Below are 53,695 nucleotides of genomic sequence, written 5' to 3' on the forward strand. Positions count from 1 at the left end.
TTGGTTAGGTTTATCGTTTTGGACTATGTGAATGCGCTGCCGCGCGGGCGTTCCTTTTTGTCTTGACACAAAAAGGAACCAAAAAGGTCAAGCCTGAAAACCTTTTCGCCACGACAGCTACGGCCGGTATTCTTTGCAGCGAAGCCGGAATGTCGGCCGGCAGACATGTGTGTACCTGATAGCTAATGTTTATGGCGGCCTCGCCGGCTTCTTCCCTTACCCCACAGCGGGGAATGCCTGCCTTGTGTCGTAGGGCGAAAATGTTTTAAGGGCTTTTTTTGCTCACTACCCCTCCCTGCCCTTCCGACGAAAGCTCAGGGGAGATTTGTCGGGATATGGGGCTCTCTGTTGCCTTTGGCAACAAAGAGGGGGAGAATTCCCTCTTAAATCCGCTTGCCGGATTTAAGAGGGATTTAGGGTGAGTATAATGCATCCGCATGTATCCCCAACTGAATCCGCGAAAATCCATGGCTACAGCCCATGTGCATGTGTTTTCCAAAGAAATGTCCTTCGTTTTTGTTAAAGTTAAGGTTATTAAAAGCGGCCGAAGGCTGCTGCCGCGTGAGGTGCCTGGAGGGTGACGGCGAAGCCGGCAGTGCGCAGCGCAGCGAAGCACCGAGCGAACAGCGAGCCCGGAAGGGACCGACCCCCGGCGAAGGTGCTGAAAGCACCGTGCCGGGGGGCACGCCCAAAAATCAACAACTTCTCATAAAAAAGCCCCTTAACGGGGCTTGGATGTGTTAGAAAAATTTGTAACCGACGGAAAAGGTCCACAGTGACACACGTGAATCGGTTGGAATGTTTTGACCGCTCACATTTACCTGATTGGCAAATCTGGATAACCCCATTTCGTATCGGACTTCGGCCATCATCTTCCAGAAGTCCACTCCGAGACCTACCTGGCCGCCAACGGTTCCATTACGAAGACCATTTTCGAGTACGTCGTTTGTGGAAGATACATTGTAGCTGAGCACGGGGCCAAGATTGGCTCTGACAGGACCGAATTTTAGACCGAAGAGTACGGGAAAATCAAATCTGTTAACCGTAACCCTTGAGTTAGTGGTTTGGTTGTTTGACTGTCGCGCGCGGTATTCAACATTTACGGAAGAATAATAGGCCTCGATGCGGACCTGATAGGTGAGGAAGTTGATGGCACTGAAGAGACCTCCTTGAAATCCGTATCGCATATCGCCAGCCTGAAGAGATTCGATTACGTTGTTTGGGTTGTTTACATCATCCATATTGAGTCTGGTGGAGTTGAGGCCAAGCTTTACGCCGAAGTCAAACTGGGCTGTAGATACATAGCCTAGAGTTATGAACAGGATAGTAGCTATTTTTTTCATATGAAGAAAGGTTTAATAGTTGACGAAATAGACGAATTGTTTTATTAGGAGTTAGAGATTGTTTACAAAAGCACTTTATCGAAGGCTGAATGTTGTATTTTTCTTATTGAGCTCTTTCAATTTCTCAAACGTTTTTGTTCAGGATCTCAACGAGTTCTTCTCGCGTTGGATAATGGAACCGGTTAAAGGATTGGCCAGTGATGATTTCAAAAAGCTGTATGTAACGTTGACTAATTTCTTCAACTTTTTGATCGGTCATCTCTGGGATTACATCCTCCGGCCGGCCCTGAAAGCCATTTTCTATGAGCCATTGGCGGACGAATTCTTTTGAGAGCTGTTGCTGTGGCTCGCCTCGGTGCTGTCGCTCTTTATATCCGTCAGCATAAAAGTATCGCGATGAGTCGGGGGTGTGTACTTCATCGATCAGGATGATGCGGCCTGAGCTGTCTTTGCCAAATTCGTATTTGGTATCGACTAAGATGAGTCCGCGCTCGGCGGCCATTCGGGTGCCGATGTTGAAGAGAGTCAGAGCATAATGTTTGAGAATCTCCCACTCCTCAGCGGTGGCCAAGCCGCGCGCCAGGATATCGTCGGCTGAGATATCTTGGTCGTGGGTACCGACGGCTTCCTTGGTAGTAGGGGTGATAATAGGCTGTGGTAGTGGGTCATTTTCGCGAAGGCCATCGGGCAACGGTACCCCGCAGAGGGAGCGTTTTCCACTCTTATAGGTACGCCAGGCATGGCCGGCGAGGTAACCGCGGACGACCATTTCGATTTTAAAAGGTTTAGCAGCTTTTCCAATGCTTACAAAGGGCAGTGGGCTGTGCTCGTACCAATTGGGTACCTGAGCAGATGTGGCTTTGAGAAAGTGTGCAGCAATGCCGTTTAGAACAGCACCTTTGTAGGGAATTGGGCGCGGAAGAATTACATCAAAGGCTGAGATCCGGTCGCTGGCGACCATGAGGATTTTGTCGTTTTCGAGAAAGTACACGTCGCGGACTTTGCCACGATAGAAGGATTTGAGGCCTTTGATAGGCAGAGGGTCTGTCATGGGGTAAGGGGTTCAGATTTGGCTGAGGTCTTCGCGGTGATCGGGATGGAGTTTTTCGGATTCAATCTGTCGGTACTCCTGGATGATTCTTTTGACCAGCTTATGGCGAATTACGTCTTTATCGTCGAGTTTTACGATGGCAATGTCTTCGATGTTTTTGAGTATTTTCAAGGCTTGAACAAGTCCTGAGCGTTGATTTTTAGGCAGATCGATCTGGGTAAAATCTCCGGTGATTACAAACTTAGCCGAGCGGCCCATGCGGGTGAGAAACATTTTCATCTGAGCTTCGGTGGTATTTTGAGCCTCGTCGAGTATGACGAAGGCATTGTCAAGCGTACGGCCGCGCATGAAAGCCAAAGGAGCAATCTGTATGACACCCGACTCAATGTACATGGCGAGTTTTTCATGGGGAATCATATCAAGCAGGGCGTCATAGAGAGGTTGAAGGTAGGGATCGAGTTTTTCTTTGAGATCGCCCGGTAAGAAGCCCAGATTTTCGCCGGCTTCTACTGCCGGCCTGGTGAGAATGATGCGCTTGACCTGTTTGTTTTTTAATGCCCGAACAGCAAGCGCTACAGCAGTATAGGTTTTACCGGTACCCGCCGGACCCACAGCGAAGACCATATCGCTTTTTTCCACTGCTTCGACAATGCGCTGTTGATTGGGCGTCTGGGCCTTAATGAGATGTCCATTGACGCCATACACAAGCACTTTCTCGCCGGCTGAATCGCTCATCATGCGGTTGCGCTCCTCAGCTGATGAGGTTAGTATGCGCTCCAACTGATTTTCAGAGAGCGATTGATATTTTTCGAAGTGCATAAGAAGATATTCGATTTTGGCTTCGAAATCCATCAGCACATCCTCGGGCCCAGTAGCTTTAAGCTCATTGCCGCGAGCAGTGATTTTGAGCGTTGGGTAATAGGATTGGATGATTTGCAGGTAACGATTATTGTTGCCATACACGCGACTTGGCAACGATTTCTGAAGCTCAAGGAGTTTCTCAGTCAATGAAAAAGGTATTAAAAATCAGGTTCTATTTCGTAATGGGTTACGCGTAACTTTGTTTGCAAAATAACAATCTTTCTCTGAATTAAAAAAAGCCCTTAACTTCAGATGCCTTTAATCACCCTCACATCCGACTATGGATTGCGCGACCATTATGTAGGTGCTCTTAAGGCATTAATTTATCAATATCACGAATCGGCTAAAATCATCGATATTTCGCATCAGATATCTACCTTCAAGGTATCGGAAGCTGCAGCCGTACTGCTCTTCGCTAGGCAATACTTTCCAGAGAACAGTGTGCACATCGTCTGCATAGACGAAAATCCGGTAAGCGAAGCCGCCTCAAGCCGAATTTTAGCGGGCTACATTGAGGGCCAGTATTACATCACCGCTGATAATGGCTTTTTAGGGTATATAAACTTCCATAAGACAGCAGCTAAAGTGGTAGAAATTCCCATAGATGCTAACGACCGCATCAGTTGGCGTGCCCATACGATGGCAAAAGCAGCTGCAGCCATTGCAAAAGAGATAGACTTGGAACAAATCGGCTATGACTCCGGCGAGTACCTGTCAAATGGCTTTCCACATCCGTATTTTCGAAATAACGAAACTCAACTTTTGGCTCAAGTGATTTACATCGACGAGTATGGCAATATTTTAACCAATGTGCACAAGCGCTATTTTGAGAAAAACTTTCAACGTTCGTCGTTTGAGATTAAAATTCGCAACAACGCTATTCGCAAACTGGTAACAGGCTACCAAGAGCTGAAGACCAGAAATACAGGTGAGGCATTTGCACTGTTTAATGCAGCCGGATTTCTTGAAATTGGCCTAATTAACAGTGCTAATGTACATCAGCCCAAGGGCTATGCACGAAGCCTTGGCGCTGATAAATTGTTGGGAGTAAAAACCGGAGATACTATAACAATAGACTTTCAATGATTCGAATTGTAAAAATGACTTTTAGGCCCGAGACTGTTACTGAATTTTTAACCATTTTCGAACAATCCAAAGAAAAAATTCGCCAACAGCCGGGCTGTCATTCACTGAAGCTTGTAAACGACAAAGAGAACTCCAACGTGTTTTTTACAATTTCAGAATGGGAGCATCAGGACTTTCTGGAACAATATCGCCGAAGTGAACTTTTTAATACTGTTTGGGCGGCCACAAAAGCCCTCTTTGCCGACAAGCCAGAAGCCTGGTCAGTAGATGTGTTATATGATTTGTAAAGATTCTTGAATGAAGCGAAAAACCATTCTTCCCCTTTTTATTGCCATAACCATGAGTGTGTTCACATGGGGTCAACAAAATCCTTTGCTTTATAAAATTTTCGATAAAAACGGAAAATCCATCCGTTGGGAAAAAGTGCTGAAAAAAGCAGATGAGGCAGAAGTTGTATTTTTTGGCGAATACCACGACGATCCTGTTATTCACTATCTTCAGTTGCAACTTCTCCATCACTTGGTCGAGTCTGAAGAAAAGCTCGCTCTGGGACTGGAGATGTTTGAGTGGCAAGATGCGGAACTGCTGAATGCCTACATGAACGGCAAAATCGATCAAAAAACCTTTACCAGCGAGGCAAAATCCCTTTGGCCAAATTACAGGACAGACTACAGCCCTATGGTAGAACTTGCAAAGCGCAAAGGAGTAGCTGTATTTGCCTCTAATGTTCCACGTGCATGGGCCTCGGCTGTATTCAAGGGGGGTTTTGAGGCTTTGGATTCGATTTATTCGGAACTGAAACAATACCTACCACCTCTACCCATTCCGTACGAAAGCCAACTTCCTGGCTACCGCAATATGCTGAAAATGGCACATGGTCACGGAGGTGAAAATTTGCCAAAGGCTCAGGCATTGAAAGACGCTTCAATGGCCTGGAGTGTAGTACAGCATCTTGAAAAAGGCTTTAAAATCCTTCATCTAAACGGTACGTATCACACCAACAATTTTGAAGGCATTATCTGGTATTTGGAAAAATATCGGCCTAAGACGCGATACTTCACTATTGCAATGGTACGACAGGCCGATGTACGGTCATTGAAAAGGGATTTTCGAGGCCTGGCTGATGTAATCATTGCAGTGCCCGACGATATGATTCGCACCCATTGATTGTGCCTCTAATGAAAACTCTGCTGGTATTCGCGCATTGGGAGGAAGCCAAGAGTGTCGTTCAAAACTTCGACGCCAAATTGTCATCTTCTCCGTCATTTTTTCGCAAGTACTCAAATGACCAAATAGATATTCTTGTAACGGGTATGGGTATCCTAAATATGCAAGCCGCAGTGGTTCACTATTTTTCAACGGAATCTACAGCTGATTGTGCCCTTAATGTTGGTTTGGCTGGCAGCGCTTTGAAGACATTGCACAGCTGGTTTGCGGCATCGAGTATACACTGTGACCCATTTAAAACACATTACCCAGATCCTATCTTTTCAAAATTGCCCTATGCCACTCTCCATACTGTTCATCAGCCGGCCACCGAATCTGAAATGAAAAATCAGCCCGATAGCCTTTTTGATATGGAAGGTTACGGCTTTGTTTCAGGTGCAAAGCGGTTTCTTCAAAATCACCAATTCCATCTATTAAAATTCGTCAGCGATCACGACGGAAAATCAGAGTCCATTAAAAAATCCCTTAATGCCTACAACGATTCGGTGATTAAGGCTATTGAAACGGCTTTGGCAGAGATACATCACGCCATTTCTCTCACAGGCGACCGGCGATTGTATCACGACCTGGAAACCGCAATCAAAAACTTTTCAAACAAGCAAAAACTGAGCTTCACACAGACCCAACAGCTCTTGGAGCATTGTGTGTATCTGGTAAACGTGGAACAAAAACTAAGGGTAGATTCGGTATTGGCGGACAGCTATTTGAACATTCCGGACAGAGATAGAAGATTTAAAGAAATCTGCAAAAGACTATACGCCGATGAATAAGCGGATAGTATACATCGAAAGACAACTGCTGAATCACAGCGGTGTGCGCAGAATTTTAGATAAAATAAAACCAAGCGCAGTGGAGTGGATAGAGCACTACAAAGAGGTACTCAACCAGCGCGGGGGCAATTGGCGATTACAGAAGCAATATCAATCTCTCATTTTGGCTCATAGGAAAGATGCCTTCTACTACGAAGCCAGCCCATTGACCCACTCGATTGAATTCAAGCATTTTTATTACAACACTTTAGCCATTAACTGCCTCTATGATTGTGAGTATTGCTACCTGCAAGGCATGTTTAATACCCCTCATCTGGTATTATTTCTTAACAACAACGATTTTATTAAGGCAGCTGATACTCTTTCGCAGCGATTACAAAAGCCTTTTTACATGGCATTATCGTACGATACCGACTTGCCGGCTGTGGAACATTTGTATCCGTATTGCGATGAATGGATACGCTATGCCGAAACAAATCCATTGATCACCATTGAAATCCGAACCAAAAGCAGCATAACATCCTTCTTTGCCAATAAAAATCCTGTAAACAACGTCGTGCTCTCCTGGAGTGTGAATCCTGAAGATATTGCCAGGCGTTTTGAACCCCTGACCCCCTCCCCTGCCGTGCGAATAAAAGCTGCCTCTCAAGCTCATGAAATGGGTTGGCCAGTGATGCTTTGTATTGATCCCATCGTTTACACGAGGGATTTTAATGCAGTATACAGCACATTTATTTCCAACTTGAGAAAATACTTTGATCCAATCCGGCTCTATGGCATCAGTATCGGCACTATGCGCATGAACACAGATTATCTAACCAACATTCGGAATCAGCGCCCTGATAGCCAATTATTATGGTACCCATTTGAGCGCAAAAATGGGCACGCATTTTATCCGAAAGAGGTGCGGCAAGAACTCGTGGAAACTGTAACTAATGCGCTGAAAAAAGAAGGTTTTAATCGAATTTTCGTGTATGACTGAGCGAATTATTCTAACCGGCCACACCAAAGGCATTGGGGCCGAAGTATGCAAACTTTTGGCGGCATCAAAAAAGTACGACGTTGTCGGAATAGCGCGTTCACAGTCGCCCATTGCGGGAATTCGTCAATTTGCTTGCGATCTCTCCAACAGCCTCGAAACCCAAAAACTTTGTGAACAGCTCAAAAGTGAAAATCCTAAATATTTGATTGTCAATGCTGGTGCAAATTCTATTAAACCTGCAGAAAGCTATTCAATACAAGAAATTGAACACATCTATCAGCTTAATCTGGTATCGCCTGCCATGCTTATCCGGGCATGTCTTCCGGCTTTGTTGCGTAACGAAGGTCATATCATCGTGTTAGGCAGCTTTTCAGCCCTCGAAGTGCGCCGTTGGAACAACTATTACGGTTCCGCTAAAGCCGGATTACACCACTTGACCAAAAATCTTTTTGAGCAATACCGAAAGCAAAATCTTCGCGTAACGCTCATTGTACCCGATATAGTGTCAAGTGACTTTTATGCGCAGCAAGAATTTCAGCCAGATCCATCTCCTCAGTATTCGATTTCACCAGCAGAAGTTGCTCAGTTAGTTTTTGATCTGGTCGAAAAAAAGACGGATTACGTTCCCACAGAGATCGTAATCCGCCCACAAATGTTTAAACTCGACCGAAAGTAATTCTATTCTAAAACGGCCGCAATGCCTGGGAGCACCATGCCTTCAAGATATTCGAGCATAGCTCCTCCGCCCGTTGATACGTAACTTACTTTATCCTCAAGGCCATACTTTTTCACTGCAGCTACTGAATCACCACCACCCACCAGGCTAAAGGCGCCTTTGGCTGTAGCTTCCGCCACCATATTTCCAAGCTCTACAGTGCCGTTTTCAAACGTTTTCATCTCAAACACACCAACTGGCCCATTCCACAAGATGACCTTTGAGCTGAGGAGCACTTGACGGAAAATTTCAAGACTTTTTGGCCCAACATCCAGACCCATCATATCCTCAGGTATAGCATCTACCGCAGTAAGGCTTGTAGTGCCATTTTCTGAAAATTCCGTCGAATTCACTGAATCTACGGGTAGATACACCTTTACGCCAGCCTTTTCGGCCTGTCTTAAAATATCATTAGCCGTATTGAGCAGGTCGTTTTCTACTAGTGACTTACCCACGTTTCCACCTTGAGCTTTTACGAAGGTGTATGCCATACCACCGCCAATGATGATGTTGTCCACCCGCTTCAGCAGATTGCTGATGATGCCCAGCTTAGAGCTCACCTTAGCGCCTCCGATAATGGCTGTGACGGGTTTTTCAGTAGATTCTAGCACACGTGAAACATTTTTAATCTCATTAGCCATTACATAGCCAAAGGCCTTTTTGCTTGGAAAAAATTTGGCAATTACAGCCGTAGAAGCATGAGCTCTATGTGCGGTACCAAAGGCATCGTTTACATAAAAATCAGCATGACGGGCCAATTTTTCCGCAAATCTTTCGTCTCCAGCCTCTTCTTCAGGATAAAAACGCAGGTTCTCAAGCAAAAGAACCTGACCAGGTTTTAAATTCTTTGACAGCTCATAAGCTTCATTGCCAATGCAGTCATCCGCAAAGAGTACAGGTTGCCCGAGATGTTTTTCAATAGCCGGAATTGTATGCTTGAGAGAGAACTCCGGAGCTGGTCCCTTTTTTGGCCGACCTAAATGCGACATTAAAATAGCAGCTCCTCCGTCTTTAAGAATTTTCTGAATGGTTGGAATTGTTGCTACAATTCGAGTATCGTCTGTTACGTTGAAATCTTTGTCCAAGGGTACGTTGAAATCAACACGCACAATCACACGTGTACCGCTAAAGTTGAAGTCATCGATTGTTTTCATTTCGTATTACTTTTACGGCTACAAAGTAATATTTTCAAACTCTCTCCAATTCATATACTTTATCAGTTAATTCAAAATTTTGTATGTGGAATTTTTCTAAACTGTTCTCAAATCGCGAAACGGTCGAAAACTTAAAAGCAAATGTTCGCGAAGGTCGTGTAAGTCATGCTCAAATTTTCTTTGGCAAAGAAGGTTCGGAAGCTTTACCTGCCGCCTTTGCCTACATTAAATATATTTTTTGTGAAAATCGTACGGAATATGATTCTTGTGGAACTTGCACGTATTGCAAGCAAGTTGATTCATTGAATCATCCGGATTTAAAAATCATTTTTCCTTTTCCTTACACTAAAGGCAAAGTTGAAAGCTCAACAGATTTATTAGAAAATTTTTTAAAACAGTTTAAAAAAAATCCTTATCTCGATTTATTTAAATTCAGTCAAAAAATTAGTGCTGAGAAAAAATCTTTTTCCATACCTACTAGTGAATGTGAATCATTGAATAAATTTTTAGGTCTTAAATCGTTTTATGGGGGTAAAAAAGTTGCACTTATCTGGTATCCTGAATTGATAAATACAGCGGGGGCTAATAAAATACTTAAGACCATCGAAGAGCCTTCGGGCGATACTCTTATTCTTCTTGTGAGTTACAATCTTCACGATGTTCTGCCAACAGTTTTAAGCCGTTGTCAGGTTACACACCTCAAAGCGCCCACTGTCGAAGAGATAAGTGTGTTTTTAAAAGAAAATTTTGAAAACATTTCTCATGATAATCCAGAAATTCTCTTGCAAATAAGCGATGGAAATATTGGAAGTATTGTAGAAATTTTAAGCAACAATAACCCCTTTGAAGAGTTTGAGCCAATTTACAGTGTATTTATAGAATTTATTGCAGGAAATTCTCCAAATAAACATATGCTTTATGTACTAGAGAAAATAGAATTTTTAAATACAAAAGGAAGAGAATTTACAAAACACTTCCTCAACTTTTTTATGAACAAAATACACGATGATTTTCTGATAAAAAATAGGGGAAATTTTTCAATGGATATATTGATAGAACTACAAAATTTAGTGGATCATTATACCATGTTGGTAGAGCGAAATATTTCTATAAAAATGGCAATAATTTCCCTATTAATCGGAGCAAAAAACGCCTTTGGATCGCGCAATAAATCTTTATTAATTCAAGAAAATATTTTGGTATGAGCACTTTAGCAAAAAATTCGTATCTGTTTGAAGCTTCTTGGGAAGTCGGGAATCAGCTCGGCGGCATTTACACCGTAATTCGAAGCAAACTGCCATCTATCACAAAAATTTTTGGAGACAGATATTGTTTATTAGGCCCCCTAGTAAACGACAGCATCAATGCGGAATTTGAAGAAATTGATGATACATCAGACTTTTTTGGTAAAGTAGTAAAAGGTTGCCGAGATCTCGGTTTTGAAGTAAAATACGGAATCTGGTTAGTTACCGGGAGGCCGAGAATTCTTTTAATCAATCCTGTAGCTGTGTACAACAGACTAGATGTGTACAAAAAAAATCTTCATCAAAATTACGGTCTCGAATGGCGTGAAAACGATGAGCTCTATGACCAAGTTTTGATGTGGTCAGATACGCTTCGTTCGCTTTTTAGGATTGTTAATCAGTTAAAAGGTAAAAACTCCGTAATTGCGCACTTTCACGAGTGGATGGCCTCTGTACCCATCCTCGACATTCGAAAGGAAAATTTAGACATTAAAACTGTATTTACAACCCATGCTACGATGCTGGGCAGATATCTGGCAATGAATGATCCGGAATTTTATCAAAAATTGCCATATTATAATCCGGAAGAGCACGCCAGAAGATTTGGAATAACCTCAATGTTTCAAATAGAAAAGCTTTGTGCACAACATGCCCACGCTTTCACTACCGTAAGTGAACTCACCGCTAATGAATGTCAGTATTTACTATCAAAAAAGCCGGATGTAATTACGCCAAATGGTCTGAATTTAGCCAGATTTTCAGCCAATCACGAGATTCAAGTACGCCACGAAAATTATAAGAAAAAAATTCAAACGTTCGTGATGGCGCATTTCTTTCCGAGCTACACTTTCGACCTATCAAAAACTCTTTTCTTCTTTACTTCTGGTCGTTACGAATACAAAAACAAAGGTTTTGACGTAACGATTGAAGCACTTAAGGTGCTCAATCGCATGATGATCGAAGCCAATGTCGATCTTACCATTGTCACCTTTTTTATTACAAAAACACAGGCTTGGAATATACTGCCAGACGTACTTGAACAAAAGGCAAAGCTCGACGAAATTCGAAACACCTGTAGTGCCATCGAACAGCAAATAGCAGAAAAACTCTTCTTTAAAGCTGCCTCATCGCACGATCACAATCTACCTGACCTCAATGAGCTCGTGGATGAATATTGGAGATTGAGATATCGAAGAACCATTTTGAACTGGAAATCCAATAAATGGCCCGTTATTGTAACTCACAATCTAGTAAACGACGTAGATGATCATATTCTAAATGGTTTAAGGCATAGTCAACTCTTTAACAGCCCCTTTGACAAAGTAAAAGTTGTCTATCATCCCGACTTCATTGTTTCCACCAATCCGCTATTTAGCATGGACTATGGACAATTCGTTAGAGGCTGTCATTTAGGAATTTTTCCTAGTTATTATGAACCTTGGGGTTATACGCCTCTCGAGTGTATAGCTCGTGGTGTACCAGCAGTTACTTCAGATTTGTCAGGATTCGGGCGCTATGTGATGAATATGGAAGAAGACTTTTACAACAGTGGTGTTTATGCCATTAAGCGACTTGGAAAAAACAATCAGCAAATCGTGTCTGATCTGTCAAAATTTCTGTTTCAATTCGTTAAGATGTCGCAAAGACAACGAATGATAATGCGCAACAAATTAGAGGACTTCAGCGAACATTTTGATTGGAGTAATCTGGTCAAATTTTATATCGAAGCATACGAATTTGCTATTCAATCTCAGTAATTTTTTCAAAAATGTACATTTTCGAAGAATATTGACCAGTAAAAAGCGCTAGAATATTGCTAAGAAGACCAAACAGAGCACCCCGTATAATGCCAAGTTTGGTCTTCTTATTTTTCTCACTTAAAATCGACACATAAAAGGCGTCAAAAAGCATAGGTTTCTTTTGCCTGAACTTAAACCCATACTTTTCCACAAGTCGAATGAGGGTTTGTTCTTTAAAATGATACACGTGGATGGGAACATCCCATGCAGCCCAATCGCTGCTATAATATTTTGCATCGTAGGACTCTGGATTTGGAACTGCTATAAGTAAAATTCCGTTTTTCTTCAAATGTTTGTTGAAGTGTTTTAAATATCTCTCCGGCTCATATAGATGTTCAAATACATGAAAAAGCGTAATTACCTCATAGCAGTCGATTGTCGAATAAAATTCGCTTTCAGAGAGCACTTCTATACCTTTAGCATTGCAATACGCAATCATTTCAGGTGCAAACTCAACGCCTCGTACCCTTTGAAATTTTTCTGAAACAAACTGAAGAAAAGCACCATTACCACATCCATAGTCTAAAATGGATACTTTATCAGAGCTTCTATCAAAGCTTTGTTTAAGAGCAGATTTAATGGCATTCCATTTACTTCGATGATTCACTTTTTGAATCAACTTGTACACATAATCAAAGAGCGACTTAGCACCAGAATTTTTATGAGAATCATACTGGGCAAGGTTGTAATAAAGACCAATTTGTTCTTTAGAAACAAGAGGGTGCGTTTTGATAAGTCCGCAAGTAGCACATTGATGAAGCGAAAAAATTTCGTTTGTTGTTCTCCAAGCCTTAGGATGTTCTTTTCGCTCGATCCATTTATCCGAATTACATACTATGCAGGATACACTCATTATCTTCCCATGTAGATTAGAAGAATATTAATATCTGAAGGATTTATGCCACTTATCCTAGAGGCCTGTCCTATAGTCTTTGGTTTTATAGCCGTAAGTTTTTCTTTAGCTTCAGCACTTAAAGAATGAACAGAATTGTAGTCAAACGTCTGCGGAATTTCCAGATGTTCTAATTTCAGCATTTTCTCCGCTATTTCCTTCTCTTTGGCGATATAACCTTCATACTTTATTTGAATTTCAGCAGAATCGCAAATCTCTTCATTTAATTCATTTATATGAATAAATTCTTTTATTTCATGTACATCGTAAAAATCCTTAAGTGAAATTTCTGGTCGTGTTAATATGGATTTCAACTTTACCTTTTGTTTGGCAGGTACTGAATTTTTTGATTCTAATACAGAATTTAGAACGTAAAGATCTAAACTAAGATTAGAGATAAACTCGATAAAGGAATCTCTTTTTTGATATTTCTCTTTAAAAGATTGGTAGCGCTGTTCAGGAATTAGACCTATTTGATAGCCTACAGGCGTCAAACGCTCATCAGCATTGTCTTGGCGAAGGTGCATTCTAAATTCCGAACGCGACGTAAACATGCGGTAGGGTTCTTCTGTACCCTTCGTAATAAGGTCATCGATTAAAACACCTATGTACGCTTGATCGCGTCTGATGACAATTTTTTCTAAATTATGAGCATGTTGGTGAGCATTGATTCCAGCAACTATCCCTTGTCCTGCTGCCTCTTCATAGCCAGTCGTACCATTAATTTGACCAGCGAAGAAAAGCCCACTAATCAGTTTCGTTTCCAGTGTGTGATAGAGCTGGGTTGGTGGAAAATAGTCGTACTCGATGGCATATCCAGGTCTAAAAAATCTTGCATTTTCAAAACCAGGAATTTTCGTTAGTGCATTGTACTGAATTTCTGCCGGCAGAGAGGTAGAAAATCCATTGATGTACATTTCCACTGTATTTCTGCCTTCTGGTTCTATAAATAACTGATGTCGCTCGCGATGGGCAAACCGATTTATTTTATCTTCAATCGAAGGACAATATCTAGGGCCTACGCCTGTAATATGCCCTGTGAACATCGGACTTTGGTCAAAGCCCAACTTTAATGTATCATGTACTTCGGGCGAAGTATAAGCAATGTAACAAGGCATTTGATTTTTTACAGGCTCCGTATCCGTAAAACTGAATTTTCCAGGATTTTCATCGCCGTCTTGCCTCTCAAATTTTGAAAAATCCAGCGATCGACCATCTATGCGCGGAGGAGTGCCCGTTTTCATTCTTCCGTGCTCAAATCCTAATTTTTTCAACGCTTCAGTTATTCCACGCGCTGCGCTTTCACCCATCCTCCCTCCGCCGTATTTGTTGAGTCCTACGTGAATTACACCGTTTAGAAAAGTACCGCTGGTAAGGACTACGGATTTCGCATAGAATGTTTGGTTTAAATTGGTCTTTACCCCCACTACCCTATCATCCTTAACAAGCACATCGACTACCATGTCTTGAAAAAAATACAGGTTTGGAATTTGTTCGAGTTGATATCTCCATTCTGCGGCAAAGGCCATACGATCGTTCTGTGCCCTTGGCGACCACATTGCAGGACCTTTAGATCGGTTTAACATGCGAAACTGAATCGTGGTTTTATCTGTAACAATACCACTCAATCCTCCAAGCGCATCTATTTCACGAATGATTTGACCCTTTGCAATACCACCCATTGCCGGATTACAACTCATTTGTCCGATCACCTGCATGTTCATTGTGATGAGTAGTGTTTTTGAACCCATTTTTGCAGCCGCTGCTGCAGCTTCATTACCTGCATGTCCGGCACCTACAACAATTACATCGAAGTGATTATCTCTTACCATAGATCAATGTTTCACGTGGAACGTATAAAATAGATTGGTTAATTCTTTTTCTTTAACTGTCATAATATTTTTCTCTTCTAGAGTAGAATCATTATATCCTACACAATGTAGCAATGCATGATAAAAAGTTCTAATATATTCCCACTCTCTATCATTTTCAGAAACTTGACAAAATCTATCTACATATTCTAAACAGATAAATATTTCAACGTCTATAAAATTTTTCTTTGAGGAACAAAAAGTAATTACATCAGTGTAATACTTGTGATTGAGAACATTAGTATTAAAATCAAGCATTTCATTAAGAGAAAGATTTGTAAGGTATATGTTTCTAAAATTGACTTGGTAAAGCTTGTTAAAAATTATGATCAGTTCCCTAATTAAATTTTTTGTGAAAAAATTATGAGGGTCATTAATAACGTACATTAGTTTTAACAGTTAATTCTTTCCTATTGATGTACAAGATATTTTGAGTATCCTTCTTTATTAAATTAATTTGTTCAACATCTCTATCATTTATAAAATTTCCTTTTCTTTTATTATCCATTGTTTCATTAAATCTCTTTGAATCTTCTGAATCCAACCATTTGATTTTTCTTTTCAATTCATCTAATATTGAGGAATATGAAGATTTTCTATCTTTTAACTGTTTTTCCAATTCCTCTAATGATTCCTTATCTCCGTTAGGGCCAGATTTGCCGTCTTTTTCTTTATTCGATTTATTTTGCTTACCATTTTCAGAAGAATTTTCACTCTCATTAGTATTTGAATCATTGTTTGAATTTTTTTTAGGATCTCCATTTGAAGTAGAACCATTATCTTCTTTTCCATCATTAGATTCTTCACCAATAAGTTCACTCAATCCGGGTTTTTTTGAATTCCCTGTATTGGAGGGATTTGTGCAATTTGAATTATTCTGCGAATTGTTTTGGTTATTGGAATTAATATTGTTCTGTTCAACATTCTTAATTATCTGATACAACTTAACGGAAAGATTATTAATAGCAAAAACAAAGGTTTTTAAATCTGAATTATTTTGAATAGTATTTTTTAATCTTTCATACTCTTCAGATAATATCGGACGAAGTGTTTTGTTTTTAATAAGAAGCATATTTAAAGAATCTGCCAAAGTTAGCAAATTAGAATTATTTAATAAGTCTTTATTGTTTTTGTACTTATTCTTTTCAATGTCAAGAGAAAGATTGTTAAAAGACAACAATAACCCTTCAAGGATTATATGTTCAGAAGCATTTATTTCACTGGCTTCAGATATATTTTCATTGCTTGTCCTAATTTTATGATTTTCCTTTTTGTATCTATTTAATGTATTTTGAAGTTTTTGTTTTAATAACTCGTTGGCTAAGTCTTGAGAATTTTTCGAAATATTTTGAAACTCTTCCAAAAGTTTATTTACATCTTTTAAAAGTGTTTTTATTTGATTAATACGCATTTGATCATAGAAATCTGAAGAAATATCATTTAATTGATTTTGAAAATTTTGTAACAATTGCTTTATTTCGTTAATAGGAGAGGTTTTTATCTGCTCATTTAAAGTGTTAATAACAGATAGTATATCACTTTCAAGACTTTCGAGGTATTGATTTAATATTTCACTGTTGTTGAAAGCATTAGCAGTCGTATTTAATATTGAGTATTTATTCCCAATGGTAATTCTAGTAGTCTTATTTAAAATGTTTGATGCAATGATGGTGTACTGTAAATTAGTATCTAATTCAATAAGTAGAGAAGTTTTTGGTTGTTTAAAAAAATCTGTATTACCATTGATCTGAACATTTTTTATTCCATGGTCATCACTAATAGAAATCAAATAAAAATTTCCTACTTTAGAATAATTTATTACAGGGGAAGAAATATTTCTTTTCGTTAAAAAAACTTGAAAGGTATCGCATACGTAAGTATTACAAAGAACAAAATCTATAACTGTGTCATTTTTGAACAAAAAATTTCCTGTTATAAGTTTATTTGCTGAATTATCAGCCATTAACTTGTATTCGACTATTGAGTTACTTAATATATTTAAATGAGTAATGTTAGTAAAGCGTTCTTTTATTGAATTATCATAGATTGAATGTACTGTAAATTCACGAACTTTTGGACGAGGAACGATTTGTAATAGAACTTTTTTATGATAAGAATTCAATTTAAAGTATAATTTGTTTTCATTAGGTGATGCTAAACCGATAAAATTTTTTCCTTTAACAAGATCAGTATTGTAACTGGCATATTGTAACTGAATTTGACCATTGCAATCAAAATCTGTAAATAGAAAAATACTGTCACCTTCAACAAAAAAATTTTTATTAAAAGTGTATGAAATTTTTTCCACATACTTATCAAAAACATCTTGATTAAAATTAATTTGAAAGAACTTAAAACTAAAAGAAATAGTAAGTATGAGTATTATAAACAAGTATAAGATTATTTTTTTTGGCTTTGGAAAAAAGAAATATTTTAAACGTTTTGATAACTCAACAGAAGAAAAAACATCAACTCTTTTTACCAATTCACCCTGAATAGAAAAATCTAAAAAATCTTTATTGGTAAAAAGTAAATTAAATATTTTGCTTTTAAAAGTAGTTGAAAAATAAAATAAAACTACTATAATTAAAAGAACTACAAAAAGAAAGAATACTATTAGGCTAATGTTTGATAATAGATTGAAAACTGAAAAATTTTTGACTACATAAAGACCAAAATTTACTAAAGCGTTAAAATTAACGTAAATTAAACTAAAAAAAGCCAAAATACTTAGTCCAACCACAAAGACCTTTAAGTACCACAAAAATTTTACACGAGTCAAGTTCATAATTTTGCACAAAATTACAAATGAGAAGAGTACGATTTGCGCCTAGTCCTACAGGACCCTTGCATATGGGAGGTGTGAGAACAGCACTTTACAACTATTTGTTTGCAAAACAAGATGATGGAAAGTTCTTAATAAGAATAGAAGACACCGATCAAACGCGTACTGTATCATATGCAGAAAACTACATCTTCGAAACACTTGAATGGCTTGGATTAATACCGGATGAAGGATACATTGCAGAAGAACGCAAAGAATATAAACAATCCAATAGAAAAGAATTATATAAACAGTTTGTCAATAAACTTTTAGACTCAGGCGCAGCATACATTGCTTTTGACACACCTGAAGAATTGGAAAACATTAGAGAACTATCAAACAAAAGTGGTAAACAGTGGCAGTATGACAGCATTACACGCCAGTATATGCGAAATAGTCTTACACTGCCAACAGACGAAGTTGAAAAGCTTCTTTCATCAGGTACACCACACGTAGTTAGACTTAAGCTTGACAGAAATGAAGAAGTTCGATTTGATGACATGATTCGAGGAACCGTTGTTTTTAACACCAATAATCTTGATGATAAAATTTTGTTTAAATCAGATGGAATGCCTACATATCATCTGGCAAATGTGGTAGATGACCACCTAATGAATATTACACACGTAATAAGGGGTGAAGAATGGTTACCATCAACACCCATTCACGTATTGTTGTATAAAAAATTAGGGCTCGAAGAACAAATGCCTAAATTTGCGCATCTACCATTATTGTTAAGACCAGATGGAAATGGAAAATTAAGCAAAAGAGACGGCGAAAAATATGGATTTCCAGTATTTCCACTACAGTTTACTTCTGAAAATAATGTGGTTGTAAAAGGATATAAAGAAATAGGATTTTTACCGGAAGCATTTATAAACATGTTAGCGCTCTTGGGATGGAATCCTGGTACAGAACAAGAAATTTTCAGTCGTGAAGAATTAATTCAACAATTTTCTATAAATAGAATTTCAAAATCAGGTGCCAAGTTTAGTTATGATAAAGCTCTCTGGATAAATCACAATCATATTAAAAATTCCTCTTCTGAATATCTCTTCGATTACATTACTAAATATTTTCCAATAGAAAATCTTGAAAAGGAATTGTTTTTCAGATTAATAGAGGTTGACAAAGTACGAGTAAATCTTTTGACTGAAATATTAGAAGATTACAGATCATGTATTGATTATGAGACGAATTTGGACAAAGAATTTTATAATTTACAAATTCAAAAAATCAATAAACCAATTATTGAAAATCTTATAAAAAAATTAAAGAAGCTTGAAGAAACTTCATTAAATGGAATTGATCATTTTTTCAAAAATTTTTTGAATGAAAACAACATTAAAATAGGAGCTATAGGATTATCCTTAAGAGCACTTTTAATGGGTAAAAAATCAGGTCCAGCTATATCAGAAATAATATATGTTTTAGGCAAAGAACTTACGATTAAAAGATTAGAAAAAATTTATGAGATTTAAAATTAAACTAGAAAATATTCGCATTTATGGTTTCAATGGATGTATAGAAGAAGAATCAAAAATTGGTACAGAATACATAGTTAATATTGAAATTACAACGGTAAATACATCATATAAAATAGACGAGCTTACTGAAACGGTAGATTATTGTCAAGTTTATGCAATAATAGAAGAGGAGAGTCGAAATCGCTATAATCTCATAGAAACATTGGCACACAAGATTTTTCATAGAATAAAAAGCATACCGAACATTGAAGGCTGTATCGTTGAAATAAAAAAATTAAATCCTCCGATTAATGGAGATGTTGAATCAGTCACTGTTATATTTGCAACCTGATTTGGTTCTGTGGCCGAGGGGCTAGGCAGAGGTCTGCAAAACCTCCTACACCGGTTCGAATCCGGTCGGAACCTCTACTTAAAATCTCCCCTACTCTTTATGGAAACTCTTATTGCAAACGACTCAAAAGTGATTCCAGGCACTTGGGTCGGTAAAGATTCTTTTTTATCAACCAATTTAATTGAATCTTATTCACCCATTGACAACTCACTGCTCGGAGCAGTTAGTACAACAACACGCGAACAATACGATACAGTCATAACAGAGGCTTACAAGGCTTTTAAAGAATGGAGAAAAATACCAGCACCAAAAAGAGGTGCTTTTGTGAGGGCTTTTGCCGACAGAGTAAGAGAAAAGAAAGAAGAGTTGGCAAAGCTTATAACACTTGAAATGGGAAAATCCATTCAAGAAGCATTGGGAGAAGTTCAAGAAATCATCGACATATGTGACTTTGCTGTAGGTCTATCGAGACAACTTTATGGATTAACTATTCAATCAGAACGGCCAAACCACAAGATGCTTGAAACTTGGCATCCTTTAGGAATTGTTGGAATTATATCGGCATTTAACTTTCCAATGGCTGTGTGGTCGTGGAATTCGACTATTGCATGGGTATGTGGTAATGTAACTGTATGGAAACCAAGTGAAAAAGTTCCATTATGCGCCATAGAACTACAGAAAATTGTTTCCCAAGTTTTAGATGAGTTCAATTATCCACAAGCTATTTCAAGCGTAATTAACGGCGATTACCGAGTTGGTGAATTTCTATCACACGACCATAGAGTAGCGTTGGTTTCGGCTACTGGCAGTACCCGAATGGGAAAAGAAGTAGCTAAAGCTGTATCAGAGAGATTGGGAAGATATTTATTAGAACTCGGTGGAAACAATGCAATCATAGTAACACCATCAGCAGATTTAAAACTGTTAATTCCAGCCGTAGTTTTCGGTGCCGTGGGTACAGCCGGACAGAGATGCACAAGTACCCGTAGATTGATTATTCACAACAACGTTTACGAAAAAGTTTTACATGCAATTAAAAACGCTTATAATCAATTAAAAATTGGTAATCCATTAGATGAAAAAAATCATTTAGGACCACTTATCGATAAAACAGCCGTTGATAACTATCTAAAAGCCATTGAAAAAGCTGTTTCCAATGGAGGTAGAATAATTCATCACGGAGGTGTATTAGAAGGCGAAGAATATGCATCCGGGTTATACGTTAAACCATGCATTATAGAGGTAACACCGGAGAATCCAATGGTGCAAGTAGAAACATTTGCGCCCATTCTATATGTAATGAGATATGAAAGAATTGAAGAAGCAATTGAAATTCATAACAATGTTCCACAAGGATTGTCATCATCTATTATGACACTCAACATGCGCGAAGCTGAGTATTTCCTCTCAAGTGAGGGAAGTGATTGCGGTATTGCCAACGTAAATATTGGAACTTCGGGTGCTGAGATTGGAGGAGCCTTTGGAGGTGAAAAAGAAACAGGAGGTGGACGCGAAAGTGGTAGTGACGCATGGAAAAATTACATGAGACGCCAGACCACCACTATAAATTACGGTACTGACCTACCACTTGCACAAGGCATAAAGTTTACAATTGAGTAATATCAATCAATAATAGCTGAGGAAAGTTCTCTGAAATCAGAGGACTTTTCGCAGCTATTAATTGAAATAACTTAAGTCCGGCAGCCACTGAGATACTGTCTCTAATTTCACCTTTTATCACCATTTTAATCAATTCTTCTACTTTTATTTTTTTAATTTCTAATAGTTCAGTTTCTTCGTGTTCGGTACTATAAAAAGTTAAATCTCCCGCTAAAAAAATATAAGATATTTCGTCAGTAGCGCTATTGCTCAAATCGAGTTCTTGAATTAAAAACCATTTCTTTGCAACAGCGCCAATTTCTTCTTTAAGTTCTCTCTTTGCACTCTTTAAGATATCTTCATTTTCCGGTCCACCACCTTCAGGAATTTCCCAAGAATATCTATTCAGAGGATACCTATATTGACCAACAATGTAGGTATAACCATTTTCATCAATCGGTACAATACCAATTGCAAAATTCTTAAAATGAACTAAACCATAAATACCCTTTCCACCATTAGGATTTATTATATCTCGATGATGTATCCTTATCCATTTATTTTCATAAACTACAGTATCCTTTAGAGTGATCCAGGAATTATCGCTATTCATAAAGTTATTTTTACACCGTTATATTTTTTTTCTACATCGTTTTTGTATTCTATTGTAAGATATTTATTGCCATTTTGATCGTAAAAAGACCAAATACCATCCCGTTTACCGAATAGATAGTTACCTGTAATCATTTTTTTTCCATCAGGATAATAAATTGTATAACTACCATTTAACAAACCATTTTCATAATAAACTTCAGATTTTAATGTAACATCGTCATAAAAAGTCAACCATTTACCGCTTTTTAGATCATTGAGATACTGACCTTTCTCTGTAAAATTATTAAGAGATAAAAACCAAGGACCGTTTAATAACCCATCTTCATAGTTTGCTTCTTTTATTAAATTACCATCACAATCATATTCTCTAAGAAGCCCTTCTTCCTTTCCGTTAATATATGAAATTTCTTTTAAGATATTTCCATTGGTGCAATAACTCAACCATTTACCATTTAGCAAGTCACGTTTGTATTCTCCTTTTTCCTGAATTGAACCATCTGGATAATAGTATTCCCAAATACCTTCTTTTAAATCATTATAGAATTCACCTCTTGAATACAGCTTACCATCTGTATAATAAAATTTCCATAATCCAAACTTTCGACCATTAGAATCGAGCATACCTTCTGATAAAAGGATACCTTTTTCTGAAAATATTTTGGTACCTATATAATTTCCTTTTTCATCATAAAAAGAATGTTTACCAATCGGAATAGAATCTTCAAAAAACAATCCTTCCTGTTTAATTAAAAAAGTACCTTCATGATATCGCCTCAATAAATTTACTTTAGCATTGTTTGAATTATCATATAACGAGTCATTAATCCATATTTCGATTTTTATGATTTCTCCGTTAGGACTAAAAAATTTGAATTGACCATTTTTTTTACCATTTTTATAAAATCCTTCAATCTTTTTTTTATAATCAGGGTAAAAGTCCATATATATACCTTCTAGTAATCCAAGGTTATTTTTTCTATTAACAGGTAATTTTTTTAGTAAAATTCCATCTTTATAGGAAAAAACGGAAATTATAGTACCTAGAGTATCTAATTCATAAGCATCATCATTTTCTAACCCATTAACATATTGATAGATAAATGTCTTATAACCGTTTTTGAATAAAACCCTCATACCACTCAATAAATTATTCATATAAAACGAAGAATCGATTACTTGATCGTTTTCAAACACTAATGAGGGTCCATGTTTGATTCCATTAGAATAATTTATTGTCGAACGAAGATTACCGAGTGAATCATAAAAATACCACGTTCCATCTAATAGGTAGTTTATACGATTTCCCTCACTTTTCTTAATTCCATTTTCGTAATAATTGATCCAAAATCCATCTGGCATATTGTTTCTAAGAAAACCTTTGCTTGCTATTGCTCCACTTTGATAATACAAAATAACTGGAACAAGAGTGTCATTGTTTTGTCCATTTAACAACTTACAATTAACTAGTATTAATAAGGAAAAAAGGAAATTCTTTTTTTTGGTGGTTATTATTATTAGATTGTTAATTCTGTGTAAAAAAAATATTGCCAAAGCTTTGAAATTTCGGTTATCAAATATAAATAAAAGAAAATTAACAGTTGTGATATTGAAAATATTGTGATTATCAAGGCTATATTAAAGATATTAACATTGGTTAGTCTTTCAGTTAACCGCATGCTATGAATATTTTTTTTAAATATCTTGTTGAATATCTCAATCTAGAAGTAACAGCTTATTTTAATAATTCATAAAAACAACAGTTTGCTCTATTGCTTAATTTGTTTTATTACTTAAAACACGCATTCAAACAAATTTTTTTTCTAAAAGTTACTCAGAGTTATCAACATGCTATCTTTGTATAAACTAACAAGCTCGTGAAACTCGCCATAGCCTCTGATCACGCTGGCTTCGAATTGAAAGAATTTCTAAAGAATACTTTAGATCAATATGAGATAATTGACGTTGGCTGTTTTAGTTCTGAAAGCGTTGATTATCCTGATTACGGTCATCGGCTTGCTGAGCTTATAGAAAAGGGTGAAGTTTCATACGGTATTGCCATTTGTGGAAGTGGCAATGGTATCAATATGACAGTAAATAAACATCCGGGTATAAGAGGTGCCCTGTGCTGGGATGTAGAAATTGCTCGACTGGCCAGGGCTCATAACAATGCCAACATTATTTCATTACCCGCGCGATTTATATCCAAAGAAAACGCTCTCAACTTTGTTCGTATTTTTTTAGAAACTCCTTTTGAAGGGGGAAGGCACTCAAACAGAATTAAGAAAATACCTTGTTTCTAATTAGGTCTTTTGAGCCTTCTGAAGGATATTTAAAATGAGTTCAGACTTAATGAAAGGTTTAATCGCTTGTAAATCTACTTCAAAATCAACAATTCCTTCTGAATAAGGTGAGATCTCATATGGGTTGTAGAAAAATTTAATTTTTGTATCAGTTATTGTAAAATTGTTAGGGATAAAAAATTCATTATCTGCTATAAAATAAATAGTGTTTTCATACGATAGATTATCACCTATTCCCTTAGCTTTTCTGAAGTATTTTTCACAGATTTTCACCAAATTTTCGTTTACGACTAAAATACTGTCAAGCGTCAAGCGATTTCCATTAAACAGGTTATAGTTCAAAATTTTAGAAAGTTCTAAGCCATGTGCCCCACCTCTGAAAGTATATGAATACATATCAATACTGAGCAATCCATTTTTGTTGTAAAGAACATTAAGTGTATAGGTCGTTTCCCAAGGTAAATCATAGTCTGGGAATTCTTTTAATAAATTTCTGTATTCTTCTGTTAAAATATCAATTAATTCGTCCAAATTTTTCGCAGTTGATGTTTCGTCTCCTTCGAGATAAAGAATTTCTTTTTCAATGTCTAATTCAATGTTTACAGCTACCTTATCGCTTACCCCCGATTTAATGTCTAGAGTTTGTATTTTCACCGACATGCAAGGACCTAAATCTGAAGAACAATCACCAATTTGCTTATGTCGATTTTTAATGGAATATTGGATGGAATCAATATTTTGATTAGAAAATCCAGACGAACCGTCTTCGTATTGACATGAAACAATGTTAATGATCGTTGCAATAAAAAGAAATGGAATGAGTAATCTCATTTGTTTCGCTATTTAATTGCTAAAGTACACAAATAGTGAATATATGTATAATTTTTCCGTATTATTCTTCAGCTAAAATAGCTTCTTTAAGAATTTCAGCTCCAATTGTGACAATTGGATAGCCCGATATCTGATCAGAATCGATGATAAAGTTTGAAGAATTTCTCTTAATTACTTGTACAGGTATAAGTTTAAAAGTGGAATTGCTCGTTTGAATGAAAATGTACTCTTTATCATCAAATATAAACAAACTATTTCGAGGAATCAAATAGCCTGATAAAGAGTCAGAAAATGCAAAAGCTGAGACCGATTCACCGACGATTAAATTTTGCGATTTTTCCTTTGGATGACAATGTATAACTATCGATTTTGTTTCGTTTTCAACAAACGAAGAAATGTTGATCACTTCCGCTTCTCTCAAGGTGTTGTCAGATATGGTTTTAAAATAAATAGTATGAATGTTTTTTAAAGATGAATAGGTAGATGGACTTACAAAAACTTCAATATGCAAGTGTTCGCTATTTTGAATTGTAAATAAAAGAGTATTTGATTCAATGTAAGAACCTTGATTGATTAAAACACTTGACACCACTCCATTGCTCGGTGAAAGAAGTACAACATCTGAATAGAGAGAGCCGTTTAGAATGTTTTTAGCATTAAAACCAAGAGAGGTTATCAATTTTTCTTGTGATTTAAATACTGCTAATGATTGAAAATATGCATTTTTAGCCATCTCAAGAGTTCTAATAGATGTGGCAGAGTCTCTGAGTAAAAGTTTTTGTCTTTCGTATTCTAAAGAATCTGTTCTTAATTGTATGTAATCACTTAAAAACTTCTGTTGAATAGTTAAGATTTCTGGGTGTTTTATTCTACATAGAATATCTCCTTTTTTTACTCTTGATCCTTGATAAACGCGTACATCATCGATATAACCTCTTGTTAAAGAGTAAACAGAAAAAATACTTTGGGGAGGTGCTAATACTATGCCATTTAATAGAATGGTATCGGAGTAAAAATTCCTATTTATTTTACTCGATGTTATAAACTTTAGTTTCGTATCGTCTTCAGAAAATTCAACGATTTCTGGCAGAATATTATTTGTTTCTTTTTGAATTACTTCTTCATTTGAGCAAGAAAGAAGAAGAATAGAGAAAAGTGAAACAAAAATCACACTAGAATTCATCTGATAAAAAATTTAGTTCGTTAAGGAGTAATTGATATTGTAATAAGGTATTTAAGTAATTAATTTCTGTGGCAGTTGAAAGTGAAATACTTTGCAAAAATTCAAAGACAGAAATACTTCCATTTTTAAATTCTGAAAAGGCAGTTGTTCGAATTTTTCGGCTGTATTGTTGCTGGAATTCGGTATATTGCTGCAGTTGATTTTGGATTTCGATCAGAGATATTACCAAGCCTTTGATTTTATTTTTTAGCTCGTTTAGTGAATATTCTGATTGTTTAATGGATTTTACCCATTCAATTTGAGCTTGTTTTATGCGCGCAATAGTTGCGTGGGGAATTAAGGGAATTTGAATGCCAACCATAATTCCTTGAAAACTGCGGATACCATCTAAACTTTGATTAAAATACCCCAATTGTATATCTGGGAAAAATGAACTCTTTTGAATGGATAGATTTGCTCTGGCAATGGCTTGTGATAGTTCTAAATCTCTAATAAAAAAGTCGGAAAGTTTTTGGCCATCAGTAATGTAGCGAATTGAAATAGAAGAATCGGCCACTTCGATTTGAGTTTGTGGATCGAGACCAATAAGCGATTTAAGATCAGCTTCGTTTCGGGAAAGTTGAGCCAAATAGGTTTTATAACGTAAAGAGGTTTCTCTAAACCTGCTTTCGAGTAACATGATGTCGAGAGGTTTTGCTGCACCACTGGTTTTTAGGGCTTCAAGAGAATTTTTAAGTTGTTCATATTGATTGTTTTCAAATTCAAAGAGTTGAAGGGTCCATTTGCTGATGAGCCATTGATACCAGGCGGCTGTGATATCGCGAATAAGAATTTTATTGGCAATCTCAAATCTGTTTATCAATTGTTTTTGGCTTAGAGCTGCTCTTTTGTATAATGCAAGCTGGCGTCCGATTGATTGCAGGTTTTGAAATATTTCTAAATTGTAGTCATTGAATTCGTAATTGATTTGACCATAGGTAAGCATGGCTGATGTTGCCCCTGGATCAAGAGCGATAATTTTTTCGAGTCGAGCTATTTGTATATCAGATTTGGCGTTGAAAATCAAAGGATTGTTTTTTAAGCCCAATTGAATGGCTTCTTCGAGCGTTAGTTTTTTTATTGGATTTTGACTGTAAGCTGAAAAACCAAATAGGAGTAACACAATGGTTATTGGAGTTTTTCCAAGAAAGCTGCCTTTGTCGCCTCTGTTCAGGACATAGTAGGCCGACGGCAGCACAAAAAGCGTAAGGAGCGTCGCTGTAATTAAACCTCCGATTACCACTGTAGCCAGTGGTCGTTGCACTTCTGCTCCGGCAGATGTACTAATGGCCATTGGAAGAAAGCCTAAAGCAGCAACACTACCGGTCATCAGAACGGGCCTCAGACGCGTAGAGCAGGCATCGACGAGAATATTCTTTAAAGGATGGTCTGGATTTTTTCGGTGACGGTCAATGATAACGGACATCAATACCACTCCATTGAGCACCGCTACACCAAAAAGAGCAATAAAACCGATCGCAGCAGAAATGCTGAAGGGCATGCCTCGGAGCAGCAATGCGAATACACCGCCAATAGATGCCATCGGAACTACTGAAAATATCAAAAGTGAGGATTTCAGGCTGTTAAAAGCCATAAACAAGAGCAATAAAATGATCATTAAAACAAGGGGTAACACCAACGTGAGTCTTAGCGTAGCGCGCTGCAGGTTTTCAAATTGCCCGCCGTAATCGAGCAATACACCTGGAGGAAAAACTACAGATTGTTTAACGTGCTTCTCAATGTCGGATACAACTGATTTTATGTCTCTTCCGCGCACATTTATGCCGATTTCTACCTTCCGAAGACCGCGTTCGCGGGAGATTTGTCGGGTGCCGCTGATTTCTTTTTCTATTATTAAGTTGCTGAGCGATAGACTATTTTTATCTGTTTTTACCGGAATGAGGTGTAAAGGCAGATTTGGGGTGGCGCTGTTCATACGCACTACCACATCAAATTTCCGTTCGTTTTCGTAGAGTTCGCTTGCCTTAACCCCAGCTACAAGGCTTTGCACAGCTGTATTTATTTGGTCGATTTGAATGCCCGCAGTGGATGCCATCATGCGGTTGATTTCAAACACACGAATGGGTAAGCCGGTATTTTTCTCCAGTTTTACATCGGCAGCACCCTCAGTAGCTGAGGCAATTTTGTAAATCTCGGCGGCTACCCGATTGAGTACAGCTCGGTCTTCACCCAGCACCTTGATGGTGATATCGGACTTGCTTCCAGAGAGCAGTTCATTGAAACGCAGTTGAATAGGTTGCGAAAATTCTAATTGAATGCCCGGCAAAGTGTTTTCGAGCTTTGACTTCATGGCTTCTACGAGTTCATCTTTTGTTTTAGCGGATACCCAAGTTTTCTTCGGTTTCATGATGATCATGATATCCGCTTCTTCAATAGCCATGGGATCAGTAGGTACTTCCGGAGCACCAATTTTTGACACGACGTGTTTGACTTCGGGAAAATTTTCCAAAAGAGTTTTTTCGACTGCAGTAGTTGTCTGAATCATTTTTTCCAGCGATGAGCCAGGTTCGATGAGTACCTGCAGAGCAAGGTCGCCTTCTTCGAGGCTGGGGATGAATTCGGCACCTCTGTTTAGCAAAATGACTACTGATGTGGCAAAGAGCAGTATAGCAGTTGCTACAGTAGCTTTTGCATGGTGGAGAATTGTGTGTAAATATTTGGTGTAAAAATGCTCTAATCGCTTGTGCAGCCATTCAGAAAGGGGCAAATGCTTGTCATCAGGCTTTAACCACAGGGCACATAGCATGGGCACATATGTGATGGAGAGAACGAAAGACCCTATCAGGGCAAATGATATGGTCAGCACCATGGGTTTAAACATTTTGCCCTCGACACCTTCGAAGGCCAGAACGGGCAATAACACCAGCAAAATGATGGCAATCCCGAAGAAGGCCTTGCTGTAAATGCCTGCAGTGTGGTCAGACAACTCTTTTCTGAATGGAATCTTTGAAGCCAGCAAATGGGGTTTGCGCAATTCGAAGAAGTGTATGACCCCTTCGGTTACGATCACAGCTCCGTCCACGATGATGCCGAAATCAATTGCGCCAAGTGACATAAGATTGGCCGATACTCCTGCCAGCCGCATCATACTGAAAGCAAAGAGCATCGAAAGTGGAATGATGCTGGCTGTAATCAGAGCGGCTTTGATACTTCCCAAAAAAATTACCAACACTACGACTACAATGATGGCGCCTTCGGTCAGATTTTTAATGACGGTGTCGATGGTTCTACCGATCAGCTCAGAGCGGTCGAGAAACGGTTCGATGGATACACCCGGTGGCAGAAGAGTCTGCACCTTTGCCATGCGCTCATGTACGTTATTAAGTACCTTCGACGAACTTTGGTCTTTGAGCATCATAGTAATGCCACCCACTACTTCACCTTTCCCATCCATTGTAGTGGCTCCATAGCGCATGGCATGTCCAGGTCGCACATCGGCCACCTGTGAGACAAGCACCACGGAGTTGCCTCTCAAACCAAGCGGAATGTTCTGAATATCTCGCTCACTGCGTGCGCGGCCATCACTTTTCAGGTACACGGCGTTAGGTCCGGCAGCGACATAACCGCTTCCGGCACTTGCATTGTTGGTGCCGATGGCCTGCACCAGTTCATCAACAGAAAAGTTGTACTGCATCATCATCTCAGGCTTGTAGGCTACTTCGTATTGCTTTACATATCCGCCTAAAGAGGAGATGTCAATCACACCTTCGATGCCAGCTAAGTATTTTTTCACAATCCAATCTTGAATGGTGCGCAGATCGTAGAGGGAGTACTGATGCGTGTAAGCAGGGTCAACTCGCAGCACATATTGGTAAATCTCTCCAAGCCCGGTTGTGATCGGAAGCATTTCGGGTTTACCATATTCAATGGGTATTTCGTCGCTCAGAATGCTGAGCTGCTCACCGATGAGCTGCCGGCAACGCATGATGTCGCGATGCTCTTCGAAGACTACGGTGATCACGCTTAAGCCATACCGCGTGATGCTGCGCAACTCCACTACCCCGGGCAGGTTGGCCATTTTGCGCTCCACTGGGGCGGTGATGAAGTATTCCACCTCTTCAGCCGACAAGGCTGGCGAAAAGGTGACAATCTGCACCTGATTGTTGGTGATGTCAGGTACGGCGTCGAGCGGTAGCTGGAGCATCGACCACACGCCCCACACGGCCAGCAACACTACTCCGGCACTGATCAATATAGGATTGAATATGCTGAAATGAATGATTTTGCGAATCATAATCAGGAAAACCAAAAAATTTTTTGAAAATGGAAAGAGAATCGAAAACCCCGAAGAAAATTTATCCCAATACGGGCGGGCCTCTGAAACAGTGAGCGTCGATTAATGCGTACTGGTGAAGACGCTCGTGTTTGGGTATTGTAATTTTAGAGGAGGAATACAGAACAGAATTTTCTAAAGAAAGCGCTACTGGAGCTGTAATGGGTGCAGCGGCAAATTGAAAAGATTTGTAAGAAGAGTTGTTTTTAAAATTATCTAAATGATTTTCACCAATGTCGAACGAAAATATTTTTTTGAGAAAATCAACTATACCCTCCGGCGTTTCAGATGTAGGTGTTTCAAAGAAGTGATTTTCAGTAGAAAGGGGATGAACGCAGTGCTCGTGGGGCAGCATAGCGTGCAAATGCATCACCAGCATAGCCGCCCAAAGGAGTATATTTCGCACCCATTTCATCACTACAAAGGTAAAGCGAAGAGATTAACGTTCATGATCGGACACGAATATTTTATGCGCTTGGCGCTAAAGGAAGCCGAAGCAGCTTTCAAAAAAGGCGAGATACCCGTAGGAGCCGTAATTGTAAGTGAAGAAGTCATTATTGCAAAAGGGCACAATCAGACCGAAGCGCTGGACGACGTTACGGCTCATGCCGAAATGATTGCCATCACTTCGGCAGCTAACGCCATTGGCAGCAAATACCTTCGCAACTGTACGCTCTATGTGACCCTGGAGCCGTGTGTGATGTGTGCCGGAGCGCTTTATTGGGCACAAATTGGCCGTGTGGTGTACGGTGCTACTGACGAAAAAAGGGGATTCACGCGGGTGGGAAATTTATTGCACCCTAAGACAGAGCTAATTGGTGGTATCCTTCAGGAGGAGGCAGAATCCTTATTACGAGAATTTTTTCGCAAATTAAGATAAAGTCACATAATTGATATGTTTCTCAATTTTGGAACAAAGTCTTTTTTAGGGAATTATTTAGGCGTATTGTGTTTGCTTAAAATGCAGTAAAACAGATAATTAAAAACATCAGAGATATTGGCACTCGTCTTGGCAATTCCAAAATAAACCCCAAAACCCACCAAGATGAAAACCACCACACCTAACTACGTAAAATGGCTTCGAATAGCTTTTCTGGTACTTACAGCCCTTTCACTGCTCGAACTGGCCGGAGCTACTTTTACCGAATTTAGATTTTTGTGGGGATACAGTTTTTTGATTGTTTCAACCTTAATCGTACTGACCTATGCCCTACTCGGCAGGCCGTATTTCCGTATGGATACCACCAGTGATGTGATGGAATTTGAAAATGGCTTTTCCATGTTTGATTTTTTAGACAAGTACCTGATTGTAAAACGCGACAAAGTGCTTCATATGGCTATCGAAGATCGCTTGCTCAAAAGAGTACTCGTCGTGCAATATGAAGAATTGGGCGAGGTACAGGAAATGGAGTTTGAAATCAGCTTTTTGTCTGAAAAACAGGTTATAGAGATTAAAAAGGACATAGAGCGCATCAAGGGAAACAAGGTACTGAGCGACTACAATGCCGTAGTATAAGTCACCGGAAGATTCTGTCCCAAAAGTCATATATTTGTCGAAATTTATGATCATGTATCCCGAAGAACTCATCGCTCCCATGCGTGCCGATCTGGTTAATGCCGGATTTACCGAAACTCGAACAGCCGAAGAAGTTGAAAAATACATAAAGCAAACACCGGGCACTGTACTGGTGATGGTAAACTCGGTGTGTGGCTGCGCAGCTGCCAATGCTCGTCCGGCCGTGAAGTTGGCTGTAAAACATTCGAAAAGGCCTGACCATCTGATCACTGTATTTGCCGGCAACGATGTGGAGGCCGTAAAAAAAGCCCGTGAATACATGCTGCCCTTCCCCCCATCGTCCCCTTCTATTGCTTTGTTTAAGGATGGTATGCTTGTACACATGATTGAGCGACACCACATCGAGGGCAGGCCTGCCGAGTTGATAGCGCAAAATTTAATTTCGGCTTTCGAGGAATATTGTTAAAAATGAAAAATCCCGCTAAGCTGCGGGATTTTTTACTTTCAGTGGCCCCACCAGGAATCGAACCTGGATTTAAAGTTTAGGAAACTTCCGTTCTATCCATTGAACTATGGGGCCTTGATTTGGCTCTGCAAAGGTATTTAATAGGTATCAGTTTTGTCGATACTGTATTGGTTTGAACTCAAATTGCTTGGGTCTGGAATCACAATTCTATTGTCTTTAAGAATGTATTGACTTGTAATAAAAGAGTCTTCAAAATCAAAAGACGACTTTATTAAATCGTAGTAAATCACGACAAATCCTTCGTATAGGGGATTGTTTTTAGAGAAATTGCCAGGCAGTAAGATGACATAATTAGCGGAATTATCATCTTTAGCCTGCTCGATAAGCTGAATATTTCTCAGTTTACAGGTAAAACACTGTTTAGGAGAGATTACAAGAAGGTTTTTATTGGAAGGGATAGAGGACTTCACTTCCAGGTGAAGACCATCGGGCAGAGAGGAATGACAAGCTTGATTAAGAGCGAATAGTATGAGCGTAAAAGCGGATAGTATTTTTTTCATTGTCAATGGTGTAATAATAAATTTTACCATCTTTAGCCTGAAAGAGGAATTGCTCGAACTTTTTGGGTACGGGAATGTAGTAATAAGATTTTTTATCGAGGTTATAAACGAGAAGGACTTTTTTCATGTAGTGTTCCGATTTTTTATCCCAGATGGTATAGTTACGGAGAATGCTATTGGTTTTAGCGTCGTAGGCAAGCCAATTAGCATTATAACCCGGAAAAGACTTATAAAAAATTGGCTCTATTTTTTTAGATGTCATACAATAAATTGTATCTTTTCCATCTATTGCAAAATATACTTTATCATCATTTAAGTCTAAAGATATTGAAAGGTATTCAGTATTTTGCTTTACACGACTATCTATTACAAAAGAATTAAGTAAACTACCTTGATGATCTCTTAAATCTAATATTGAAACTTTCTTTACTTTTAAAGTATCTATTTCTTGAGGTAGTCTTTCAAAAACTATAATATGGTTATTAAAATTTCTGAATCCCCTGGGAAAATAGACTGCATCTAAATGACCGGTGTAATCAATTCTGAACTCAATAGGATTACAATCTTTTACAAATTTTATGTAAATAAATTCTCTAAATGTAAGAGAGTCTTCGATATAGACGATGTAGTTACACGTATCAACATAGGAAATTTCACCAAATTTTCTGTAATCTGTCAATTTTTTTAAATCAACACAGTTTTTAATACTATCTTTTGTATGTAAACAAATGTTTTTCGTTTTTCTATTTAAAATTAAAACTCCGTCATTTGTAATTCCTTGAATTCGTAGATCTTCAAAGAGAAAATTCCCCAGAGTTACTTCAAAATCAAACTCAAAATTTGGTTGTTTTTTTTGAGTTTTGCAAGAAAAAAGAAGTAAAAATGCCAGGATGCTGATGCATCCCGGCAGAGAAATTTTATGAAATAAATTGATCATTATGGAGCTATGCGTTTACTCGTTCAGTAATTGAAGGACGAAGAGCTCTGCACCCGAAGGCGCGAAGAAGCGATAGTATTCTTTGTTGCCATGCTGTTCGGAGGTAACCAGAGCACCTTCAGCGCTAATATAGGAATAAATTTCGGAAAACTCAGGCAGGTCAAATCCGGGGATTTCAGCCAGCAAGCCCGATGCAAACACATTGGCTACTTCGTCGATTGACATTGATGGCAGTTCACCTAACGTAGAGCGCACAGAATTAGAAAGGGCTGTAACTTCCACTTCATCGAAACAATCACCTTTCTCTTTTCTGCACTCACCTGGATCTGGATACCATTTATTCGGCAGAAAGTCAGCCTTAATGGGTTCGGTGATTTGGGCTGTGATATCAGGTTGGCTAAGAGTAGTTTTCAGATTGTCTTTGTTACAGGCCAGCAGACCGAGTGCTGCTACTATGGATGTAAGCAAGATATTTCTCATTTTTATTAATTTTAAAATGTTAGACATTGATTTGCGGTCTTAACTAAGGCCTTAGGATTCAGACTGCTAGGCAAAAAAAAAAAAAAAAGCCTGACAATAAAACAAAATTTTAAAACATAAATAAATGTTAAAAATCAAAAACACATCAGAAATCTCTGCCATCAATATACCGTTCCCACTTTTGGATCAGAGCAGCCATGTCGTGCGGCAGGTCAGAGTCGAAGGTCATACGCTGGCCGGTGATGGGGTGGTCGAAGGAGAGGGTTTTGGCATGTAAGGCATGGCGTGGGCATACTTCCATGCAGTTGTGGATAAATTGGGTGTACTTCTGGTGCTGAGTACCTTTTAGGACGCGATCACCTCCGTATTCCCAGTCGTTGAAGAGCGGATGGCCGATGTGCTTCATGTGCACCCGTATCTGATGGGTACGGCCGGTTTCGAGGCGACACTCTACCAAAGTGACGTAACCAAACCGGCGTAGCACGCGGTAGTGTGTCACAGCGTGCTTACCGATACCGCTCTCGGGCGGAAAGACGTCCATCACCTTGCGGTCTTTTAAGTTGCGACCCACATTGCCGACGATGGTGCCTTCATCCTGATCGAAGTCGCCCCACACGACGGCCTGATAGGTGCGGCCGGTCGTGCGCTCGTAGAATTGGCGCGCCAGATGCATCATGGAAAATTCTGTTAGGGCCACCACCATGATTCCCGAGGTATTCTTGTCGAGGCGGTGTACCAATCCAGGTCTCATGGGGTCGGTAGTGCCCTTGGGCAGATTTTTATTCACATGATAGAGCAGTCCATTGACCAGAGTGCCGGAGCGATTGCCTACACCGGGATGCACGACCAGCCCGGGCTGCTTGTCGATCACTACCAGATGAGGGTCTTCGTAGAGGATGTTTAGAGGGATGTCTTCAGGTATAAGCTCGGTGTCGCGGGGCGGATGCGGCAGAACAACTGTGACGACATCGCCGGCTTTTACCTTGTAGTTAGATTTTACAGGCTTTCCGTTGACTAAAATGTTGCCTGCATCGGCAGCCTGCTGAATTTTTGTACGCGATGAGCCTTCGATGAAGTTGTGGAGAAATTTGTCCACCCGGTAGGGCTTTTGGCCCGGTGTGGCTACAAAGCGGTGGTGTTCGTAGAGTTCTTCGGTCGATTCGTCACCGGCGGGTAGGAGTTCTTCGTCCGAAAGCATTTCTTTTTTAGTGCGCTTTAATGAATTTTTTGATAAGTAGAGTGTTGTCCTGCGTGTCAGTGAAACGAAGAAGGTATAGACCTGCCGGAAGGTCAGATACCGGAATTTCCGTAATGTTTTCGCTTAAAAGAGTGGATTTAACGACCAAACCGGTGGCATTGCATATGTCCACACGTTGGTAAATGGGCTCATTTTGTGCAATAAATAATCGGTCGCTTGCCGGATTGGGGTAAATGGACAGTTCTGTTGCCTTGGGTTTGTTTTCGGAGACAGAGAGGTTAAGCGGTTGGTAACGAAAATACGGTCTAAGCATAAGGCTACCCTGAAAAATGCTTTGATACCAGTTGGCCCCATCGCCAAAAATCAAGAGATGCCTTTGGGGAGAGTGCACATCAAATCCAAGGTTGAGTGGATGAATGGTGCGCTGTTTTACACCGATGAAGACAGGCGTGTTGATGAATAGTGGATTGCTGAGAGAGTAGGGGACAAAGGTTTGGTAAAGCGGTGGATAAACAGGTTTTAACCAATCCGGCGATTCATAGAGCTTAGCACCAGGCACACCTTGATTGTTCTGGTATACTACGATTTTAAAATCGTTTTCTGTAGCATCTATCCCGGCATATACAAAGTTGAGATAAATGCCGGCAAGTGTATCAGGTGCTAAAGGGGTCAGATTGATCAGGGTGATGGCACCGGCCTGATCCACTATGCCAAAGGCTCGCTCCGCTGAGCCGTCGTCATAGGCGTAGTAATTTCGAAACTCCTGAAGATGTCGCACGGTATCATTGCGAAGGATACCGGCATTTGCTCCGGCAAAAAAGCTCTCCACAAGTATCGAAAACTCTCCGGCAGGAGTTCCGGGCAAAGTGATGGGATTTACAAATGGTTGAAGAAATTCGATTTCCGTGTTGTACGGATGCGTATCGTCTAGAGTAGGATTGCCATTGCCGGCTGCGATAAGAATATTGTTGTAAAAAGCTCGGTACTGGGCCAAAACAAGGTTTTGAGTACCTGGAGGCCCATTCTTTCGGTAGTTGTGTGTTACATCGCTGCGCAATTGGTTGTTGTTAAACACCCACCAGGGTATGGCCGAAAAGTTTCCACTCAAAATGGATGGATGAGCTCTGGTAAAGGAAGGATCTGCAATGAGTGTGTCGTTGATGTTTCGATTGGCATCAAGACGCACGTAGTCGAGATGCCACTCGTCGAAAGCTCCGGAGGGTGCTCCGTAACTAATGAAGCGAAAGCGAAAGCCTTTTTGCAGAAACTTAGGGTTATCGATAGGCAGAATGACTTGACGAAACGGTTGAAGCACATTTCCAGAACCCGTAACGCTCCATGCCCAGTACCAGCTGCTATCGGATGGGCTCCAGAAGTAGAGACTCAGGCTGTCGTTGGTTTCGGGTGCTTCTCCTAGGCCACCGGGCTGATAATAAAAAGACAGGAATACATCAGAGCGGTTCTGAAGATTAATGTACCTCGATGTAAGTATATCGCAGGTATCAGTAGTGATACGGGTAGGGTGGTAGGGCTTGCCCTTTTCGTCCAGACCGTCGAAGGTCGCCACCCCAATGGTGATCATTCCTATGCCTTTGGCATTGTTTACCAATACATACTGATCAGCCCAAAAAGTGGGCTCAGGGAAGATGGATGCGTATGAAAAATCGTCGATAATGGGCAATTCGATGGTATCGAGCTGTGTAGTTTTAAAGGCCGGTTTTTCGAGGAGCATGCGCTGAGGCACATTGAGCACTTCTTTAATTTGGGCATATATAGGACCTATTTGGACCATTAAAAAAATCCCACTTGTCAGTAATGCTCTAAAATCCTTCATCTTCCGATACCAAACTGTTAAAATAAGTTAACGAATCAACGGGCATTTTGGTATTATCTGTTGTAAGCCAGATGCTGACCTCGCTGCCGCGCATGATGGTTTTATCGAGTGTGGGCATGGGCTCTTGTCGGTATACAAAGGCTTTGGCTGTATCGGTGCCGTAGTCAAAGGCAATAAAGCCAAGGTTTAGGCCGCGGCTGAGTAAAATGTTTTTGACAGTAGTAAAATTTTTACCCAATAAATACGGCACTTCCATTAACTCGTTATCAAGCCCCAGTCCGACTACCAAGTCGATGATAGAGCCTTTGGGTAGATAGTCGTTAGGGCTAAGCTCACGACCGTTGTGCTGGGCAGCTACGACCATGTCCTTACCGATGTAGGGCACATAGGAAATGCGGCCCAGGCGGAAACCCTTTGACTCCAGGTCGTAAATGGCTCGCCGACGCGAACGCTCTACCAGGTTGGGAACTTTTACCAAGCGCGGCCCTGAGGGGTTGATGGTCAGTTTGATTTCCTTACCGGGTTTCACCTTAGCCCCAGGAGCAGGATATTGACTGATGACGCTTAGGATGGGTTTGTCAGAATAAAATTCCGAAGAGTCGAGCACCACTGATTTTAGACCGATGCGCTCTAACTCACTTTCAGCTTCTGACAGTGAGTATCCTTTTAGCTCGGGCACATCGATTTCGTGCCCATGCATGGTATAGTAGTCTGCCCATTTCAGAAAACCATACACAGCTACTACCACCACCAGCAATAGGATGAGTATTTGATAGAGAAATGTTTTAGAGCCGATAAACCGCAGAAAACTCATTAAAAATTTTTTTGTGTGACAAAGGTATGAAGGTCAATGGCCTTAGATGCCAATGCAACGTCATTCGAACCCACGTGTATCAAATAAATTGTAATATAATATACAGTAAATAGCCCTGAAGCCATCACGCCAGTTGATTTTTTTTCCTTCTGCGAAGGTGCGGCCGTAGTATGAAATGCCCACCTCATAGATGCGAATACCGGGTACCCTTGAAATTTTTGCTGTCACTTCAGGTTCGAAGCCAAAGCGGTCTTCCTTCAGGTGGATTCGCTGAATGATGGAGGTTCGAAAGAGCTTATAGCACGTCTCCATATCGGTGAGGTTCAGATTGGTGAACATATTGCTCAAAAAAGTCAAAAACTTATTGCCGATCGAGTGCCAAAAGAAAAGAATCCTGTGCGGATTGCCGCCCATAAAGCGCGAGCCATACACTACGTCGGCAAATCCATCGACAGCTGGTTTGAGCAAAATGTTGTATTCGGCAGGATCATACTCCAGATCTGCATCCTGAATAATGAGAAACTCGCCTTTGGCCTGTGCAATGCCCGTGCGCAAGGCAGCCCCCTTGCCCCGGTTCACCGGATGTTGAAAGTAGCGAATATTCATCTCCGGATGCTGTGCGATGTAGGCGCGTATTTGTTCATCTGTGTCGTCGGTCGAGCAGTCGTTTACGATAATCACTTCTTTTTGAATGCCATCGATCAGTTCGGCTTTGCGAATTCGGTTGAGTATTTTGTGAATGGTTTTACCTTCATTGTACACGGGCATTACAATCGACAGTAGTCTGAATTCGTCCTTAATTTCAAACATTGAATTTTGATATAAGCCCGCAAAAATACTTGCTTTGTAAAATAAAGATTTTTAACGCTTTCTGAATGGATGTAGCCATAGCTATACTCAACTACAACGGCCTTCGACATTTGCAGCAATTTTTACCTGATATGATTCTGCACAGTTCAGGGCACCGAATTGTGGTGATTGACAATGCATCGACGGATGAATCAGTTCAATGGTTGAAAGCCTATTATCCTGAGGTAGAAATCGTGCCATTGGACTCGAATTACGGCTTCGCAGGTGGCTACAATCGAGGGTTATCGCAGGTAAATGCAGATGTATACCTATTGATCAACAGCGATGTAAAAGTGACCCCAGGCTGGACAAAGCCTTTGATAGAACTTCTCCAAAGCAACTTGCAGATTGCCGCAGTGCAACCAAAGATCAAAGCGCTGTTGCAACCGGACTACTTCGAATATGCAGGTGCAGCCGGAGGATATGTTGATTGGCTGGGTTACCCTTTTTGCAGAGGGCGAATTTTTGAAACATTGGAAAAAGACTGCGGACAGTACGACGATACCCGACAGGTATTTTGGACATCGGGAGCTTGTATGGCCATACGGGCAGAGGCCTTTTGGCAAGCAGGTGGATTTGATGAAGCCTTTTTTGCCCATCAGGAGGAAATAGATCTCTGTTGGCGACTGCAGCGGCTTGGATATGTGCTTTATGTAGAGCCTAAGTCAGTGGTATATCATTTGGGCGGAGGCACACTCGACTATCAATCGCCCCGAAAAACTTTTCTCAACTTTCGAAATAATCTGATGATGCTTGCCAAAAATATGTCGATGGCTCAAGTGCTGGTGGTTATTCCCCTACGCTTACTTCTCGACGGGGTGGCCGGAATTCGGTTTTTAGTAAGTGGAAAATCAGCGCTAACCTGGCAAATCGTGCGAGCGCATTTTTCGTTTTATGGCCATTTCTCTCGTTTAGCGAAAGAAAGAAAAAACTTTCGCGTGAAAAATCCAAAAACCCATTCAGTTAAACTTTTCAGGAAGACAATTCTTGTTGAATATTTTTTAAAGGGGAGGAGGTTTTTTAAAGATTATGGATTATAGTTATAACCAGTACTGCAAATAAAATGGAATTTGACCCATATCATAATAAACAGCCTTTGACTTTTCGGAATTTTGCTTTTCAAATATTTCTTTTTACGTGAGTTTATCCATAGAAACCATAATCAAATACGAAAGGCCCTTACCTCGTTACACTTCCTATCCCACTGTGCCTTTTTGGGATGCAGAGCATTTCGATGCCGAGAAGGCATTAGGTGTGCTACGACAAAGCATGCTTACTAAACCTGATGTAAGCATCTACATACACCTGCCCTATTGCGAAAGTCTATGTACCTTCTGTGGGTGCAACCGTAGAATTACGAAAAATCACACCGTCGAACAGCCATACATCGATGCTATACTCGAAGAATGGCGCCTCTATCAACTGCAAATGCCTCAACCACCCGTGATCACGCATATTCACCTCGGCGGTGGTACGCCCACTTTTTTTTCACCCTCTGAATTGAAAAGACTGATTGATGGAATTGTGGGAAGGCACAAATTATCACCCATTTATGAGTTTAGCATTGAGGTTCATCCAAACACGTGTACCTATGAGCATATCGATGTATTGGCCGATATAGGTTTTCGAAGGATTTCCGTGGGTATTCAGGATTTTGACCCCCGGGTACAATATATCATCAATCGAAATCAAACATTTGAAAAAACCCGTGATATTATCGAGTATGCTCGTTTTAAGGGTTTTGCAGGCGTGAATGTGGATCTCGTTTACGGATTGCCCCTGCAGACGGTAGAAAGTATCAAACATACTACAGAAAAAATAGCTGAGCTTATGCCTGATCGCATTGCATACTATGCTTATGCACACGTTCCGTGGAAGAGCAAGGCTCAGCGAAGATATACGGAAGCTGATCTACCCTCAGCCCGGGAAAAGATCCAAATGTTTCTTTCGGCACGCGAAAGGCTTAAAAAACTTGGATACGAGCAAATTGCCATGGATCACTTTGCTCTGCCAAATGATTCGATGACGAAAGCTTGGCACAGCAAAAGTCTGCACAGAAACTTTATGGGCTATACGACAGACTCTACACCGTTGTTAATTGGTCTAGGAGCCTCCTCAATCAGCGATTTTAATGGAAACTTTGCCCAAAACTACAAGGAAGTTGAGAAGTATCTTGGTGAAGTAAAAGCAGGAAAATTACCGATCGAGCGAGGGCATCTTTCCTCTGAAATGGATAAACTCATCGCAGATTACATTATGCAAGTGATGTGTACTGGTATGGTAAAAATCCCCACTGATGCGTTATCCAAGGAACATTTGGAATTTATCGCAAACCAACTACAGAATTTTATTGAAGATGGAATTCTCACTTGGGAAGGCGAATCTCTACAAGTAACAGAGCTTGGTCAACTATTGCTGAGAAATATAGCTGCAGTTTTTGATACGTATTTGTTTTACAAAGGGTTAAAGGAAAATATGTTCAGCAAAAGTGTGTAAAACAGCGTTTACCACTTTTTGTATATAACTCCTGAGCTGTGGTCGCTCATGGCTCCGGTCACAGAGCTCAGCACATTTACCCGATCATGCCAGCGCAAATATCCCATCAATGCAAAAATGATAGCCTCTTTAAATTCGACTGTCGCTTGATCGGGAACAATAATTTCAGCATTTGTGTTTTGCTTCAGTTTTTCAATGAGTGTAGGATGATATGCACCACCGCCTGTTACGAGCACTTTACCCGACTTAGGCATGTCGCTTGAAATGCGCTGCACAATGTGTTCTAGAGCTGTATGCATTAAGTCGCGAGGGTCAAATGCGGGCTCATATATTTGATCGAGAAATACGGATTCTATCCATTCGCGACCAAGTGATTTAGGAGGAGGTTTTTTGTAATAATCGATATTCTCCCACTGTCGAAATAGGTCAGAAATAAATTTACCCTTTGATGAGTACTTTCCATCGCGGTCCATGCAATCGCCAAGCCGCTCTGCCCATCTATTCAGAACAAAGTTTACAGGGCAAATGTCCCAAGCTCTTCGTTTTCCATTAATTTTCAAACTAATGTTTGCAAATCCTCCCAGATTCAAACACGCATCGAACTCGCCAAAGAGCAATTCATCGCCAATAGGTACTAAAGGAGCCCCTTGCCCACCCAGAGCCACATCTTGACTTCTGAAGTCGCAAACCACATGAAAGCCAGTCAGTGCCATGATAGTAGCTCCATGTCCTAACTGAAGGGTAAGCCCCGTATCAGGCTCATGAAAAATGGTGTGACCATGCGAGCTTATTAAAATATTGTTTATGGTCTCACTTGGATATCCATAAACTGCTTTTTTAAAAGTTTCGCTCTCTATAAAGCGAAGGATCTGGAAGGCGATGTATCGGCCGTAGTGCACATTCATACTACAGAGATATAAGCCACCTTTGGTATGTAGTTGGCTAAGTTCTTCTTTCCACTCTCTGTCGTATTCCAAAGTAGTGGCCGCCAAAAGCTTGTATCTAACCGGGTTAAATCCGTCAAATTCACAGAGTGCCAGATCAATTCCATCCAAGGAAGTACCTGACATTACACCGATTACAAGCATGTAAGATTAAAATGAGCCGTAAAAGTACCTATTCGAGCTGAATGAGTAATGAAAATAAAGCAAAAAGAAATGTCTCAACGATTTTGAGACAGTTAAAAAGAAAGCTGTACATCACTAGCTCTGGTGAAAGATGCACAGCTGATCGCTAATATCAAAAAAAAAAAAAAAAAAACTTCAAAATTATCGCTCTCCAGCCTTTTCGTGCTTACGCATTTCGGTAAGCCAATATATGAATGCTGCAAAACCAATAAAAAGAAGCAAATAGTTTGGGATGTTTCCTAAAACGGGAAGGATTTGAAACGTCCATTCAAAAAAATCGGCCAATGCGTAAGCTATCTTTGATACCATACCCTTTATTTTGCCGCAAAAATAAGTACCCATTGGTAGGTATCAGTAAATATTTTGAAAAAAAGACAGCCAACAAAGCAATTGTATTGATTGTTTTTGAGCTGCTTTTTTCATTTACAGTGTTTGTTGTTCACAAATATTTGAGAAACAATCTTTCGCCATCAGTGGCTGATCTGATCGTTTTCTTCTTAATAAATTCACTCTTAATTTTTATTGTTAATTTTGTATTTGAGAGGACAGAATTAAACAGAAGTAATTTTTATTATCTTCCTATCCTTTTTGCGTTAAATACATATGTTTTTTTTAAAAGTTATACCATCCATTTTCTTTTATTTGAACTATTCTTTATACTCGTTATGTTTTTTATTGTTAAATCGCAAAATATAGAAAATATACGCATGGATATTTTTCATTTTTCATTGGTTTTGGCAATTTTGATTTTTATATTTCCATCGAGCATTTTTTTAATTCTACCTATGATATTTCTATTGTTGTTTTTTTCAGTTTTACAAGTATTAAATATTGTAACATTTTTGCTCTCCATTCTCTTGTCCTTTTTTTTTCTTTACAGCAATTTTTATTTCATCAAAATATTGTGGAAAGTAGATTTTTTATCCAACTTGTTCACCTATTTTGAAAAAGATCTTTTTTACTTTCAAATCAGTCAAAGTACAATTGTATTACTTGCATTTTTTTTGATTGGATTATACGAAGTTCCCCAGGCTTTGCGAAAGACTAATCTCTTCCGAAAAAACTTTTTGTACTTCTCATTGAATCTAATTCTATTTGATGTAGTTTTTGCTATTTTATTAAAAAACTATGTCCCGAGCTTTTCATTGATTTTACTGTCATACTTATTTGGAAATTTTATTCGATTTAGGGCAAAATATTATGTTCGAGAAATCTTTTTCACTGGAGTAATACTTTCGTTAATTGTTCTTTTACTAATTTAAAAACATAAAGTATGGCGATTTACAAATTTGGAGAATTTATTCCTGTAATTCATCCCTCTGCGTATATACATCCACAAGCTACGGTCATTGGGGATGTAATCATCGGAAAGGATGTATATGTAGGTCCCGGTGCCCGAATTCGAGGTGATTGGGGTCGAATTGTTTTAAAAGATGGTTGCAACGTGCAAGAAAACTGCGTAATACATATGTTTCCGGGTGTCACGGTCATACTCGAAGAGATGGCACACATAGGCCATGGAGCGATGATTCACGGGGCTCACATTGGCAGAAATGTGTTGGTGGGCATGAATGCTGTTGTAATGGATGAGGTGTACATCGGAGATGAGAGCATCATCGGCGCAATGTCGTTTGTGCCTCAAGGAATGAAAATACCCGAAAGAAGTTTGGCAGTAGGCAATCCAGCTCAAGTCATCAAAAAGATTACAGACGACATGATTGCCTGGAAGACGAAAGGAACAGAGCTCTATATGAAATTACCCGCCCAAATGCATGCCTCTTGTGTAGAGATACAACCACTTACAGAAATAGAGCCTGATAGGCCGGAACATCCTACTGACTATTTTCCACTTCGCAAGTAAGGAGAGCATTTAATTTGCCAATTTGGCGTAAATCATTTGCTTAACTTTACGATAAGAGTCAGAGGCTCGATATTTGTTGCAGAACCGAAGTTATTTTATTAAAAATGATACAGAAACTCCTGGTCAAACTGTTTGGAAGCAAAAACGAAAGAGACCTGAAGGAAATAGAACCTTATGTTAAGAAAATCAACGAGATATATCTTGGTTTAAAGTCCATATCAAATGACGAGCTCAGGGCTAAGACACTTGAATTCAAATCTAAAATAGCTGCAGCTACACAGAGCATTACTTCTCAAATAGCTGAAAAAAGAGGTGCTGCTGATGCTACAGATGATGTAGATGAAAAGGAGAAGTTGTTTTCAGAAATCGAAAAGCTCGAAAAACAAGAGCTTGAAGTCATCGAGAAAGTCCTTCTCGAACTGCTGCCCGAAGCATTTGCCGTAGTGCGCGAAACTGCTCGTCGCTTTGATGAAAATGAATACATAGAAGTAACTGCTACTGATTTTGATCGTGCTTTGGCTGCCCGCAAGTCGAATGTACAAATTATGGAGCCCAATGCTCGATGGTTGAGCACATGGCTGGTAGCAGGTCATCCGGTGCGATGGGATATGGTGCATTACGATGTTCAGCTCATAGGTGGCGTTGTATTACACAAAGGAAAAATTGCTGAAATGGCAACAGGAGAAGGTAAAACGCTCGTGGCAACGCTCCCTGTCTATCTGAATGCTTTGGCCGGTAAAGGCGTACATGTAGTGACTGTAAACGATTACCTGGCAAAGCGCGATGCCGATTGGATGGGCCCCATCTACGAGTTTCATGGCCTATCAGTAGGCTGTATCGACAAAACCCAGCCAAACTCACCCGAGCGGAAAGCAGCCTATCAGAGCGATATCACCTTCGGAACTAATTCAGAATTTGGCTTCGACTACTTGCGTGACAATATGGCACGCAGTGTAGATGAAATTGTACAGCGCAAGCATCACTACGCCATAGTTGACGAGGTTGACTCTGTGCTCATCGACGATGCGCGTACTCCACTTATCATTTCTGGACCTACTGGAAAAAACAACCTCAAAGACTTCGAAGAGCTAAAACCCTATGTAGCAAAGTTAGTTGAGGAACAACGAAAAATTGTAACTGCTGAGCTCAACGAAGCAAAGAAACTCATCGCAGCCGGTGACACCAAAAATGGTGGATTTCACCTGTTAAGAGCTCACAGGGGCTTGCCAAAATTCAAGCCATTAATCAAATATCTCAGTGAAGAAGGCATTAAGACCATCTTACAAAAAACAGAAAACTTTTACCTTCAAGAGCAGGGCAAGGAAATGCCCAAAGTAGATGCCGAGTTGCTCTTTACCATTGAAGAAAAAAACAACCAAATCGACCTTACTGAAAAAGGAATTGAATTCCTTTCGAAAGATACCTCTCCCGACTTCTTCGTACTGCCCGATATAGGCGCAGCCGTAGCTGAAATTGAAAAGGCTAATCTCACCCCTGAGGAAAAAATTGCCCGTAAAGATCAGTTGATGCGCGATTTTGCCATTCGCAGTGAGCGCATTCACATCATGAACCAGCTCGTTCGTGCCTACACCATGTTTGAAAAAGACGTTGAGTACGTGGTGATGGACAACAAGGTGAAAATCGTAGATGAGCAGACTGGTCGTATTATGGAGGGCAGGCGATATTCCGATGGCTTACACCAAGCCCTCGAAGCCAAAGAAGGCGTAAAAATTGAAGCTTCCACCCAAACCTACGCTACCATTACCCTCCAAAACTACTTCCGCATGTACCACAAGCTGGCAGGTATGACCGGCACAGCTGAAACCGAGGCAGCCGAGTTTTGGGAAATTTACAAACTCGATGTGGTGGTTATTCCAACCAATAAACCCGTACAGCGCATCGATAAAGACGACTTGGTGTACAAGACTAAACGCGAAAAGTTTAATGCTGTTATTGAAGAAATTGTAAACCTTGTAAATCAAAACAGACCCGTACTGGTAGGTACTACCAATGTAGAAACCTCGGAGCTGCTCAGCCGAATGCTCTCGATTCGAAAAATTAAACACAATGTGCTCAATGCCAAACTACACCAAAAAGAAGCGGAAATCGTAGCCGAAGCAGGACGTCCCGGCACCGTTACCATAGCTACCAATATGGCTGGTAGGGGTACCGATATAAAACTAACTCCCGAAAGCCGTGCAGCCGGAGGCTTAGCTATATTGGGTACCGAACGGCATGACTCTCGCCGTGTCGATCGCCAGCTTAGAGGTCGTGCAGGACGCCAGGGCGATCCGGGTTCTTCCCAATTCTTCCTTTCGCTCGAAGACAACTTGATGCGCCTCTTTGGATCCGAGCGTCTGGCATCAATCATGGATAAGCTCGGCCATAAAGAGGGCGACATCATTCAGCATCCGATGGTGACTAAATCCATTGAGCGCGCTCAGAAGAAGGTTGAAGAAAACAACTTTGGTATTCGTAAGCGACTGCTGGAGTACGACGATGTAATGAACAAGCAGCGCGAAGTGATCTATCGCTGGCGTCGGAACGCGCTCTACGGTGAAAAGTTGGCCATCGACCTTGCCGATGCCATCTATCAAACTTGTGCCAGCACTGTTGAGTCGTACAAAGACGCAAAAGACTACGAAGCTTTTCGCGTCGAATTGGCTAGATATTTTGGCACTGATGCACCCTTCTCAAAAGATGACTTCGAGAAAAAAGACGCCGAAACACTCATCGCCATGCTTTATACTTCGGTTATGGACCACTACCACAAAAAGTCAGAAGCCATAGCCGAGCGAGCATGGCCTGCCATCAAAAACGTGTATGAAACCCACGGTGCGCAGTTTCAGAACATTCTGATTCCATTTACTGACGGTCATAAAGGCATTCAGATCGCTGCTGATTTAAAAAAGGCATACGAAACCAAGTGTAGGTCAGTGATTCGAGATTTTGAAAAATCTGTTACACTAACCCTTATCGATGAAGCATGGAAAGATCACTTGCGCGATATGGACGACCTACGTCAGGCAGTGCAAGGCGCTGTGTATGAGCAAAAAGATCCCCTGTTGATTTACAAATTTGAATCGTTTGAGCTCTTCAAGCGCATGAAGGAAAATCTCAACAGAGACTTGGTTTCCTTCTTGATGCATGCCTACATACCCATGGAAAATCAGCAACCTGTAAGTGCTCCCGCACCAGCTCGCCAAGTTCGCACCCGCCAAGAAGCGCTTGTCACTTCAGGACCCGGTTCATCTTCATCTGATGAATCTGTGAGGAGCGCCCCAAGGCCTATTGTGAGTGACAAAAAATACGGCCGAAACGACCACGTCGTGATCCAAAACCTTACAACAGGCGAGAAGAAGAAACTCAAATACAAGCAGGCAATCCCCCTACTGCAATCAGGGGCTTGGGTAATTGTTGACTAATCAACTTATCCGAGAAAAGCTCTTAATTCATCAGGGTCTGTTGCTGTCATCAGGCCCTGAATTTTTTTTTGTTCAACAATGTTTACTAAAAGGTTTAAATGTTCGGGATTCTTTAAAAAATCAAAAGACTCTCTTTTCAGAATCAATGTAGCTGTAGAATGAGTTTTTAAAAAATTTTTGTACGCTTCAGATAGCTTCTCGAGATATTCAGGTTCGATTTTTTTTTCGAACCATCGACCTCTTTGTTGAATGTTTTTTAAAAGTGTATTTGTTTCAGCGCTTAAGAAAATCAACAAGTCCGGCTTGCGAATTTTTTTAAACAACATATCAAAAAAGTGTTCATACAAAAAATACTCTTTTTCCGATAGATTAACCGAAGCAAAAAGTTTTGATTTGAAAGGATGATAATCTGAAACAAAAACAGGCTGAAATAAATCAATTTCGATCAGCAAATCGTGCAACTGCTGATAGCGCTCTGCCATAAAAGCCATTTCAACCGTAAAAGCCCAACGCTCGGGATTAGAGTAAAATTCGTTTAAAAACGGATTGTCAGCAAATTGTTCTAAAATCACTCGAGCATCAAGGGCCCTGGCTAAGAGCGTGGCTAACGTAGTTTTTCCAGCACCAATATTTCCTTCAATTGCGATGTAATAGGGTTCTTTCATGCAACTTTGATTACCATAGAGGTATCGCTACATTCTTCCAACAGTTGTAAGCAAGATTTTTTTAATAAAGGATGCAGCCAATCAGGTGTAAGCTCACTTACAGGTATAAGCGTAAATTTCCGCAAATGCATACGAGGATGAGGTATTTGTACTAATTCCGAATGTTCAACCTCTTCAAAAGCGTGCACAATATCTAAATCCAATGTTCGAGAAGTGTATTGTCCCTTCAGTGAGCGAAGTCGTCCGCACTGAGATTCAACAGAAAGTAAGATAGACATCAACATGCCTGCATTATGTCTTGTTTTAATTTCGATGGCTTGGTTCAAAAATTCAGCTCCCATCATTTGCCAAGGTTCTGTGGCGTAGAGCGATGATTCTTTAAGAATTTCAATACCGTGTTGTATCAAAAGCGCTTTTGCCTCCCTGAAAGTTTCTTTCACATCGCCTACATTTCCACCAAGCAGTAGTATGTATTTTTTACCTTCGTTCATTCTAATAGGTGTACAGTTCAGTCACAAGTGATTGTATCATTGCAAACTAAACACACAATCTGTCTATGAAAACATTTTTTAAAATGCTAATTGCCAGCATTCTTGGTGGCGCAATATTGATTTTCCTAATCGTTTTTACCCTCATTGGCATTGGAATGGCCGGTCAGAAAGAGTTTGAACTGAAAGAAAATGCTGTACTTTTTCTTGATTTAAATTACCCCATCAATGAGCGGGAATCAAAAAATCCTTTTGAAAACTTTGATCCTATCAGAGGCCAGTCACAAAAAACGGTAGGTCTTTATGAAATTGTAAAAGCAATAAAGGAAGCCGAAGAAAACGAAAAGATTGCCGGTATCTATATCAATGCCGGAAGTGTGGTGGCAGGTATGGGCACATTAAAAGAAATAAGAGATGCACTGGTAAAATTTAAGAAATCCGGTAAGTTTATCATTGCCTTTGACGAAAACTTGTCGCAGCGCGGTTACTACTTAAGTAGTGTGGCCGACAGTATATATGTACCCGAAGAAGGAATTGTTGAATTCGGAGGTCTTTCCACTGCTGTGCCCTTTTACCGAAAGTTTTTAGAGAATGTGGGTATTAAAGCAGAGGTAGTTCGCGGCAGTAACAACAAGTTTAAATCGGCCGTTGAGCCCTTTCTTGAATATCAAATTAGCGAGGCAAACCGAGAACAAATCTCTACATTTCAAAATTCTATCTGGTCAGTACTTCGTGCTGATATAGCTACCTCTCGAAACATTTCTCCAGAGAAGCTCGACGAAATAGCCAACACTCGTGAAGCCACCATGCCACAAAGAGCTGCTGAGCTTGGCTTGATCACGCGCACAGCTTATTTAGATGAAGTAAGGGATGTATTAGTTTCCTTAACAAATAAGGAAAAATTCGAAGATGTACAATTGGCATCAGCTTCCCAAGTAGCATCTTTAAAAAAATCTTCGAAAGACAAAACAAAATCGAGCAGAGACCGCATAGCTATCGTTTTTGCTCAAGGCGAGATAGGCAGTGGAGAGGGCAGCGATACAGAAATAGGAAGCGATCGCATAGCTGAGGCCATTCGCAAGGCGCATGAAGATGAAAAAGTAAAAGCCATCGTCATGCGCGTGAATAGTCCTGGGGGGGCTGTTTTGGCCAGCGACATTATTTTAAGAGAAGTCATTCGAGCTAAAGAGAAGAAACCCTTCATTGTCTCATTTGGTGATTTGGCTGCTTCGGGTGGATACTACATTTCTTGTATGGCTGATACCATTGTAGCCCAACCCACTACTATTACTGGATCTATTGGAGTATTCGGTTTGTTCTTCAGCGCTCAAGATCTGTTAAATAACAAACTCGGAATACGCTTCGATGTGGTAAAAACACACGAATATGCTGATTTTGGAGCTATTGACCGTCCTTTGCGCGAGAGCGAGCGGCAATACTTACAGCGATATATCGATAAGTTTTACGGAGGATTCTTGAAGAAGGTAGCTACCGGTCGTAGCCTCGATTCTCTTTACGTTGATAGCATAGGGCAGGGGAGAGTCTGGACCGGCGAGTGGGGTCTGAAGCTCGGGCTTGTTGATGTATTGGGTGGATTGCAGGATGCTATCGACATCGCTGCGAAAAAAGCTGGACTTGAAACATATAAAATTGTAACTTACCCCGAGCCAGAAGATCCAATTACAGCAATTTTGAAGCAATTAGGCCTCGATCCTCAGTCGAAGATCAAAAAACAACTTGGAATGTTTTATCCTTATTATGAAAAAATAAAAAATCTCTACAAACAACAGGGACTTTTAATGCGTATGGAGTACGACCTCCTTATTCAGTAGTAAGTTGAACTCAGCATCCGAAATATCAAACATGGCGCGGAGAGATTTTATGTTGCTCTCCGCCCTTTTTATTAGCGCTCTTATCACTTGTAATCTTATTGCCAATAAGTTTATTACGATTGATTTGGGCTTTAAACAGTTTGTAATTTCTGCTGGTGTATTGCCATATCCCATTACTTTTTTGATCACAGATATTCTTTCAGAAATATATGGAAAGAAGAAAACGCAGGAAGTAGTGGTGGTAGGTTTTGCTGCGGCCATTTTTACATTACTTATCCTAGCTTTGGGAGCATGGTTCGATGCCATACCCAATTCTGTAGTCTCCGATGAGGTTTACAATCAGGTTTTTAAAAATTCCTGGAGACTCATAGGTGCATCGATGGCTGCCTACATAGTAGCACAGCTGGTAGATGTAAAACTCTTTCATTTTTGGAAGAGACTCACTCAAGGTCGAATGCTCTGGGTGAGAAATAACTTTTCAACCATTTTTTCACAGTTGGTAGATACCATTATGGTTGTTTCCATCATTTTCATCGGCAGAGAAGATTTTTCAACTATTACACAATACATAATCGACGGATGGTTATTTAAGGTAATCATTGCTGCATTAGATACGCCATTTTTCTATGCAGCTGTATTTTGGTATCGAAATAAATACGCTATTTCCGATTCCAATCAGGAAGTAGATTTTTAGTTATAGATGAGTGAATTAAGGAATTCCATCTTACTATTTATCTTTCAAATAAGTTTAATTCTTCTCAAAATTCCCTACCTATTAATAGGATTTGGACCTGAGGAAGATGCCTGGGGGCACGTGTACAACATTATTGAGATGTATGAGCAAGGCCATTATATCATATCGCGTTTGCCAGGTCATCCGGCATATGAAGCTCTTATGTTTTTGCTCTTTCCGTTGATAAAAAAACCTTTTGTCATTAATCTATTTAGTGCTTTTGCTGCTGCCTTTGCCATTAATGAGTTTTATAAGTTGCTAAAGCTTGTTGGTGCTAAAGACGAATTGTTCTGGACATTGGCTTTTGGCTTAATGCCAGCTTTTTTTCTCGGTAGTACCTATGCTATTGACTACGCCTTTTCTATCTGGTGGATGTTGCGTTCCACCAGATTACTTTTTCAGGGCAGATTTGTGGAATCAGGTTTTTCACTTGGCGTAGCTACGGCTTTTCGAATTACTTCCTTCGCCTTAGTGTTGCCAGCCATCTTGTATTTTTTGAAAAATAAATCTGCCGCGAAAAATTATTTTTCTTTTTTATTCACAGCTTCATTTGTAGCCACTCTGTTTTATGCACTGATCATCTACTCGTACGGTATTGACTTTTTTGATTATCACAAACCTCCTAGTTCCGGATTTTTAAAAGCGTTTTACAAGCTTCTTCCCGGTGCACTTGGTTTATTGGGCACTCTTGGTTTTATGGCGATTTTATCAATTGTCTTTTTTCGAAGTCGCAACGAGTTCGTTCAAAATATCGACCAACCTGTAAACCTGTTCTTTCTTGTTACTTCTCTTTTATTTTTCATCTCCTACGTTCGCCTACCTGAAAAAACGGCTTTTGCTGTTCCGATGTTTGCCTATTTATATCTTTTTCTCGCCCAGATGGATATATACAAAGGCCGTATTTTACTTATAATACTTGTGGTTAGTATTTTCATTTTAGGTTTTCAGTTTATCCATCCATACAGAGGCGGCAATCCTTCATCAATTGCCTTAAGAGGCAATTTAGAGGGACAATCAATTGAGTTAGCCCCTTTTAAAGGTCTGTATTTTAGTGAATTAGAAAAAAGAAAAAACAAAGTAAAATTTGCGGAATGCGCATTTAATACACTTAGGAATTTTCATAATTCAAAGGCCGTTGTAGTATGTGGGTGGTGGTATGCTCAGCTAAAGACGATGGAATGGATCAGTGAACAGGATTTATCGCCCCATCTCGTATACTATCTTTCGCAAGAGGAGTTGGATCGCTTTTTATCAAAGGGATATGAGGTTTATCATTTAGAAGAACTTTCAGCAATAAACGATCGACTAAAAGGCACTTCGTTACAAACTTTTTCAAAACCAATTCAAATCGATTGTCCATGAGTACAGATAAGATTTGTTCAGAAAATGCCCCAAAACCTGTAGGCTTATATCCACATGCTCGGCGGGTAGGAAACTTACTTTTTTTATCAGGTGTTGGTCCGCGAATAGCAGGCTCTAATGCAAATGACTCAGGTATTCCTGGTTTAGTACTCGACCACAATGGAAATTTTAAAGAATTTGACTTCGAGGCTCAGGTGCACAGTGTTTTCCAGAATGTGCGGTCAATACTCGAAGCCAGTGGAAGCCGCTGGGAAAATTTGATTGACGTTACAGTGTTTTTGGTTAACATGAAGCGCGATTTCCACACGTTTAACAGAATTTATGCAGAGTATTTTAAAGAAAATCAACCATGCCGAACTACTGTAGAGGTCAACGCACTACCTACGCCAATTGCTATTGAATTAAAGTGCATAGCCACCATATAAACAAAAGAAGGTGTCCAAAAAGTAAAGGACGCCTTCTTTTTTATTTTGATAAAACCCTTAATTGAAGTAAATTAGAGCCATCATAGACATTTTAAGTGAGGCGAGTAGTCTTTAAACAGCAACCCGGCA

Annotated in this window: 49 protein-coding genes and 2 tRNA genes; 25 read left to right on the forward strand and 26 right to left on the reverse strand. The window is 39.8% G+C overall.

Going from position 1 to position 53,695, the window contains the following annotated elements:
- The first annotated feature begins 561 nt into the window (after positions 1 to 561).
- Complete coding sequence (locus EIP89_RS08975; protein ID WP_124398345.1) at positions 562 to 744, forward strand: hypothetical protein; 183 nt, start codon at positions 562 to 564, stop codon at positions 742 to 744.
- On the opposite strand, the gene EIP89_RS08980 is transcribed toward EIP89_RS08975, so the two are convergent.
- From EIP89_RS08980 to EIP89_RS08990, 3 genes are all read right to left on the reverse strand, one after another.
- A complete protein-coding gene (locus tag EIP89_RS08980) occupies positions 741 to 1,343 on the reverse strand; it encodes an outer membrane beta-barrel protein (protein ID WP_124398346.1) in 603 nt (200 codons plus the stop codon). The genes EIP89_RS08975 and EIP89_RS08980 overlap by 4 nt on opposite strands.
- A gap of 124 nt (positions 1,344 to 1,467) precedes the next feature.
- Positions 1,468 to 2,394 (reverse strand): phosphoribosylaminoimidazolesuccinocarboxamide synthase, encoded by a 927-nt coding sequence (locus EIP89_RS08985; RefSeq protein WP_124398347.1) that lies wholly within the window; start codon positions 2,392 to 2,394, stop codon positions 1,468 to 1,470.
- 12 nt (positions 2,395 to 2,406) lie between these two features.
- Positions 2,407 to 3,402, reverse strand: a complete 996-nt coding sequence (locus tag EIP89_RS08990; protein WP_124398348.1) for a PhoH family protein — start codon at positions 3,400 to 3,402, stop codon at positions 2,407 to 2,409.
- Positions 3,403 to 3,507: 105 nt separating this feature from the next.
- Here EIP89_RS08990 and EIP89_RS08995 point away from each other — a divergent pair, with 105 nt between their 5' ends.
- Genes EIP89_RS08995 through EIP89_RS09020 form a run of 6 tightly spaced genes read left to right on the forward strand, consistent with a single transcriptional unit; the run spans position 3,508 to position 7,996 of the window.
- Positions 3,508 to 4,341, forward strand: a complete 834-nt coding sequence (locus EIP89_RS08995; RefSeq protein WP_124398349.1) for an SAM hydrolase/SAM-dependent halogenase family protein — start codon at positions 3,508 to 3,510, stop codon at positions 4,339 to 4,341.
- Positions 4,338 to 4,628, forward strand: coding sequence for a putative quinol monooxygenase (locus tag EIP89_RS09000; protein WP_124398350.1), 291 nt, complete (start codon positions 4,338 to 4,340; stop codon positions 4,626 to 4,628). Before EIP89_RS08995 ends, EIP89_RS09000 begins: the two co-directional genes overlap by 4 nt.
- 10 nt (positions 4,629 to 4,638) lie before the next feature.
- On the forward strand, positions 4,639 to 5,508 hold the full coding sequence (locus EIP89_RS09005; RefSeq protein WP_124398351.1) for a ChaN family lipoprotein: 870 nt from the start codon (positions 4,639 to 4,641) through the stop codon (positions 5,506 to 5,508).
- Positions 5,509 to 5,519: 11 nt separating this feature from the next.
- Positions 5,520 to 6,338, forward strand: a complete 819-nt coding sequence (locus tag EIP89_RS09010; RefSeq protein ID WP_124398352.1) for a nucleoside phosphorylase-I family protein — start codon at positions 5,520 to 5,522, stop codon at positions 6,336 to 6,338.
- Positions 6,331 to 7,320: an SPL family radical SAM protein gene (locus EIP89_RS09015; RefSeq protein ID WP_124398353.1), complete on the forward strand. Its 990-nt coding sequence runs from the start codon at positions 6,331 to 6,333 to the stop codon at positions 7,318 to 7,320. The genes EIP89_RS09010 and EIP89_RS09015 overlap by 8 nt, the downstream gene beginning before the upstream one ends.
- Positions 7,313 to 7,996: an SDR family oxidoreductase gene (locus EIP89_RS09020; RefSeq protein WP_124398354.1), complete on the forward strand. Its 684-nt coding sequence runs from the start codon at positions 7,313 to 7,315 to the stop codon at positions 7,994 to 7,996. The genes EIP89_RS09015 and EIP89_RS09020 overlap by 8 nt, the downstream gene beginning before the upstream one ends.
- 2 nt (positions 7,997 to 7,998) lie before the next feature.
- Here EIP89_RS09020 and EIP89_RS09025 read toward each other — a convergent pair whose 3' ends face one another.
- Positions 7,999 to 9,189 carry a phosphoglycerate kinase gene (locus EIP89_RS09025; RefSeq protein ID WP_124398355.1) on the reverse strand — a complete coding sequence of 397 codons (1,191 nt, stop codon included), beginning with the start codon at positions 9,187 to 9,189 and terminating at the stop codon, positions 7,999 to 8,001.
- An 83-nt stretch (positions 9,190 to 9,272) separates the two neighbouring features.
- On the opposite strand from EIP89_RS09025, the gene EIP89_RS09030 reads away from it, so the two are divergent.
- Together EIP89_RS09030 and EIP89_RS09035 are read left to right on the forward strand one after the other, a co-directional pair.
- Positions 9,273 to 10,394 (forward strand): DNA polymerase III subunit, encoded by a 1,122-nt coding sequence (locus tag EIP89_RS09030; RefSeq protein WP_124398356.1) that lies wholly within the window; start codon positions 9,273 to 9,275, stop codon positions 10,392 to 10,394.
- Complete coding sequence (locus EIP89_RS09035) at positions 10,391 to 12,190, forward strand: glycosyltransferase (RefSeq protein ID WP_124398357.1); 1,800 nt, start codon at positions 10,391 to 10,393, stop codon at positions 12,188 to 12,190. The genes EIP89_RS09030 and EIP89_RS09035 overlap by 4 nt, the downstream gene beginning before the upstream one ends.
- On the opposite strand, the gene EIP89_RS09040 is transcribed toward EIP89_RS09035, so the two are convergent.
- From EIP89_RS09040 to EIP89_RS09055, 4 genes are read right to left on the reverse strand one after another with little or no spacing between them, the layout of a single operon-like run.
- Positions 12,174 to 13,085 (reverse strand): class I SAM-dependent methyltransferase, encoded by a 912-nt coding sequence (locus EIP89_RS09040; protein ID WP_124398358.1) that lies wholly within the window; start codon positions 13,083 to 13,085, stop codon positions 12,174 to 12,176. The two genes, EIP89_RS09035 and EIP89_RS09040, sit on opposite strands and share 17 nt — an antisense overlap.
- The gene (mnmG, locus tag EIP89_RS09045) at positions 13,085 to 14,956 is read right to left on the reverse strand and encodes a tRNA uridine-5-carboxymethylaminomethyl(34) synthesis enzyme MnmG (RefSeq protein ID WP_124398359.1); all 1,872 of its coding nucleotides are present in this window, start codon (positions 14,954 to 14,956) and stop codon (positions 13,085 to 13,087) included. Before mnmG ends, EIP89_RS09040 begins: the two co-directional genes overlap by 1 nt.
- A gap of 3 nt (positions 14,957 to 14,959) precedes the next feature.
- Positions 14,960 to 15,382 carry an rRNA maturation RNase YbeY gene (ybeY, locus tag EIP89_RS11750; protein WP_124398360.1) on the reverse strand — a complete coding sequence of 141 codons (423 nt, stop codon included), beginning with the start codon at positions 15,380 to 15,382 and terminating at the stop codon, positions 14,960 to 14,962.
- Positions 15,369 to 17,783 carry a hypothetical protein gene (locus EIP89_RS09055; RefSeq protein WP_124398361.1) on the reverse strand — a complete coding sequence of 805 codons (2,415 nt, stop codon included), beginning with the start codon at positions 17,781 to 17,783 and terminating at the stop codon, positions 15,369 to 15,371. Before EIP89_RS09055 ends, ybeY begins: the two co-directional genes overlap by 14 nt.
- A 20-nt stretch (positions 17,784 to 17,803) precedes the next feature.
- Between EIP89_RS09055 and gltX the strand changes: the two genes are divergently transcribed.
- From gltX to amaB, 4 genes are all read left to right on the forward strand, one after another.
- Positions 17,804 to 19,300 carry a glutamate--tRNA ligase gene (gltX, locus tag EIP89_RS09060; protein WP_124398362.1) on the forward strand — a complete coding sequence of 499 codons (1,497 nt, stop codon included), beginning with the start codon at positions 17,804 to 17,806 and terminating at the stop codon, positions 19,298 to 19,300.
- A complete protein-coding gene (gene folB / locus EIP89_RS09065; protein WP_124398363.1) occupies positions 19,290 to 19,637 on the forward strand; it encodes a dihydroneopterin aldolase in 348 nt (115 codons plus the stop codon). Before gltX ends, folB begins: the two co-directional genes overlap by 11 nt.
- A gap of 3 nt (positions 19,638 to 19,640) precedes the next feature.
- A tRNA-Cys gene (locus tag EIP89_RS09070) sits at positions 19,641 to 19,711 on the forward strand.
- 25 nt (positions 19,712 to 19,736) lie between these two features.
- Positions 19,737 to 21,257, forward strand: a complete 1,521-nt coding sequence (amaB, locus tag EIP89_RS09075) for an L-piperidine-6-carboxylate dehydrogenase (RefSeq protein WP_124398364.1) — start codon at positions 19,737 to 19,739, stop codon at positions 21,255 to 21,257.
- Here the strand turns inward: amaB and EIP89_RS09080 are convergent.
- Entirely contained in the window at positions 21,244 to 21,849 is a 606-nt protein-coding gene (locus EIP89_RS09080) for an NUDIX domain-containing protein (RefSeq protein WP_124398365.1), read from the reverse strand. The genes amaB and EIP89_RS09080 overlap by 14 nt on opposite strands.
- Positions 21,846 to 23,402 carry a toxin-antitoxin system YwqK family antitoxin gene (locus EIP89_RS09085; protein ID WP_124398366.1) on the reverse strand — a complete coding sequence of 519 codons (1,557 nt, stop codon included), beginning with the start codon at positions 23,400 to 23,402 and terminating at the stop codon, positions 21,846 to 21,848. Before EIP89_RS09085 ends, EIP89_RS09080 begins: the two co-directional genes overlap by 4 nt.
- A gap of 323 nt (positions 23,403 to 23,725) precedes the next feature.
- On the opposite strand from EIP89_RS09085, the gene rpiB reads away from it, so the two are divergent.
- A complete protein-coding gene (gene rpiB / locus EIP89_RS09090) occupies positions 23,726 to 24,151 on the forward strand; it encodes a ribose 5-phosphate isomerase B (protein ID WP_124398367.1) in 426 nt (141 codons plus the stop codon).
- Here the strand turns inward: rpiB and EIP89_RS09095 are convergent, their stop codons facing one another.
- The 4 genes from EIP89_RS09095 to EIP89_RS09110 all read right to left on the reverse strand — a co-directional run bounded on the left by EIP89_RS09095 (position 24,152) and on the right by EIP89_RS09110 (position 30,913).
- Positions 24,152 to 24,982 carry a DUF3298 and DUF4163 domain-containing protein gene (locus EIP89_RS09095; protein WP_124398368.1) on the reverse strand — a complete coding sequence of 277 codons (831 nt, stop codon included), beginning with the start codon at positions 24,980 to 24,982 and terminating at the stop codon, positions 24,152 to 24,154.
- Between the two features lie 61 nt (positions 24,983 to 25,043).
- On the reverse strand, positions 25,044 to 26,165 hold the full coding sequence (locus EIP89_RS09100; protein WP_124398369.1) for an efflux RND transporter periplasmic adaptor subunit: 1,122 nt from the start codon (positions 26,163 to 26,165) through the stop codon (positions 25,044 to 25,046).
- Positions 26,155 to 30,459, reverse strand: coding sequence for a CusA/CzcA family heavy metal efflux RND transporter (locus EIP89_RS09105; protein ID WP_124398370.1), 4,305 nt, complete (start codon positions 30,457 to 30,459; stop codon positions 26,155 to 26,157). The genes EIP89_RS09100 and EIP89_RS09105 overlap by 11 nt, the downstream gene beginning before the upstream one ends.
- A gap of 61 nt (positions 30,460 to 30,520) precedes the next feature.
- Positions 30,521 to 30,913 (reverse strand): hypothetical protein, encoded by a 393-nt coding sequence (locus EIP89_RS09110; protein WP_124398371.1) that lies wholly within the window; start codon positions 30,911 to 30,913, stop codon positions 30,521 to 30,523.
- Positions 30,914 to 30,946: 33 nt separating this feature from the next.
- Between EIP89_RS09110 and EIP89_RS09115 the strand changes: the two genes are divergently transcribed.
- The 3 genes from EIP89_RS09115 to EIP89_RS09125 all read left to right on the forward strand — a co-directional run bounded on the left by EIP89_RS09115 (position 30,947) and on the right by EIP89_RS09125 (position 32,480).
- Complete coding sequence (locus EIP89_RS09115; RefSeq protein ID WP_124398372.1) at positions 30,947 to 31,378, forward strand: nucleoside deaminase; 432 nt, start codon at positions 30,947 to 30,949, stop codon at positions 31,376 to 31,378.
- Between the two features lie 165 nt (positions 31,379 to 31,543).
- Complete coding sequence (locus EIP89_RS09120) at positions 31,544 to 32,014, forward strand: hypothetical protein (protein ID WP_124398373.1); 471 nt, start codon at positions 31,544 to 31,546, stop codon at positions 32,012 to 32,014.
- Between the two features lie 52 nt (positions 32,015 to 32,066).
- Complete coding sequence (locus EIP89_RS09125; RefSeq protein WP_124398374.1) at positions 32,067 to 32,480, forward strand: BrxA/BrxB family bacilliredoxin; 414 nt, start codon at positions 32,067 to 32,069, stop codon at positions 32,478 to 32,480.
- Between the two features lie 42 nt (positions 32,481 to 32,522).
- Here EIP89_RS09125 and EIP89_RS09130 read toward each other — a convergent pair.
- The 8 genes from EIP89_RS09130 to EIP89_RS09165 all read right to left on the reverse strand — a co-directional run bounded on the left by EIP89_RS09130 (position 32,523) and on the right by EIP89_RS09165 (position 39,113).
- Positions 32,523 to 32,594, reverse strand: a tRNA-Arg gene (locus EIP89_RS09130).
- A gap of 23 nt (positions 32,595 to 32,617) precedes the next feature.
- Positions 32,618 to 33,040 carry a hypothetical protein gene (locus EIP89_RS09135; protein ID WP_124398375.1) on the reverse strand — a complete coding sequence of 141 codons (423 nt, stop codon included), beginning with the start codon at positions 33,038 to 33,040 and terminating at the stop codon, positions 32,618 to 32,620.
- Entirely contained in the window at positions 32,994 to 33,977 is a 984-nt protein-coding gene (locus EIP89_RS09140; protein WP_124398376.1) for a hypothetical protein, read from the reverse strand. Before EIP89_RS09140 ends, EIP89_RS09135 begins: the two co-directional genes overlap by 47 nt.
- A 15-nt stretch (positions 33,978 to 33,992) precedes the next feature.
- A complete protein-coding gene (locus EIP89_RS09145) occupies positions 33,993 to 34,457 on the reverse strand; it encodes a hypothetical protein (protein WP_124398377.1) in 465 nt (154 codons plus the stop codon).
- Between the two features lie 145 nt (positions 34,458 to 34,602).
- On the reverse strand, positions 34,603 to 35,655 hold the full coding sequence (locus EIP89_RS09150; protein ID WP_124398378.1) for an RluA family pseudouridine synthase: 1,053 nt from the start codon (positions 35,653 to 35,655) through the stop codon (positions 34,603 to 34,605).
- A gap of 7 nt (positions 35,656 to 35,662) precedes the next feature.
- Entirely contained in the window at positions 35,663 to 37,447 is a 1,785-nt protein-coding gene (locus EIP89_RS09155) for a T9SS type A sorting domain-containing protein (RefSeq protein ID WP_160160573.1), read from the reverse strand.
- Between the two features lie 28 nt (positions 37,448 to 37,475).
- The gene (locus EIP89_RS09160; protein ID WP_124398380.1) at positions 37,476 to 38,303 is read right to left on the reverse strand and encodes a PASTA domain-containing protein; all 828 of its coding nucleotides are present in this window, start codon (positions 38,301 to 38,303) and stop codon (positions 37,476 to 37,478) included.
- A gap of 60 nt (positions 38,304 to 38,363) precedes the next feature.
- Positions 38,364 to 39,113, reverse strand: a complete 750-nt coding sequence (locus EIP89_RS09165; RefSeq protein WP_124398381.1) for a glycosyltransferase family 2 protein — start codon at positions 39,111 to 39,113, stop codon at positions 38,364 to 38,366.
- A 65-nt stretch (positions 39,114 to 39,178) separates the two neighbouring features.
- Between EIP89_RS09165 and EIP89_RS09170 the strand changes: the two genes are divergently transcribed.
- Both EIP89_RS09170 and hemN read left to right on the forward strand, forming a co-directional pair.
- Entirely contained in the window at positions 39,179 to 40,192 is a 1,014-nt protein-coding gene (locus tag EIP89_RS09170) for a glycosyltransferase family 2 protein (RefSeq protein ID WP_124398382.1), read from the forward strand.
- Between the two features lie 97 nt (positions 40,193 to 40,289).
- Entirely contained in the window at positions 40,290 to 41,648 is a 1,359-nt protein-coding gene (gene hemN / locus EIP89_RS09175; RefSeq protein ID WP_160160574.1) for an oxygen-independent coproporphyrinogen III oxidase, read from the forward strand.
- A gap of 8 nt (positions 41,649 to 41,656) precedes the next feature.
- On the opposite strand, the gene EIP89_RS09180 is transcribed toward hemN, so the two are convergent.
- A complete protein-coding gene (locus EIP89_RS09180) occupies positions 41,657 to 42,736 on the reverse strand; it encodes an anhydro-N-acetylmuramic acid kinase (RefSeq protein WP_124398384.1) in 1,080 nt (359 codons plus the stop codon).
- Between the two features lie 180 nt (positions 42,737 to 42,916).
- Entirely contained in the window at positions 42,917 to 43,084 is a 168-nt protein-coding gene (locus tag EIP89_RS11500) for a DUF6341 family protein (RefSeq protein ID WP_160160575.1), read from the reverse strand.
- A 964-nt stretch (positions 43,085 to 44,048) separates the two neighbouring features.
- Between EIP89_RS11500 and EIP89_RS09185 the strand changes: the two genes are divergently transcribed.
- Together EIP89_RS09185 and secA are read left to right on the forward strand one after the other, a co-directional pair.
- Positions 44,049 to 44,636: an acyltransferase gene (locus EIP89_RS09185; protein WP_124398385.1), complete on the forward strand. Its 588-nt coding sequence runs from the start codon at positions 44,049 to 44,051 to the stop codon at positions 44,634 to 44,636.
- 104 nt (positions 44,637 to 44,740) lie between these two features.
- A complete protein-coding gene (gene secA / locus EIP89_RS09190) occupies positions 44,741 to 48,061 on the forward strand; it encodes a preprotein translocase subunit SecA (protein WP_124398386.1) in 3,321 nt (1,106 codons plus the stop codon).
- Positions 48,062 to 48,066: 5 nt separating this feature from the next.
- On the opposite strand, the gene EIP89_RS09195 is transcribed toward secA, so the two are convergent.
- Both EIP89_RS09195 and folK read right to left on the reverse strand, forming a co-directional pair.
- Positions 48,067 to 48,726: a deoxynucleoside kinase gene (locus EIP89_RS09195; RefSeq protein ID WP_124398387.1), complete on the reverse strand. Its 660-nt coding sequence runs from the start codon at positions 48,724 to 48,726 to the stop codon at positions 48,067 to 48,069.
- On the reverse strand, positions 48,723 to 49,217 hold the full coding sequence (gene folK, locus EIP89_RS09200; protein ID WP_124398388.1) for a 2-amino-4-hydroxy-6-hydroxymethyldihydropteridine diphosphokinase: 495 nt from the start codon (positions 49,215 to 49,217) through the stop codon (positions 48,723 to 48,725). The genes EIP89_RS09195 and folK overlap by 4 nt, the downstream gene beginning before the upstream one ends.
- 65 nt (positions 49,218 to 49,282) lie before the next feature.
- Between folK and sppA the strand changes: the two genes are divergently transcribed.
- The 4 genes from sppA to EIP89_RS09220 are packed head-to-tail and all read left to right on the forward strand — an operon-like array spanning position 49,283 to position 53,566.
- Positions 49,283 to 51,046: a signal peptide peptidase SppA gene (sppA, locus tag EIP89_RS09205; RefSeq protein WP_124398389.1), complete on the forward strand. Its 1,764-nt coding sequence runs from the start codon at positions 49,283 to 49,285 to the stop codon at positions 51,044 to 51,046.
- Between the two features lie 31 nt (positions 51,047 to 51,077).
- Complete coding sequence (locus EIP89_RS09210) at positions 51,078 to 51,740, forward strand: queuosine precursor transporter (RefSeq protein ID WP_124398390.1); 663 nt, start codon at positions 51,078 to 51,080, stop codon at positions 51,738 to 51,740.
- A gap of 6 nt (positions 51,741 to 51,746) precedes the next feature.
- The gene (locus EIP89_RS09215; protein WP_124398391.1) at positions 51,747 to 53,141 is read left to right on the forward strand and encodes a hypothetical protein; all 1,395 of its coding nucleotides are present in this window, start codon (positions 51,747 to 51,749) and stop codon (positions 53,139 to 53,141) included.
- Entirely contained in the window at positions 53,138 to 53,566 is a 429-nt protein-coding gene (locus EIP89_RS09220) for a RidA family protein (protein ID WP_174706050.1), read from the forward strand. Before EIP89_RS09215 ends, EIP89_RS09220 begins: the two co-directional genes overlap by 4 nt.
- Positions 53,567 to 53,695: the final 129 nt, after the last annotated feature.

The sequence above is a fragment of the Thermaurantimonas aggregans genome (assembly GCF_003851885.1).
GTDB lineage: Bacteria > Bacteroidota > Bacteroidia > Flavobacteriales > Schleiferiaceae > Thermaurantimonas > Thermaurantimonas aggregans.

Coding starts and splice junctions, on each gene's coding strand:
- EIP89_RS08980 (WP_124398346.1), bottom strand. CDS start 1,343: ATGAAAAAAATAGCTACTATCCTGTTCATAACTCTAGGCTATGTATCT.
- EIP89_RS08985 (WP_124398347.1), bottom strand. CDS start 2,394: ATGACAGACCCTCTGCCTATCAAAGGCCTCAAATCCTTCTATCGTGGC.
- EIP89_RS08995 (WP_124398349.1), top strand. CDS start 3,508: ATGCCTTTAATCACCCTCACATCCGACTATGGATTGCGCGACCATTAT.
- EIP89_RS09000 (WP_124398350.1), top strand. CDS start 4,338: ATGATTCGAATTGTAAAAATGACTTTTAGGCCCGAGACTGTTACTGAA.
- EIP89_RS09005 (WP_124398351.1), top strand. CDS start 4,639: ATGAAGCGAAAAACCATTCTTCCCCTTTTTATTGCCATAACCATGAGT.
- EIP89_RS09010 (WP_124398352.1), top strand. CDS start 5,520: ATGAAAACTCTGCTGGTATTCGCGCATTGGGAGGAAGCCAAGAGTGTC.
- EIP89_RS09015 (WP_124398353.1), top strand. CDS start 6,331: ATGAATAAGCGGATAGTATACATCGAAAGACAACTGCTGAATCACAGC.
- EIP89_RS09020 (WP_124398354.1), top strand. CDS start 7,313: ATGACTGAGCGAATTATTCTAACCGGCCACACCAAAGGCATTGGGGCC.
- EIP89_RS09025 (WP_124398355.1), bottom strand. CDS start 9,189: ATGAAAACAATCGATGACTTCAACTTTAGCGGTACACGTGTGATTGTG.
- EIP89_RS09030 (WP_124398356.1), top strand. CDS start 9,273: ATGTGGAATTTTTCTAAACTGTTCTCAAATCGCGAAACGGTCGAAAAC.
- EIP89_RS09035 (WP_124398357.1), top strand. CDS start 10,391: ATGAGCACTTTAGCAAAAAATTCGTATCTGTTTGAAGCTTCTTGGGAA.
- EIP89_RS09040 (WP_124398358.1), bottom strand. CDS start 13,085: ATGAGTGTATCCTGCATAGTATGTAATTCGGATAAATGGATCGAGCGA.
- mnmG (WP_124398359.1), bottom strand. CDS start 14,956: ATGGTAAGAGATAATCACTTCGATGTAATTGTTGTAGGTGCCGGACAT.
- ybeY (WP_124398360.1), bottom strand. CDS start 15,382: ATGTACGTTATTAATGACCCTCATAATTTTTTCACAAAAAATTTAATT.
- EIP89_RS09055 (WP_124398361.1), bottom strand. CDS start 17,783: ATGAACTTGACTCGTGTAAAATTTTTGTGGTACTTAAAGGTCTTTGTG.
- gltX (WP_124398362.1), top strand. CDS start 17,804: ATGAGAAGAGTACGATTTGCGCCTAGTCCTACAGGACCCTTGCATATG.
- folB (WP_124398363.1), top strand. CDS start 19,290: ATGAGATTTAAAATTAAACTAGAAAATATTCGCATTTATGGTTTCAAT.
- amaB (WP_124398364.1), top strand. CDS start 19,737: ATGGAAACTCTTATTGCAAACGACTCAAAAGTGATTCCAGGCACTTGG.
- EIP89_RS09080 (WP_124398365.1), bottom strand. CDS start 21,849: ATGAATAGCGATAATTCCTGGATCACTCTAAAGGATACTGTAGTTTAT.
- EIP89_RS09095 (WP_124398368.1), bottom strand. CDS start 24,982: ATGAGATTACTCATTCCATTTCTTTTTATTGCAACGATCATTAACATT.
- EIP89_RS09100 (WP_124398369.1), bottom strand. CDS start 26,165: ATGAATTCTAGTGTGATTTTTGTTTCACTTTTCTCTATTCTTCTTCTT.
- EIP89_RS09105 (WP_124398370.1), bottom strand. CDS start 30,459: ATGATTCGCAAAATCATTCATTTCAGCATATTCAATCCTATATTGATC.
- EIP89_RS09110 (WP_124398371.1), bottom strand. CDS start 30,913: ATGAAATGGGTGCGAAATATACTCCTTTGGGCGGCTATGCTGGTGATG.
- EIP89_RS09115 (WP_124398372.1), top strand. CDS start 30,947: ATGATCGGACACGAATATTTTATGCGCTTGGCGCTAAAGGAAGCCGAA.
- EIP89_RS09120 (WP_124398373.1), top strand. CDS start 31,544: ATGAAAACCACCACACCTAACTACGTAAAATGGCTTCGAATAGCTTTT.
- EIP89_RS09125 (WP_124398374.1), top strand. CDS start 32,067: ATGTATCCCGAAGAACTCATCGCTCCCATGCGTGCCGATCTGGTTAAT.
- EIP89_RS09135 (WP_124398375.1), bottom strand. CDS start 33,040: ATGAAAAAAATACTATCCGCTTTTACGCTCATACTATTCGCTCTTAAT.
- EIP89_RS09140 (WP_124398376.1), bottom strand. CDS start 33,977: ATGATCAATTTATTTCATAAAATTTCTCTGCCGGGATGCATCAGCATC.
- EIP89_RS09145 (WP_124398377.1), bottom strand. CDS start 34,457: ATGAGAAATATCTTGCTTACATCCATAGTAGCAGCACTCGGTCTGCTG.
- EIP89_RS09150 (WP_124398378.1), bottom strand. CDS start 35,655: ATGCTTTCGGACGAAGAACTCCTACCCGCCGGTGACGAATCGACCGAA.
- EIP89_RS09155 (WP_160160573.1), bottom strand. CDS start 37,447: ATGGTCCAAATAGGTCCTATATATGCCCAAATTAAAGAAGTGCTCAAT.
- EIP89_RS09160 (WP_124398380.1), bottom strand. CDS start 38,303: ATGAGTTTTCTGCGGTTTATCGGCTCTAAAACATTTCTCTATCAAATA.
- EIP89_RS09165 (WP_124398381.1), bottom strand. CDS start 39,113: ATGTTTGAAATTAAGGACGAATTCAGACTACTGTCGATTGTAATGCCC.
- EIP89_RS09170 (WP_124398382.1), top strand. CDS start 39,179: ATGGATGTAGCCATAGCTATACTCAACTACAACGGCCTTCGACATTTG.
- EIP89_RS09180 (WP_124398384.1), bottom strand. CDS start 42,736: ATGCTTGTAATCGGTGTAATGTCAGGTACTTCCTTGGATGGAATTGAT.
- EIP89_RS11500 (WP_160160575.1), bottom strand. CDS start 43,084: ATGGTATCAAAGATAGCTTACGCATTGGCCGATTTTTTTGAATGGACG.
- EIP89_RS09185 (WP_124398385.1), top strand. CDS start 44,049: ATGGCGATTTACAAATTTGGAGAATTTATTCCTGTAATTCATCCCTCT.
- secA (WP_124398386.1), top strand. CDS start 44,741: ATGATACAGAAACTCCTGGTCAAACTGTTTGGAAGCAAAAACGAAAGA.
- EIP89_RS09195 (WP_124398387.1), bottom strand. CDS start 48,726: ATGAAAGAACCCTATTACATCGCAATTGAAGGAAATATTGGTGCTGGA.
- folK (WP_124398388.1), bottom strand. CDS start 49,217: ATGAACGAAGGTAAAAAATACATACTACTGCTTGGTGGAAATGTAGGC.
- sppA (WP_124398389.1), top strand. CDS start 49,283: ATGAAAACATTTTTTAAAATGCTAATTGCCAGCATTCTTGGTGGCGCA.
- EIP89_RS09210 (WP_124398390.1), top strand. CDS start 51,078: ATGGCGCGGAGAGATTTTATGTTGCTCTCCGCCCTTTTTATTAGCGCT.
- EIP89_RS09215 (WP_124398391.1), top strand. CDS start 51,747: ATGAGTGAATTAAGGAATTCCATCTTACTATTTATCTTTCAAATAAGT.
- EIP89_RS09220 (WP_174706050.1), top strand. CDS start 53,138: ATGAGTACAGATAAGATTTGTTCAGAAAATGCCCCAAAACCTGTAGGC.